This window comes from Pseudoxanthomonas sp. LARHCG66, assembly GCF_052871755.1.
The window spans coordinates 227,943-281,267 of sequence record NZ_JBIXJW010000001.1 but is presented as its reverse complement, the minus strand read 5'-3'; the positions used below and the strand labels follow the sequence as shown (position 1 = coordinate 281,267).

Sequence of the window (53,325 nt, the reverse complement as noted above, 5' to 3'; positions counted from 1 at the left end):
GCAGGCGCCGACGATCCGCTTCGCGCAGGCACGACAGCATGTCGTCCAGCGTCACCAGCGCACGCGCGGCACCCAGGATGCGCTGGGCCTCGTCGGTCAGGTACATCCGGTCGCGGCCTATGTCCCATTCCCAGCCGCCGATATGCGCGAGCGATTGCGCACGGTCGAACAGCGCACTGTCGCGCTTGAGTTCGGTCACGTCGCTGAAAAGCGTGGTCACCTGCGCCGGCACGCTCGCGCCGGGGGCGAACTGCGGCACCGAGGTGGCAGTCAGCCACAGCAGTTGTTTCTTCTGGCGGTGATACAGGCCCAGCAGGACGCTTTCGACCATCTGGCCGCTGTCCAGCGCGCGTTGCGCGGGCAACTCGTGGCGGCCCATCTCGCGGCCGTGCTCGTCGACCACATGCCAGCGGTCCAGGGCGAGCTCCTGGTCGACGCGCTGGTCCTCGCGGATGCCGAAGATGCGCATGGCCGCGCCGTTGCAGTACTGCACTTCCATTTCGCGGTTGTGCACCACGATGCCCTTGTCCAGGGTCTCCATGAGTTCGCGGTAGCGCATCTCGGCCAGCCGCCGGCTGCTGATGTCGCGTGCCACCGCGACGATGCTCTTGCGCCCGTCGAAGTTGATGTTGGCCGAGTGCACTTCCACCGGGAAGCGGGTGCCATCGCCGCGCATGTTGGTGACCTCGATGACATAGGTCACGCCGCGATTCAGGGTTTCCCAGACCGGCACCAGGTGATCGCGCGGCAGGTCGGGGTTCAGCACGTTGATGTTGTTGCCGACGATCTCGTCGCGCGGTCGCTTGTAGGCCAGCATGCCGGCCTTGTTGAGGTCCAGCACGGTGCCGTCCTCGGCGATGATGCTGACCGGGTCGGGCACGGCGTCGAACAGGTTGCGGTAGCGCGAGCGCTCCGTATCGGCCTCGTGCTGCTTGGCCAGCAACGCCGCGCCGGCTTGCCGGAGCAGGTCCGCCGTAGCGCTGTCGGTACCTTCGACGGCAGCCGCGCGCTCCAGTGCCGCGGCCAGCGCCACCACATCGACGTCGCTGGCCGGGCCTGTGTTCATGCGGCCGCCAGGGCCTTGCCGACGCGGCTGCCGGTCTCGCGGCCGAGGCGTGCCGCCAGCCACCGGCCCGTATCGGCCAGTGCATCCAGGTCCACCCCCGTGCGCAGGCCCTGGCCATGCAGCAGGTAGACCACGTCCTCGCTGGCCACGTTGCCGCTCGCGCCCTTGGCGTAAGGGCAGCCGCCTGCGCCGGAGACGGCGGCGTCCACCACGCGGACGCCTTCATCCAGGCAGGCAAGGATGTTCGCCAGCGCCTGCCCGTAGGTGTCATGGAAATGCACGGCCAATGCGGACATGGGCAGTTCCGCTGCGACCGCCTTCAACATGCCGGCGGCCTTGCGCGGTGTGCCCACGCCGATGGTGTCGCCCAGCGATATCTCGTAGCAGCCCAGCGCATGGAGCTGCCTGGCCACCCGCACCACGTCCGTGACCGGTACGTCGCCCTGGTACGGGCAGCCCAGGACGGTGGACACGTAACCGCGCACCTTCACGCCATCGGCGGCCGCGCGTTCGAGCACGGGGCGGAAGCGTTCGATGGATTCATCGATGGACGCATTGATGTTCTTGCGGTTGAAGGCTTCGGACGCGGCGGTGAACACCGCCACTTCCTCCACGCCGACCGCACGTGCGCGGTCATAGCCTTTTTCGTTCGGCACCAGCACGGGGTAGGCGACCCCGGGCCTGCGCCGGATGGCGGTGAAGACGTCCGCCGCATCGGCCAGTTGGGGAACCCACTGCGGGCTGACGAAACTGGTGGCCTCGATACTCAGCAGGCCGGTGGCGGACAGACGGTCGATCAATTCCACCTTGTCGGCGGTCGAGACGAGCGCCTTTTCGTTCTGCAGGCCATCGCGCGGGCCGACTTCCACGATCCTGACGAAGTCGCCATCCGCCATCGGCAGGGGACCGGTGGGGGTCATGGCGTCACCGCGTCTTTTGCGCGCCGCATGCGCAATGCCTTGCCGCCGCCATCCAAGGCATCGAACAGGTCCGGATGGGTGCGCAGCAAGTCGCGCAGCTGCTCGGGACGCCCTTCGAACAGATACGTGCTGGCATCGGTCTCGCGGGCCTTCAACGTGCCCTGCTGCACCCGCTGCATGATGGCCACCGTGTCGAGCATCGCGATCTGCAGGGTATCGTCGCGGATGCGGTATTTCAGCAGCGTGACAGCGCCGGCAGGCATGCCCTTGGGGGTCGGGGGCGCCGTCTTGCCGGTGGCGAACAGTCCCTCCAGCTCCTCGAAGCCGAGCGCCAGGTAACGTTGCCCGTCTATCTCGAAACCCAGGGCATCGAAGTTCGGCGCGTCGGTCCGGCTGTTGTCGCGCAGGCGCACGTGGCAGCGGGCATCCACTTCGGCGTAGTCGTCCTTGCCCAGCGGCACCTTGTCCTGCGGGCTGTCGGCGAGCGGAATCCACCGGCCCACCAGCGCGGGATCGCAGGTCAGCGGGGCGGGTGGCTGCTCGAACATCACGCAGCCTGCCAGTGCGAATGTTGCGAACAGCAGGGCGGTCGTCATGCGCGGGAAAGCCATGGAGGGGCTCACTCCAGCGTCACGAGCAATGTGTCGGCGTCGATGAAGTCGCCGGCACTGGCGCGCACCTCGGCCACCACGCCGTCGCGCGGAGCCTTCACCGCCAGTTCCATCTTCATCGCCTCCATCACGAGCAGCTCCTGTCCGGCTTTGACCGTGTCCCCCTGCTGTGCCTTGACCAGCACGACGCGCCCCGGCATCGGTGCGACGATCCTGCCGCCCGCCTCGATGCCTGCCGCCGCCACGCGACGGTAGACCGGCACCGTTTCCACCGTGGCCCGACGTTCCCCATCATGCAGCGTCAGGCGCGTGCCGTGGCGCTGGACGCGGAATCGCCGCGCCTCTCCCTGGATACGCAAACCAAGGAGGTCGCCGGTCAGCTTTGCGCCTTCCACCTCATACGTGGTGGTGGCCAGACGGATGCGGTAGGTACCGGCATGGCCATGACCGGAGGCTTCCCAGGTCTCCTCCTGATGCTGGAATGCCAGCGGCCGCGCACCGGCATGTCCCAGTCGCCAGCCATCGCCGACGGCCCATGGCGAACCGGGATCGCTGGAATGGCGGGCACCCTGTCGCGCATCCGCTTCCTGCTGGAGCAGCGCCGCGACGGCGATAGCGACCTGCTGCACGGCATCCAGCCCGACGGCGGGCATGAACTCGTCCAGATGGCGGTCCAGGTAGCCGGTGTCGATGCGACCTTCGACGATGGCGGGGTGGCGGACCAGTCGTTCCAGGAAGCCGATGTTCGATTTCGGTCCGACGATCCCGCACTCGGCCAGCGCGGCGCGCAGCCCTGCGAGGGCCTCGGTGCGGTCCGCGCCCCAGACGATCAGCTTGGCGATCATCGGGTCGTAGAAGATGGTCACCGTGTCGCCTTCGATCACGCCCGCGTCGAGGCGGACCTGCGCCGAGGGTGCCGGCAGGACCAGCCTTTCCAGGCGGCCCGAGCCAGGCAGGAAACCGGCCTCGGGATCCTCGGCATACAGGCGCACTTCGATGGCGTGCCCGTGTTGCGTGATGGCGTCCTGCGCGAGCGGCAAGGGTTCGCCGGCGGCGACACGCAATTGCCACTCCACCAGGTCCTGGCCGGTGACGAACTCGGTGACAGGATGTTCCACTTGCAGTCGCGTGTTGATCTCCATGAAGTAGAACTGGCCGTCGGGATCGACGATGAACTCGACGGTGCCGGCGTTGACGTAGTCGATGGCCTGTGCGGCCTGGACCGCCGCCTCGCCCATCGCATTTCGCAGCGACGGCGTCAGGAAAGGCGAGGGCGATTCCTCCAGCACTTTCTGGTACCGGCGTTGCGCCGAGCACTCGCGCTCGTTGAGGTGCAGGGTGCTTCCGTGCGTGTCGGCGAACACCTGGATCTCGATATGGCGCGGCGACTGCACGTAGCGTTCCAGCAGTACGCGGTCGCGGCCGAAGGCGTTGGTCGCTTCGCGCTGGCAGCTTTCGAGCTGGGCGATGAAATCCTCCAGCCGATGGACGATACGCATGCCCTTGCCACCGCCGCCGTGCGCGGCCTTGATCATCAGCGGGAAGCCGATGCGCGCCGCTTCGCGCGACAGGGTGTTCGGCGACTGGTCCTCACCGGTGTAGCCCGGCACCACCGGGACCCCGGCGGCGTCCATCAGGTCCTTCGCACCGGCCTTGCTGCCCATCTTGCGCATGGAGGCGCCGGAGGGACCGATGAACACGATGCCGGCGGCAGCGACGGCATCGGCGAAGTCGGCGTTTTCGGAGAGGAAGCCATAGCCGGGGTGGATGGCCTGCGCGCCGCTGCTCCTGGCCACCTTGATGATCGCATCACCCCGCAAGTAGCTCTCCTGGGGCCGCGGGCCGCCGATCGGGTAGGCCTCGTCGGCCTGGCGCACGTGCTGCGCATCGGCATCGGCTTCCGAGTACACGGCGACAGTGCGGATGCCCAGCCGGCGGCAGGTGCGGATGACGCGGCAGGCGATCTCGCCGCGGTTGGCGATCAGGATCTTGGAGAACATCAGGGTCGGGCATCCGGAGGAAGGTGGCAGACGGCTTCGATGTTGTTCCCGTCCGGGTCGATGACGAAAGCGCCGTAGTAGTTGGGGTGGTAGTGCAGCCGCAGGCCAGGAGCACCGTTGTCCCGTGCACCGGCGGCGAGGGCGGCCGCATGGAAGGCATCCACCTGGGCACGCGACTGGGCGGTGAAGGCGACATGCAGGCGACGCGATGACGTACCGCTGCCGTCGCCGCTGCCTACCCAGAAGTGGGGACGGCTGGGCGGGCCGAAGCCGCACCCCTCGTAGCTGCCAGTCATCTCGCGGGTCACCTCCATCACCACGCCATAGCCCAGTGGCGCCAGTACCTGTGAGTAGAACGCCCGGCTGCGGGCGTAGTCGCTGACATCGAATCCCACGTGGTCGATCACGTCGCTACTCCTTGTTGGCCCATGCGGGTGCGCGCTTGTCGAGGAAGGCCGACAGGCCTTCCTGGCCTTCGCTGGAAACGCGCAACTTCGCGATCAGGTCCGCATTGTCGGCATCCATCCGGCCACGGTCGGAAGAAGCGGCGACCCGTGCGACCAACTCCTTCGCACCTGCCGCAGCGTGTGGCCCCGCCTTCAGCAGCAGGGCGAGCTGTCGCGCCACGGCCTCGTCCAGCTGCGCCGCCGGCACCACCTGATGCAGCAATCCGACCTGCAGCGCGGTGGACGCATCGAAGATCTCCGCCGTCGCAAACCATCGCCGCGCCTGCCGTGCACCGATGGCGGCGATGACATACGGCGAGATCACCGCCGGCAACAACCCCAGCTTGCTCTCGGTCAGGCCGAACTTCGCCTCGGGCACGCCGATGGCGATGTCGCAGCAGGCCACCAGGCCCACGCCACCGCCGAAGGCCGCGCCATGCACGCGGGCAATGGTCGGCTTGGGCAGTTCGTCCAGCGTGCGCATCAGGCGGGCGAGGGCGAGGGCATCCTCGCGATTGGCCTCCTCGCTGGCGCTGGCCATGCCACGCATCCAGTTCAGGTCCGCGCCGGCGGAGAACGAGACGCCGCTGCCTTCCAGCACGACGGCGCGAATGTCGGATTCAGCGCCGACCTGTTCGAGCGTGGTGGTCAGCGCGGCGATCAGCCCGGCGTCGAACGCGTTGTGGAGGGTGGGGCGGTCCAGCCGGATGCGCGCCACGGCGCCTGCGCGTTCCAGTACGAGGGGATGTTCCTGCGGTGATGCCGCCATGCCTGCCGTTCCCTTCAAAGTCGCTGAATGATAGCGGCACAGTGCGTTGCGGCCTTCCTGCACTGCGGCGATGCTACAATGAGAATAGTTCGCATTTGAGAGCCTGGCGTGATCCTGACAGAACTGCCTTCGCGTACCCCCGCCATCGTGGACACCGTGGAAGACCACGGGCCGCAGGACAACATCGCACGCCGCCTGCGCGAGCTGGGCTTCGTCAACGGCGAGGAAGTCGAAGTGGTCGCGAAGGGGCCGCTGGGTGCGGAGCCTCTGCTGGTGCAGGTGGGTTTCACGCGCTTCGCGCTGCGCCGCTCCGAAGCGGCCCGTGTGCGATTGCGCAACGGAGCCGCATCATGAGCGCCGCCGAGGCATCGACGCTGCGGCTGGCGCTGGTCGGCAATCCGAACTGTGGCAAGACAGCGCTGTTCAACCAGTTGACCGGCAGCCGGCAGAAGGTCGCCAACTACGCCGGCGTCACCGTCGAGCGCAAGGAAGGCCGGCTGCATTCGTCGGCGTCGGGGCGCAGCTACGCGGTGCTGGATTTGCCGGGTGCCTACAGCCTGCACGCCGCCAGTCTGGACGAAGCGGTCACGCGCGATGTGTGTCGCGGCTTCTATCCCGGTGAGCCGGCCCCGGATGTGCTGGTCTGCGTGGTGGATGCCACCAACCTGCGCCTGCACCTGCGCTTCGCGCTGGAAGTGCGCGAGCTGGGCAAGCCGATGATCTTGGCGGTCAACATGATGGATGCCGCGCAGCGTCGCGGCATCGCCATCGACCTGGCGGCGCTGGAGCGCGAACTCGGCGTGCCGGTGGTCGAAACCATCGCGGTGAAGCATGGCGGTGCGCGTGCGCTGGTCGAGCGCATCGATGCCGTCGCCGCACAGCCGCACGAGCCACGCACGCACTTGGCGGAAGGCGCCGATCTACATGCGGAAACACGTCGCCTGCTGTCGCTCGCGGTCGCCATGCCCACGCGGACGGCGAAGATCGACGATGCATTGGATCGCTGGTTGCTGCACCCGGTGTTCGGACTGCTGGCATTGATCGTGGTGATGTTCCTGATCTTCCAGGCGGTGTATGCCTGGGCGACGCCGATGATGGACATGATCAAAGCGGGCACGGGCTGGCTGGGCGGACAGGCGGGCGGCCTGCTTCCCGAAGGGCCGCTCAACAGCCTGCTGGTCGACGGCATCATCGGCGGTCTGGGTGGTGTGGTCGTGTTCCTGCCGCAGATCCTGATCCTGTTCGCCTTCATCCTGGCACTGGAAGAAAGCGGCTACCTGCCCCGCGCGGCGTTCCTGCTGGACCGCATGATGGCATCGGCCGGCCTGTCGGGCCGCTCCTTCATTCCGCTGCTGTCGAGCTTCGCCTGCGCCATCCCCGGCATCATGGCCACGCGCAGCATCCAGGACCCGCGCGACCGTTTGGCGACGATCCTGGTCGCACCGCTGATGACGTGCTCGGCGCGCCTGCCGGTGTACGCACTGCTGATCGGTGCATTCGTGCCGAACGAGAAGGTGGGCATCTTCAACCAGCAGGGCCTGGTGCTGTTCGGCCTGTACGCAGCAGGCATCCTCAGTGCGTTGCTGGTGTCATGGGTGATGAAGAAGTGGCGCCGCGACAAGGGCGAGCACGCGCTGTTGCTGGAACTGCCTTCCTACCGCATTCCGCACCCGCGCGACCTGCTCATCGGCCTGTACGAGCGTGCGATGATCTTCCTCAAGCGCGTCGGCGGCATCATCCTGGCGCTGACCATCCTGCTGTGGTTCCTGCTGAACTTCCCGGCACCGCCGGAAGGCGCAATGGGTCCCGCGATCGATTACAGCTTCGCCGGCCGCATCGGTCATGCGATGGCGGTGTTCTTCGCGCCACTGGGCTTCAACTGGCAGATATGCATCGCGTTGATTCCCGGCTTGGCCGCACGTGAAGTGGCAGTTGCCTCGCTGGCGACGATCTATGCCCTGTCGGCGGCCGACGATGACGCAGCCATCCAGGCGTTGACGCCCGTGATCAGCGACGGCTGGTCGCTCGCGACCGCACTGTCGCTGCTGGTGTGGTTCATCTACGCGCCGATGTGCATCTCGACCCTCGCCACGATCAAGCGCGAGACCAACTCGTGGAAGCAAATGGGCTTTGCCACGTTCTACCTGTTCGCGCTGGCCTACCTCGCCTCGCTGGTGACTTACCAGGTCGCCAAGGCACTGGGCGCGGGCTGAGCCATGGACGCGTCGCTCGCCCTGCAATACGCCATCATCGCCGTCGCGGTGGTGGTCAGCCTGTGGGTCGTGCTGAAGAAGCAGTTCCCGGGGCCACTGCGCAGGTTGCGAGGCGCGCTGGCGTTGCCGCTTTTGCGGCAGGGAAGCGTCGGCTGGCGGTATCGGCTGGGGCGCTGGATCGCGCCGCCGCCCTCAGGCGCGGATGCGTCCTGTGGCGGCTGCAACAGTTGCGGGCCCGACAAGAAGGGATGAGCCTGCGCGTCAGTGACGCGTGCGCCGTCCCGCCGCCTTGCCGGTGGCGGAATTGAGCTCCACCGACAGCACGAAGCTGCGCTGCTCGTGCGGCTGCATCGCACCGACACCGACGACCTGACGGGTGACTTCCTCCCCACGATCGTTACGGATCGACAGCACCACGCTGTACTCCCATGCCGCGCCTTCCGCGGGTGGCTGCAGCGTGCCCTCGATCCGCAGCGGTGTCAGCGCGGGTGCCGCCTGGGCACCCGCGCCAGGTTCGAAGCGCAAGTGATGCCGGCAGCCCGGACAGACCGCCGCGCTTTCCAGGATCGTCGCCTTGCAGTGCGGGCAGGTGCGGGTGGCGCCGGCACTGCCTGGGCGGGGTTGGCTCATGCGGCGGCGCCGGGCTCCGTGCCGTTGTCCTTGCCCTTGCCGCCCTTGGCAGGCTCATCCCAGCCGAAGTCGGCCTGGCCGCGCATGCGGGACCCTGCGGCCACTGTGAGTGATCCTGACTTCACGTCGCCGATCAGTACGCCCGATGCCAGCAGTTCGACGCGTGCGGCGGACTCGATGTTGCCTTCCAGCTCGCCCGCGATGGTCACCTTCTTCGCCCGCACGCCACCATTGAGCTTGGCGCCGGTTTCGATGGTGAGGTCGCCCTGCACGTTCACGTCGCCCTTGAAGCGGCCTGCGATGCGAATGTGGCCGGTGCCTTCGATCTTGCCCTCGATGGTCAGGTCGGCGGCGATCAGCGATTCCTTCAGGGCCTCCTGGGGAGCGCTGCGTTCAACCGGACGCGTGCCCGGCGGTGCGGTGACGGCGGGCGAGAACTCCGCCGCCGTGGCGGTGTCGCGCACGGGAAGGGCGGTGGGTTCCGGCGGCAGGTTGCCGGTCTCTTTCTTCGCGGGGCCTTGGTCTTTCCAGATGGACATGCAGGGGATGCTCCGGGTGGCAGGGACTCCGGACTATCGCCGCCCGTCCGCGCGCGCGCTGTGACCTGCACAGCCGATTGGCGGCATGGCGCATGCGGCGCGGGCGTGGTTCACCCTGGAGTCGGGCTTGTGCACGCGGCGCTCACAACAATGAAGAGGGCGCGGGCCGGGCACGTACCTGGCGCTACATCCGGAACACGCCGAACTTCGCCGGTTCGATCGGCGCGTTGAGCGAGGCCGAGATGCCCAGCCCCAGCACCCGGCGCGTATCGGCGGGGTCGATGATGCCGTCATCCCAGAGGCGCGCAGTGGCGTACCACGGGCTGCCCTGCGATTCGTACTGCTCGCGGATCGGCACCTTGAAGGCGTCCTCTTCGTCCGGGCTCCACGACTTGCCCGCAGCCTCGATGCCGTCGCGCTTGACCGTCGCCAGCACGCTCGCCGCCTGTTCGCCGCCCATCACGCTGATCCGCGCATTCGGCCACATCCACAGGAAGCGCGCGCCGTAGGCACGGCCGCACATGGCGTAGTTGCCGGCACCGAAGCTGCCGCCGATGACCACGGTGAACTTCGGCACGGACGAGCAGGCGACAGCCGTGACCATCTTCGCTCCGTCCTTCGCGATGCCGGCGTTCTCGTATTTGCGGCCGACCATGAAGCCCGTGATGTTCTGCAGGAACACCAGCGGGATGCCGCGCTGGTTGCACAGCTCGATGAAGTGCGCGCCCTTCAGGGCACTTTCGCCGAACAGGATGCCGTTGTTGGCGATGATGCCCACCGGGTAACCGTGCAGATGCGCGAAGCCGGTGACCAGGGTCTTGCCGTAGCGGGCCTTGAACTCGTCCAGCTCGCTGCCGTCGGTGATGCGAGCGATGACCTCGCGGATGTCGAACGGGCGGCGGGTGTCCTTGGGCACGATGCCGTACAACTCCTCGGCCGGATACAGTGGTTCGCGCATGTCGCGCACCGCGACGGGCAGGGTCTTGCGGCGATTGAGATGCCCGATGATGCCGCGCGCGATCTCCAGCGCGTGGCGATCGTCCTCGGCGAAATGATCGGCCACGCCGGACACGCTGGTGTGCACGTCGGCGCCGCCAAGGGCTTCGGCATCGACCACCTCGCCGGTGGCTGCCTTCACCAGCGGCGGGCCACCGAGGAAGATCGTGCCCTGTTCCTTGACGATGACCGATTCGTCGCACATCGCCGGCACGTAGGCACCGCCCGCAGTGCAACTGCCCATCACCACCGCGACCTGCGGGATGTTCTCGGCCGACAGGCGGGCCTGGTTGTAGAAGATGCGGCCGAAGTGCTCGCGGTCGGGGAATACTTCGTCCTGCAGGGGCAGGAAGGCGCCGCCGGAGTCCACCAGATACACGCAGGGCAGGCGGTTCTCGCGCGCGATCTCCTGCGCGCGCAGGTGCTTCTTCACCGTCATCGGGAAGTAGGTGCCGCCCTTGACCGTGGCATCGTTGGCGACGATCACCACCTCGTTGCCCATCACGCGGCCGATGCCGCAAACCATGCCGGCGGCGGGTGCCGCGCCGTCGTACATCTCCTCGGCGGCCAGTGGCGCGATTTCGAGGAAGGGCGAGCCGGGGTCGAGCAGGGCGGTGATGCGATCCCGTGCCAGCAGCTTGCCGCGTTCGGTGTGCTTGTTGCGCGCTTTCTCGCCTCCCCCCTCGGCAGCGTGCGCCAGACGGCGGTCGAGTTCCTGCACCAGTACGCGGTGATACGCGTTGTTGGCGAGGAAATCGGGCGAGCGCGGATCGAGTTGCGAAGCGATGGCGGGCATGCGGCACGACGAAGCAGGAAAGGCGGCATCAGACCACAAAGCCCCGCACGCGCCAAACCGCACTGCAAAAAACGGCTGGGAGCGGTTTTCGACATCGCGTGTCGATGGCCCGAAGTGTGGCGGCCATGGATGGCCTGCCACAAAAAACGGCCGGGAGCCGTTTTTGACATCGCGTGTCGATGGCCCGAAGGGTGGCGGCCATGGATGGCCTGCCACAAAACAACAAGGCCCGCTTGCGCGGGCCTTGTCCGATTCGCGATGAGGCGAGTCGATTACTGCTTGGCTTCTTCAGCCTTGGCGTCGGCCTTGTCGGCGACTTCAGCAGCCTTGTCGGCCGTCGCCTGGGCGGCGTCGGACACGGCGCCAGCAGCGGCGGCGGTTGCGTCGGAAGCGGCAGCTTCGGTGGCGGCAGCGGCGTCCGAGGCAGCGGCGGTCGCGGCAGCAGCGGCGTCGGCGGTCGCGGCCGTCGCAGCGTCGCCAGCGGCGGCAGCGGCGTCGCCGGCAGCGGAAGCGGCGTCACCGGCAGCAGCGGCAGCCTGGTCGGCAGCAGCGGCGGCGTCGGCAGCAGCGGCGTCGGTGGTCTCGCTCTTCGTGCAGGCGCTCATGGCCAGGACGGCGGCGACCAGCAGGACGGTGCTCTTGATCTTCATTGTGGATCCCCAAATCGGTAGGTGTGGAAGGTGGCGCCGGGAGGGCGGGTCCGTTCGTCCACCGGTGGGGGGCGAACCGGGAAGCCAGGCCCGGATACAGAAAAAGCCGCCAGCGAACTGGCGGCTCTCTCAGTTTAACGCTAAATCAGTCAACCGCCAGCAGATTACTGCTTGGTGGCTTCCTTGGCAGCGTCGGTCGCGGCTTCGGCCGTGTCGGCAGCCTGGCCAGCGGCGTCGGCAGCAGCGTCAGCGGCTTCCGTCGTGGTGGCGGCAGCAGCGTCGGTCGCGGCGGTGGCAGCGGCGTCGGCGGCGGTGGCAGCGGCGTCGGCCGACTGCTGGGCGGCGTCGGCGGTCACTTCGCCAGCGGCAGCGGCGGCGTCAGCGGCAGCCTGGGCTTCGGTCGCGGTCGCAGCGGCGTCAGCAGCGGCGTCGGCAGCCTGTTCCTGGTTCGAGCACGCAGCCAGGGCGAAACCCAGAGCCAGCGCGATCAGAGCCTTGTTCATGGTCATCGTTGAATTTCCTCGTCGTTAGTTAGGCAACGCGCAATTGCGCGCCTGCAACATGATGACAAGCCCATTACGGCTGTCAAGCGGTTGGCCGGTTATCTTTGTCAATCCGTTGTTAAACCTTATGGGACGGGCGAAAACCGGCCGCTTCGCCCCCCCGACTGCGCAAAATATCAGACGAGTTCGATCGCGATCGCGGTGGCCTCGCCGCCGCCGATGCAGAGCGTGGCGATGCCGCGCTTGCCGCCGCGCTGGCGCAGGGCGTGCACCAGGGTCACCACCAGACGGGCGCCGGAGGCACCGATCGGATGGCCCAGCGCGCAGGCACCGCCGTTGACGTTGACCTTGGCGTGCGGGATGCCGAGCTCCTTGATCGGCGCCATGGCGACGACCGCGAAGGCTTCGTTGACCTCGAACAGGTCCACCTGCTCCACCGTCCAGCCGACCTGCTTGAGCAGCTTGTCGATGGCCGAGACGGGCGCGGTGGTGAACCACTCCGGTGCCTGCGAGTAGGTCGCATGGCCGACGATCTTCGCCAGCGGCTGGATGCCACGCTTCGCGGCTTCCTCGGCGCTGAGCAGCACGGTGGCGGCGGCGCCGTCGGAGATGCTGGACGAACTGGCGGCGGTGACGCTGCCGTCCTTCTTGAAGGCGGGTTTCAGGGTGGGGATCTTGGCGATGTCGGACTTGCCCGGCTGTTCGTCGGTGTTGACCTCGACCTCGCCCTTGCGGGTGGCGACCTTGACCGGAATGATCTCGTCGTTGAACGCACCGGAAGCCTGCGCGGCCTGGGCACGGGTCACCGACTCGATGGAATACGCATCCTGCTCCTCGCGGGTGAAACCGAACTTGGCGACGGTGGCCTCGGCGAACACGCCCATGGCCTGGCCGTCGTAGGGGTTGGTCAGGCCATCCCATGCCATGTGGTCCACCGCCTGGAAATTGCCGTAACGGTTGCCAGTGCGCGAGTTGGGGATCAGGTGCGGGGCGTTGCTCATGGATTCCATGCCGCCGGCGATGACCACCGTGGCCGAACCGGCCTTGATCAGGTCATGCCCCAGCATGATCGCCTTCATGCCCGAACCGCAGACCTTGTTGATGGTGGTGGCGCCGGCCGCATCCGGTATGCCGGCGGCACGCGCGGCCTGGCGGGCAGGTGCCTGGCCCAGGTTGGCGGGCAGCACGCAGCCCATGATCACTTCGGACACGTCGGCACCCGGAACGCCCGACTGCTCCAGCGCGGCGGCGATGGCGGCGGCGCCCAGCGTGGGCGAGGGAACGCCATTGAACTGGCCGAGGAACGAACCGATGGCGGTGCGCTTGGCGGCGGCGATGACGATGTCGGACATGGAAGACTTCCCGCGTGGAGTGAGAGGCTGATTATCCCGCCCCGGCCCGACGGCGGGCAAATCGGCCGTTGGTACAGGGCAGCGGCCTGGTCCAGACCGGCGTATTCTCGAGGCGGGAGGGGGAGAAGACATGTCAGACGGACCCACGACGGAGCCGGCCGCGCGCGCCTTCATCGTGCCGTGCGCGGTGCTCGATCATGGGGCGCCGTGGCGCTGGCTGCGCGCCGGCTGGCGCGACATGCGCCGCGCGCCCGCCCTGTCGTTGTTGTTCGGCGGGGTGATCGTGCTGGTGAGCGCCGGCATTTCTTGGCTGGCGTTCGTGCTGGGCCGGTTCGCGCTCCTGGCGACGCTGCTGTCCGGATTCGTGTTCGTCGCACCATTGCTCTGCGTGGGCCTGTACTGCGTGAGCCGCGCGCTGGAACAGGGCCGCACGCCGCGCCTGCGCGATTCGTTCGTGCTCGCGCGGCGGGTGCTGGGGCAGGCGGGCGTGTTCGCGCTGGGGCAGGGCGTGATCATCCTGCTGTGGTCGCGCGCCGGGATGATGGTCAGTGCCTTCTTTCCGTTCGACGGCAGTGACCCGGCCGCGTTCTGGGAATTCCTGGCGCTGGGGTCTGCTGTCGGTGCGGTGTTCGCCACGCTCACCTTCGCCGTTACCGCCTTCTCGTTGCCGATGATCGCCGACCGCGACGTGGACATGGTGACGGCGGCCGTTTCCAGCGTGCATGCGGTGATGCGCAACAAGCGCGTGATGCTGGTGTGGGGCCTGCTGCTGGTGGCGCTGACGGCGGTTGGCTTCGCCACGGCGCTGCTGGGGCTGGGTCTGCTGATGCCGTGGCTGGCGTATGCCAGCTGGCATGCCTATCGGGAGACGCTGGATGCGTCTTCGTGGCCTGTCCTGGAGGAGGCAGGCCTGGCGTAGGGCGGGCTTGAGCCCGCCTTCGCGATGGACGCACGTACGGGACGGCGGGCCGGGGCCCGCCCTACGACGACCTCCAGATCATCCCCGACCGTCGAACAACTCGCGGCCTATCAACATGCGGCGGATTTCGTTGGTGCCGGCGCCGATGGCGTAGAGCTTGGCGTCGCGCAGCAGGCGGCCCGCAGGGTACTCGTTGATGTAGCCGTTGCCGCCCAGTGACTGGATGGCTTCCAGCGTCACCTGCACGGCGGCTTCCGAGGCGTGCAGCAGGCAGCCTGCCGCTGCGGCACGCGACCCCTGACCTTCGTCGAATCCGCGCGCCACCTGGTAGGCGAAGGCGCGACTGGACTGCAGCGCGGTGTACATGTCGGCCAACTTGCCCTGCATCAGGCCGAACGTGCCGATGGCGGCGTCGAACTGCTTGCGCTCGCGCACGTAGGGCAGGGTGATGTCGAGCGCCGCCTGCATCAGGCCGATCGGACCGCCGCTCAGCACCAGGCGTTCGGTGTTGAGGCCGCTCATCAGCACGCGCACGCCCTGGTTCACCTCGCCCAGCACGTTCCCGGCGGGAATCTCGCAGTCCTCGAACACCAGTTCGCAGGTGTTGCTGCCGCGCATGCCCAGCTTGTCCAGCTTCTGCGCGGTGGAGAAGCCCTTCATGCCGCGCTCGACGATGAAGGCCGTCATGCACTTGCTGCCCGCATCCTTGCCGGCGGTGCGCATGTAGACCAGCAGCACATCGGCTTCCGGTCCGTTGGTGATCCACATCTTGTTGCCGTTGGCCACCCAGACGCCGTCACGGAGTTCGGCACGGCAGCTCATCGAGCCGACCACGTCCGAACCCGCCCCCGGTTCGCTCATCGCCAGCGCGCCCTTCCACTCGCCGCTGCACAGCTTCGGCAGGTACTTCGCGCGCTGGGCGGCGTTGCCGTTGAGGTAGAGGTTGGACACGCACAGGTTGGAGTGCGCGCCATAGCTCAGGCCGACCGAACCGGACGCGCGCGAGATTTCCTCCATCGCGACCAGATGGGCCAGATAGCCCATGCCGCTGCCGCCGAATTCCGGATCCACGGTGATGCCCAGCAGGCCCAGTTCGCCCAGCTTGGGCCACAGGTCCTGCGGGAATGCGTTGTCGTGGTCGATCTGCGCCGCGCGCGGCGCGATCTCGGTCTGTGCGAACCGCTGCACGGCCTCGCGCAGCGCATCCAATTCTTCGCCCAGCGGAAATCCGCTGACGGTATCCGGTCGCATTCGGTCCTCCCTCCTATTGCGGCCCATCCAGGTTGTATCTGCAACTTACCTCAATGCTCGCCGCGCAGGTGCCCCATGAAGCGTGGCGCGGTGCGGCCCAGCGGCAGCTTGAGCTTGCCGATGGCCGTCATGCGGGCCTCGGCGATGCGGTCGGCCGCATACTGCGGCGCGATGCCTTCCTTCTCGGACAGGTCGAAGATCTTGCCGACGGTGTGGTAGATCGTCCGCATCATGCGCATCGCGCGCTCGCGGTTGTAACCGTCGATTTCCAGCGACACGTTCATCACGCCGCCCGCGTTCACCGCGTAATCGGGCGCGTACAGGATGCCGCGCTTGGCCGCTTCCACGCCGGTCACGTGCGACATCTGGTTGTTCGCCGTGCCGCAGATCACCTTCGCCTTCAGGCGGGGCAGGGTCTGTTCGTTGATGGCGTACTCCAGCGCGCACGGGCTGAACACGTCCACCGGCAGGTCGTAGATCTCGTCCGGCTTCACCGCTTCCGCGCCGTACTCTTCGACCGCGTGTTCGACCAGCGCCGGATTGAGGTCGGTGACGAACAGCTTGGCGCCGCGTTCCTTCAGCAGCTTCACGTACTCCATGCCGATGTGGCCCAGGCCCTGCACGGCGAAGCTGTACTTGCCGATCTCCTCGTTGCCGAACTTGCGGTTCAGCGTGGCCATCAGGCCCTGCAGCGCACCGTAGGCGGTGAACGGGGCCGGGTCGCCGGAGCCGCCATGCACCTGGTGCACGCCCACCACGTATTCGGTCTCGCGGTAGACGTTCTCCATGTCGTTGACATCGGTCCCCACGTCCTCAGCGGTGATGTAGCGGCCGCCCAGCGAATCGACGTAACGCCCGAAGCTGCGGAACAGGACTTCGGTCTTGTCCTTGCTGCTGTCGCCGATGAGTACCGCCTTGCCGCCGCCGACATTGAGGCCGGCCAGTGCGTTCTTGTAGGTCATCGTGCGGCTCAGGCGCAGCGCGTCGTTGAGCGCCAGCGCACTGTCGGCGTAGGGCCGCATGCGCACACCGCCCAGCGCCGGACCCAGCACGGTGCTGTGGATGGCGATGATGGCCTTCAGCCCGGCATCCGGGTTGTGGCAGAAGACGACCTGTTCGTGGCCGGAGGTATCAAGGGTTTCGAAGATCATGGGTGGGCTCCGGTGCGCGGGTGGGGACCGGCGCGGGCTTGCCTTCAGCGTGGCTAACGGGTTGTCAGAAAAGAAAAAAGCGACGTTTCCGGAACACGGCCGTGGTCGTCGCTGGCGGCCAGTTTAATCCAATCGGCCGCGGGCGATATGACAAGGGACCGGCGGCGGAGCGTGACGTCGGCCTATTGTGAGAATCGAACGACCGTGCTATTCCTGTTGTCATGACGCCCCAGGCCGCCACCCACAAAGGCAATGCCACCCGCGAGATGATCGTCGCGCGGGCCTACGACATCGCGGCCCGGAACGGGCTGGAAGGCCTGTCCATCGGCGAACTGGCCACCGCCGCCGGCATGTCGAAGAGCGGCGTGTTCGCGCATTTCGGGTCGCGCGAGGACCTGCAGCTGACCGTGCTGGAGTGGACTGCCGAGCGCTACGCGCGTGCCGTGATCGTGCCGGCGGTGGGCCTGCCACGCGGCCTGCCGCGCCTGCGCGCGATCATGGAGAACTGGTTCCGCTGGGTCTGCGACAACCCCGATGGCTGCGTGATCCTGGCCGCCGCCCATGAGTACGACGCCCGCCCGGGCCTGCTGCGCGACCGCATCGTCGACTGGCTGCTGCAGCTGCGCCAGCAACTGGTCAAGGCGATCGGCATGTGCATCGATACCGGCGAATTGTCGCCGAAGACCGATCCGGTCCTACTGGCATTCGAACTGTTCGCTGTCGCGCAGGGCCTGCATGACGCCCGGCTCTACGACGCCGAACAAGCTCCGTTGCTCGCCCGTCGTTCCCTGGACCGCCTGCTGGCGTCCTACGGCGCCCCCGCGCCGTCTCCCCCCACCGCCTGATTCCTGCCGAGGTGCCGTCATGGCTGCTGTCTCTGCCCCACGAAATAGCACGATCGTTCGCAAACCATGGGCACTGTCGCTGCTGAGCGCCCGCTTCGCGGTAGGCAGCTGGCTGGCTCCGCGCAGCACGCTGGCCCGGGCCTTCCAGCTGTTCTGCACGCCGATGCCCGGTGCCCGCACCCGTGCCCGCCAGAGCGAGACCGGCGGTGCACGTATCGGCGAACTGGCCTTCGGCCGCGAACGTCTGGCCACGTACACCTGGGGTGACCCGCAGCGCGAACCCACCGTGTTGCTGGTGCACGGCTGGTCCAGCTTCGGCCTGCGCTTCCTGCCGTGGGTGGAGCCGCTGCGCCGCGCCGGCTACGCGGTGGTCGCGTTCGACCAGCCGGCACATGGCCGCAGCAGTGGCCGGCGCGCGACCCTGCCGATGTTCGCCGAGGCGGCGGCGCGGGTGGCCGGACACACCGGGCCACTGGCGGCGGTCGTGGGGCATTCGCTCGGCGGCGCGGCAGCGGCGATCGCGATGGCGCGCGGAATGCAGGCCGAACGCGTGATCCTGCTGGCGCCCGCCGCCGATCCCTTCGATGCCGCGCGCCGTTTCGGCGGCATGGTGGGGCTGGCGCAGTTCCTCAGCCGGCGCCTGTTCGACGAGTACCAGGAACTGACCGCCCACGACGTGCGCGAACTGCACGCCCATGCCACCGCCCCGCGCATCGCGCGCCCGGGCCTGATCGTGCACGACCTGGAAGACACCGACGTGCCGTGGTGCGAAGGCGAACGCTATGCGCGCTACTGGCCGCAGGCCACGTTGCTCAGCACCACCGGGCTGGGCCACCACCGGGTGACCATCGCGCCGGAGACACTCGACGCCGCATTGCGCTTCCTGCGTGGCGAATCCGTCGGCCAGCGCGTGGTCTCCACGCGCGAGCTGCCGTTCGGGCTGTGCTGACACGCGCCACCGCACGCCACCGTAGGGTGTGCGTGCCGTGTCCACTGGTGTGCAATTGGTGAGGTCGTGACACGCGAACGGCTACAATCCCGCGTCTGTCCGCACCTGTAAGTGAGCACGCGTGAGCACACCCGCCAGCCAGTTTCCCGCAGCCCAGGCCGATGCCACGCCGCTGCGCTTCGTGACCGCCGCCAGCCTGTTCGACGGGCACGACGCCGCCATCAACATCATGCGGCGGCTGATCCAGGGCGAGGGCGCGGAAGTGGTCCACCTGGGCCACAACCGCAGCGTGGAAGACGTGGTGCGCGCCGCCTTGCAGGAAGACGCCGACGGCATCGCGCTGTCCAGCTACCAGGGCGGCCACGTCGAGTACTTCAAGTACATGGTCGACATGCTGAAGGAGCGCGGTGCCGGCCACGTACGCGTGTTCGGGGGCGGCGGCGGCACCATCACGCCGGAGGAGATCGCCGAACTGCAGGCCTACGGCGTGGAGCGCATCTACCACCCCAACGACGGCATGAAGATGGGCCTGGTGGAGATGATCCAGGACGTGGTCAAGCGCGCCGAAGACGCGCGCCACCCGGTCAACGGCCAGCGCGAATGGAACGCCGCGGTCGCGCCCGCGCTCACCGACGAGGCCGGCATCGGCCGCATGCTCAGCACCATCGAGGACGGCGTGCTGTCCCAATCCGAACTGGAGAAGCTGCGCGCGCAATGGGCCAAGGGCCCGCATGCGCCGTTCCCCGCCCGCGCCACGCCCGTCATCGGCATCACCGGCACCGGCGGCGCCGGCAAGTCGTCGGTCACCGACGAGCTGATGAACCGCTTCCTGTCGTGCTTCCCGCAGATGCACATCGCGGTGATCTCGGTCGATCCCACCCGCCGCCGCACCGGTGGCGCACTGCTCGGCGACCGCATCCGCATGAATGCGCTGCGCAGCGAGCGCATCTACATGCGCTCGATGGCCACGCGCCGCCAGCACGTGGCCACCAACGCCGTGCTGAAGGACTGCATCGCCTTCCTGAAATCGCTCGGCTTCGACCTGGTCATCGTGGAAACCGCCGGCATCGGCCAGAGCGATTCGGAGATCGTCGACCTGGTCGACTTCCCCATGTACGTGATGACCAGCGACTACGGCGCGGCCAGCCAGTTGGAGAAGATCGACATGATCGACTTCGCCGAGCTGATCGTGCTGAACAAGTACGACAAGCGCGGCGCCGAAGACGCGCTGCGCGACGTGCGCAAGCAGTGGAAGCGCAACCGCGTGGCGTTCCAGACCCCGGACGCCGACGTGCCGGTGTACCCCACCATCGCCAGCCAGTTCAACGACCCCGGCGTCAGCTGGATGTTCGCCAACCTGTGCCGCCTGCTGCGCGACAAGCTGCAGCTGCCGGCGGAGAAGTGGACCCCGGACATCGACACCACGCTGAAGGAACCGCGCGCCACCGTGCTGATCCCCGGCGCGCGCGTGCGCTACCTGGCCGAGATCGCCGAGCAGGGCCGCGGCATCAACCGCCGCATCGAGACCGAAGCCGAAACCGCCAGCCGCGCGCAGCACTACTGGAATGCGTTGAAGGACCTGGACGATCCGGCGTTGCCGAAGGCGCTGGAGTTGTATGCCACCGACGCTCTTGTAGGAGGGGCTTCAGCCCCGACCTCCGCAGGCCATCCGGTCGGGGCTGAAGCCCCTCCTATAGTGGACCGCTCCCTGCTGACCCTGCGCCAGCGCTACAACGACGCCATCCAGTCGCTGTCGTCCGAAGCCTTGAAGCTGCTGCGCGAATGGCCCGCACGCCACAAGGCGGTGACCGATCCGGTCAACGAATACGAAGTGCGCGGCAAGACCATCCGCATCGACAACTACACCACCTCGCTCAGCCACCAGCAGATCCCGAAGATTGCGCCGCCCAAGTACCGCAGCTGGGGCGAGCAGCTGACCTTCCTGCAGAAGGAAAACCTGCCCGGCAGCTATCCCTACACCGGTGGCGTGTACCCGTACCGCCGCACCGGCGAGGATCCCATCCGCATGTTCGCCGGTGAGGGCACGCCGGAGCGCACCAACCGCCGCTTCCACTATCTGAGCGTCGGCCAGCCGGCCGCGCGCCTGTCCACCGCCTTCGACAGCGTCACGCTGTACGGTGAGGACCCGGCGCCGCGCCCGGACATCTACGGCAAGATCGGCAACTCCGGCGTCAACATCCCCACGCTGGACGACATGAAGAAGCTGTACTCCGGCTTCGACCTGTGCGCGCCCACCACGTCGGTGTCGATGACCATCAACGGCCCGGCGCCCATCATCCTGGCGATGTTCATGAACACCGCCATCGACCAGCAGGTGGAGAAGTACCTGAAGGCCGACGACGCGCGCTGGGCCGAGGCGCAGCAGAAGATCGAGGCGTTCTTCGAAGGCCGCGTGCGTCCGCAGTACCACGGCGAGCTGCCGCCGACCAACAACGGGCTTGGCCTGGGCCTGCTGGGCATCACCGGCAACCAGCTGGTGGACGAAGACACCTACGCCCGCATCAAGGCCCAGACGCTGGCCACCGTGCGCGGCACCGTGCAGGCCGACATCCTCAAGGAAGACCAGGCGCAGAACACCTGCATCTTCAGCACCGAGTTCGCTCTGCGCATGATGGGCGACATCCAGCAGTATTTCGTCGACAACGCGGTGCGCAATTTCTACTCGGTCAGCATCAGCGGGTACCACATCGCCGAGGCCGGGGCGAACCCGATCAGCCAGCTGGCCTTCACGCTGTCCAATGGCTTCACCATCGTGGAGTACTACCTGGCGCGCGGCATGAAGATCGACGACTTCGCGCCCAACCTGTCGTTCTTCTTCAGCAACGGCATGGATCCGGAGTACACCGTCATCGGCCGCGTCGCCCGCCGCATCTGGGCCCGCGCGATGCGCGAGCGCTACGGCGCCAACGAGCGCAGCCAGATGATGAAGTACCACATCCAGACCTCCGGCCGGTCGCTGCACGCGCAGGAGATCCAGTTCAACGACATCCGCACCACGCTGCAGGCGTTGTACGCGCTGTTCGACAACTGCAACAGCCTGCACACGAATGCCTATGACGAGGCGATCACCACGCCGACGGAAGAGAGCGTGCGCCGCGCGGTGGCCATCCAGATGATCATCAACAAGGAGTTGGGGCTGAACTTCAACGAGAACCCCTGGCAGGGCAGCTTCGTCGTCGACGAGCTGACGGACATCGTGGAAGAAGCGGTCTACAAGGAGTTCGAGGCCATCAGCGAGCGCGGCGGCGTGCTCGGCGCCATGGACACCATGTACCAGCGCGGCAAGATCCAGGAAGAGTCGCTGTACTACGAACACAAGAAGCACGACGGCAGCCTGCCGCTGGTGGGCGTGAACACCTTCCTGCCGCGCGAGCACGGCGGCGAGATCGCCACCGAGATCGAGCTGATCCGTTCGACGGAAGAAGAGAAGGCCCAGCAGATCGCCAACGTGCGCGCCTGGCAGACCTCGCGCAACGCGCTGGCGCCGGAAGGCGAGACCGACCACAGCCACGCCGCAGCGATGGAAGAACACGCCGCGCCCGAAGTGCACGACGGCCACGGCCTGGCCTACCTGCAGCGCACCGCGCGCGAGCGCCGCAATGTGTTCGAGGCGCTGGTCGAGGCGGTGAAGACGCACAGCCTGGGACAGATCAGTCACGCGCTGTACGACGTGGGTGGCGAGTACCGGCGGAATATGTAATCCGCTCCACGAAAAACCCCGCATCAGCGGGGTTTTTCTTTGGGCGCGGCGCGGGGCTGACGTGTCACTTCCCGTCGCTTATAGTCCGGCCAACGAGGACACTGACAGGGGCGGGGCCATGGAAATTGCACAGAAGAAGCACTCCAACCGGGTGCGTTACGTCTTTGGCGACGACGAGCTGGACTATCAGCTGCAGGACAGCTCGGGCAGCCGTTCGTTCTCGGTAGGGTATGCGGGCATCAGCCGCGACCGGCAGACGCTGGTCGAGCGCAACCAGTGGCTGCGCAACGTGGGCCTGCTGTGGATCCTGCTCGGCGCGGTGTTCACGGGCATCAGCCTGACCGGCGACCAGGGCCTGAAGATTTCCGTGTGGCTGTGGGTGGGCCTGGCCTGCTACGGCGCCTACCACTTCTTCTCGACGCGCTACACGATCATTCCCACCGAGTCCGGCAACCTGCTGGTCATCGACGATGCAGACGGCCAGCGGATCCTCGACGAGATCGCCTCGCGTCGCGCCGGTTACCTGCGCCGCGAGTTCGATTTCATGCCCGAGAGCGAATCGCCGGAACAGCATCGCGGTCGTTTCAAGTGGCTGCACCGTGAGGGTGCGCTGTCGGAAGACGAGCTCAAGCAGCGGCTTGCCACCATCGATGCGATGGATCCCGGCCGTGCGACGGTGGTGGCGCCGGAGCCGGGTGCGCGGCTCAACTGATCCGTCGCCGAACGATGCAGCTTCGTAGGCCGGGTTGATAAACCCGGCATCGGATCCCTCCCTGCACGGGATGCTTCGAAGAGTCCCTCTCCCTGCGCAGCGGGGAGAGGGTGCCGAAGGCGGGTGAGGGGCGAGCGGAGAGGCGGACGTGTCGGCGCCCGGTTCGCTACCGCGCCCGGCCCCTCATCCGCCCTCCGGGCACCTTCTCCCCGCTACGCAGGGAGAAGGGAGCAGCGGCGGCTTGCGTGCTTACCGGTACGCCCCCGGTCCGCGCCAGATCAGTTCGCCGCGGCGGTAGATGCGCACGACGGCTTGCGTCCTATGACGGCCGGCGTTATGGTGGCCCTGTGATCCGGGACTTCGCCGACAAGGAAGCCGAGAAAGTCTGGAACGGCACGCCCTCGCGGCGTCTGCCGGCCGGCATGCAAGCCGTGGCTCGCCGCAAGCTTCGCATGCTGAACAACGCGGCCACGCTGGACGATCTGCGCATTCCGCCCGCGAACCGGTTGGAGGCGCTGAAGGGCGACCGCAAGGGCCAGCATAGCATTCGGATCAACGATCAATGGCGTGTCTGCTTCCGCTGGAAGGATGGCGACGCGCACGACGTGGAAATCGTCGATTACCACTGAACTGTCATCAGAGGAGTTCTTCCATGAAGACCTTGCCCAATATCCATCCCGGTGAAGTGCTGCTGGAAGAGTTCCTGTTGCCGATGGGCATCAGCCAGAACGCGCTGGCGCGCGCTGCGGACGTGCCGCCGCGCCGTATCAACGAGATCGTGCTCGGAAAGCGGGGCGTCACGGCCGACACGGCGGTCAGGCTGGCGGCAGCGCTGGGTACGAGCGAGCGTTTCTGGCTGGGTCTGCAGGCGGACTACGATCTGGAAGAGGCGCATCGCGTGCTTGGAAAGGCGGTCACACGGATCGAGCGGATCGCGGCGTGATGCATGCGGCGCATGGCGCTGCTCAACCAGCTACGAGAAAACCCGCTTCGGCGGGTTTTTCTTTGGGCCGTCCCACCGAAGTTCCCCCCCCTGTGCAGCGGGGGTAAGGATGACCTGCTTGCGCGGCATGCCGCGCAGGTCATCAGAACGCCGGGCGTGCCGCGCCTGGCCGGGGTGAGTGCCGAAGGCGGGTGAGGGGCGAACGGAGAGGCGGAGGTGTCGGCGCCCGGTTCGTTACCGCGCCCGGCCCCTCATCCGCTCTCCGGGCACCTTCTCCCCGCTACGCAGGGAGAAGGGAGCAGCGACGGCTTGCGTGCTTACCGGTACGCCCCCGGTCCGCGCCAGATCAGTTCGCCGCGGCGGTAGATGCGCATCACGTTGACCACGTCGCGGGCGTCGCCGATGGGGGCCAGGTCGGGGTCGTTGGGTTGCATCAGGCGGCAGCCGCCGGAGCCGCGGGTGGCGACGATTTCCAGGGCGCAGACCATCAGTTCGCGGCGGCCAGGCAGGGGGAAGGAGACTTCCTTCATGCCCTGGGCCTGCCATTCGGCGACTTTCAGTTCGTTGCGCAGGTCGTAGTAGATCTGGTGGCCGTCCACTTCCATGCTGGGGGTGGCGGCGTTGCCCTGCTGGTTGCCCTGGCGTTGGCCGGTGCCGAGGGTGGGGCCGTAGTTCTCGGGGGCGGTTTCCTGGGCGAGCATGCCGGGGGGCTGGCCCCATTGGGCTGAGCGGCGCCAGGCGGGTGGGCTGGACGGGGGGCGGTCCTGGGGTGGGGCGATGGCCTGTTGGCTGGCGGGGGGCTGGGGTTGGGCTTCGTCGGGGGCGACGGGGTTCTCGGCTTCGGTCACGCGGGTGGCGTCCACGGGGGAGGTGACGCGGGTGGTGACGAGGGGCTTGAGGGGCTTGGGGCGTTCGCTGGGGTTCTGGGTGCCGGTCGGGGGGACGGGCGGGTTGGGGGTGGCATCGGTGGGGTCGCCCAGGAAGTCGACTTTGACGCGCGCGCCACCAGAGCTGCTGCTCTCGGGCTGGGACAGGGTGATCTTGGAGGAGTGCAGGAGGGCCAGGACGAACAGGACGTGCACGAGCAAGCTCACCAAGGAGGCGATCCTGCGTTCGTGCCGTTTGATGTAGACGTCTTCCCTGTCTAGCGGGCCTAGCGACGCCGCGCGCGTGCGGCTTGGCGCGTCACTCATGTGGGGGTGAGGGCGTCGGGGGAGGGGGACTTCATGGGGGAGGAGCGGGGAGGGGGAAGCGAGGAATGGACATTAGCTGATGAGCCTGCGGTATGGCCATGATCCAAGCCATCCTGTCGTTGGTAAAGACCTTCCCGCTGCGCCCAGAGCATATGCACGCCAGGTTGCGGAATAGTGCTATCGCTAGCTTCTGGGGGCGACAACTTAGCGATAGGTAAAAGCATGTAGTAGTGCGAGACGCAAATCTCGGTTCTTCTTAATGCTGTGATCTCACGGAAGAATGTGATAATCGCTAGCGATGCTCATGCTGCCGGGGCAGCAACGTTGGTAGTTGATCGGCCAGCCTTTTCGGGGGGAGGGGAGATGAGGTTTGAAGACAGGCCCATCAGCGGAGTGGGCGATCTGATTTCGTTCTTGAGGGCTGACAGTGCTCAGTATGGTGGGCCTCTCTGGTATCGAGGTCAGGCCGAAGCGCATTGGCCACTTGAGCCGAAGTTGATGAGGCGCAGTGATCCGCCGTCGGAGTCTCATTTGCTGAATAGGTTCAAGCAGAGTGCTGCGTACTTGCTGCCAGCACGGCCCCAGCATGAATTTGATTGGCTTTTTCTGATGCAGCATCACGGCGTCCAAACAAGATTGCTTGATTGGAGTGAGAGTCCGTTAGTTGCTCTCTACTTTGCAGTAGCGGAAGAGAATCGTAATGATGCTGCTCTTTGGGTTCTTGCGCCGTGCGAGCTTAATAAGATGGCTGGCTTCAAGCCTGAATGGGAGTATGAAATCCCTTCTTTCGAAGATGAAAGTTTAGGTAGTTATACAACAGGCAAGTTGGCGGCGGAGCGAAGATCAAGTTTGCAGCCCATGGCTGCAATTGCGGTTAGAAACAGCCCGCGAATAAATGCGCAGCAAGGTGTTTTCACAATCTCTCATCGAGAAAACATTCGTTTAGATTCAATTCCCTCTGAGCTTGGCTCAGGTCATGTCTGGAGATTTGTAGTTCCGGGACCTAGTAAGGAAGCTATTCGGCGCGATCTATCGATAGCTGGCATAAGCAAGTTCCAGTTGTTTCCTGAGTTGGCTTCTATATCAGTGGATTAATAATATGGCATCTCTGAAAACTTACGCGTTGTCCAATAGTGCCATTATTAGAATTGCCGCTGATAAAGATCTAATTAATTTGTCTCCAAGCTATCAGCGTCGCGGGGGAATTTGGAATTTGGAGCGAAAGCAGTTATTGATAGATAGTATTATAAACGAATATGACATTCCGAAGCTGTACTTCCATCATATACTTCCTTGGTACCCAAAGGAAAAATTTGATTCAGAGTACAAGTATGCAGTTATTGATGGAAGGCAGAGGCTATCTGCAATTCTTGATTTCTTGGATGACAAATTTCCGCTCGCAGAAGATTTTAAATACTTTGAGGACCTATCAGTAAGCGTGGCTGGCATGCACTACAGTCAGATGAGTAAGGAAAACCCAAGGCTAAAGGTTATATTTGATTCCTTCACATTGCCGATTACATTAATTGAAACGGACGATCTGGATCTTGTGGAGGATATGTTTTCTCGTCTCAATGAGGCGTCGCCCTTGAGTGGTGCGGAGAAAAGAAATGCGCTTGGAGGTCCGATGGCTGCGGCTATCGCTCGTGTCGCCGAGCACCCGCTCATAGCGATAAAGTCAAGAATTTCAAATTCGCGCTACCAGCATCGAGAGGTGGCTGCGAGACTGTTGTTTGTGGAATATTCTCTTAGGTCAAAAAATAGAATAATAGATACAAAGCGCCCGTATCTTGATGAAATGGTCACGGAATTTAGAAAGGATGGTGGGCTTTTAGAGTTGTGTGAGGAGGTGGCTACTTCGGTTATTGAGGTTCTTAATTTTATTAACCCTATTTTCCGCGCTTCCGATCCTCTTCTGGCCAGTCAGTCGTTTATGGTTCCTTTGTTTCTTGTATTTAGAGGCTATCAAGAGTCTCTGGATATAAGTAGGGAAGATTTCGAGAATTTTAAAGAGTCGTTGCGTAAAAACCGAGTTGTTGCTGAGCTTTCAATTTCTGACGCAAGCATTGATTTACTGGGTTACGACAGGATGTCGCAGCAAGGGACTAACGACGCTAGTTCGATTGTCTTCCGCGTCGATACGTTGCGCAGCTACTTGACTGGTGGGATGGATGCCGAGATTGCGACGGTTGAGGCTGCATTTGAGCGCATAAACGTTGTCGCTACTGAAATGGAGAGTCAGATCGAGGGTGACGTGCCACTCAACTAACCCGTAAGGCGGGCTTGAGCCCGCCCTACGCTTGAGGGGTTACCGGGGTGCGCCGAGCGGCGATGGAATGCGTAGGGTGGGCCCTGGCCCACCGGCTTACGGGTTGCGCGGGTCGGACTTCTCCGACATGGGTGTGGGGTCTGCGACGACGGTGATCGCGTGATGCCTCCGGCACGCTGCCGGCATGTCGAATTACCGTCGCGTCTGGGTGCCGGGCGGCACCTATTTCTTCACCGTTAACCTGCTGGAGCGTCGCCGCTGCTTGCTCGTCGAGCACGTCGATCTGCTGCGCGATGCATTCCGGGCGGCGAGGGCGGCGCGACCGTTCCAGGTGATCGCCATCGTGGTGTTGCCCGACCACCTGCATTGCGTGTGGCGGCTGCCCGAGGGCGACGCCGACAACGCCAACCGCTGGGCGCAGATCAAATCCGGCTTCAGCCGGGCATTGCCAGTCAAAGAACGCCGGTCATCGCGGCGTATCGCACGCCGCGAGCGAGGCATCTGGCAACGGCGCTATTGGGAGCACCTGATCCGCGATGAAGACGACCTGCGTCGCCATGTCGATTACGTGCATATCAATCCGGTGAAGCATGGGCATGCGGTGCGTGCGTGCGACTGGCCGTATTCGTCTTTCCGGCAATGGGTTGCGGCGGGGGAGTATCCGGTCGATTGGGCGTTTGAGCCGATGGCATTGGATGGGGTGGGGGAGCGGTGACGGCGAGTGGGCACGATGGCGGGCTTGAGCCCGCCCTACGGATTGCATGACCGATCACCACGACGCATGCGGTGACCAACGCCCCTCAACACGGGACCAACGTCACTCGTGAACCTCCCGGGGAATCGTCACAATTTCCCGTACCTGGACATCGGACGCCCGTGATGAAGCCTCGCCGCCTGACCCCCGCACTGCTCACCCTGCTGGCCGCCACCTTCGGCTTCACCGCTCAGGCAATCGCCGCCGGCACCGACGACGAAGGCCGCCTCATCACCCGCAACACCGACGGCGCCTGGTTCCTGCAGCAGCCCGAAGGATCGCCCGGCAAAGGCTGCGTGGCCCGCTTCACCTCCGCCAAGAAAGACCAGTCCCAACTGGCCCTCATCGGCCCCACCGCCCAATCCCCCACCGCCGCCATCCTGATGCACGGCCCCCGCATCGCCACGCCGCCGGCCGCGCAGGAAGTCACCCTCGAACTGCAGCAGGACGGCCTGCCGCCCGCCACGATGCGCGGCGCGCTGATGGCGGCCGGCGGCTCCAAAGGCGGCGGCTTCCTGATGGTCCCCGCCGGCGACCTCAAGCAGACCATGGGCTCCATGCGCCCCAGGGAAACCGGCATGAATGTCCGGGTCGGCGGCGTGGACGTGTTCGGCCTGTCCTACGACGGCCTGGACCAGGCGCGCAGCGCCATGCTCGACTGCCTGGCCGGCAAGCGCTTCACCGGCGGCAAGAGCCTGGCCGAGGCGACCTCCGAGATCCGCCTGATGGGCACCGGCGCCATCGCCGGCACCGCCTTCTACAAGGGCGCGGTGCTGGCCAAGAAGCAGTACCCGCCAAAGGGCAGCCAGCGGGTGGGCCTGATCCACATGAGCGATGAGTTCAAGCAGTGGTTCGAGACGGTCAAGCAGAGCCAGAAGATGCCGGACCGGATCCCCGAGCGCATCGCCAAGCACTTCATGTTCGCGACGATCCTGGACGACCACGGCGGCTTCCGCTTCACCAAGCTGCCGCCCGGCGAGTACCTGCTGATCGCCGACTTCTCCTACAAGGAGACCGTGACCCGCAGCGAGGTGACCGGTCGCACCGACGTCTACGCCGGCAATCAGTACATCGGCTCCAACGACCAGGTGGCCTACTGGTTCGAGGACGTGAAGAAGAACACGACCTTCTCCAAGACCGTGCACCTCAAGGACGGCGAAACCCTGCAGGTGAGCCTGGACAAGTCGATGCTGGGGTGCTTCTTCATCTGCCGCTAGCGGGCGGAGGGGGGCGGTGGCCGGCAGGGCGGCGGTAGATCCGTAAGGCGGGCTTGAGCCCGCCCTACGTGTCGGCGAGACCCTCGACGGGTCTCTCTTCTCTCACTAACGGTCTCGCGACACCCAAAAAGGGTCTTTCTTCTCACAGTAAGGTCCAACGTTCGGCCGAAAAGAGTCTCTCGTCTCTCACTAAGGTCCAACGTTCCACCAAAAAGGGTGTCGCGACACCGAAAAAGAGTCTCGCGATACTGAAAAAGCGTGGCGCGCCACCCTCAACGGGTCTCTCTTCTCTCATTAAGGTCCTCGCGACACCCTTTTCGGGTATCGCGACACCGGAAAAGATCCACGCGAGAGCGAAAAAGACGCAACGTTCGACCGAAAAGGCCTGAACATCCGCGCCGGGCAGGGTGTCCATTCGCCTGCAGCACACCCGCAAGGCGGGCCCAGGTCCGCCCTACGACGCGACGGAAGTCTCCCGCAACTCCGCCAGCAGACTCCGCGGCGTACACCCCGCCATCGCCTGGAAGTCCGCGATCAGATGCGCCTGGTCGTAGTAGCCCGCATCCGCCGCGATCGCCGACCAGTTGATGTCCTCTCCCGACTGCGCCGCCCGCACCGCCTGCTCGAACCGCTTCAACCGCGCATACGTCTTGGGGCCGACACCCAGCACCTCGTGCAGTACGCGTCGCAGATGGCGTTCACTGATTCCCAGCTCACGCGCCACCGTGCCCACGCTGGCCACCTGCAACTTCTCCAGTGCGATCGGCAGGAACGCCGGCACTGCACCGGCCACCTTGCCACCCGCCATGCGCGCCATGACCGCCGCTTCCAGCACTCCACCCGCCGCACGTGCATCGGGTGCTTCAGCAAGCTGCTCGCGCAAACGCTGCGCGCTCGCGGGCTCCCACAGGGCTTCGAGTGGCACCGTGCGGCCCGACAGTTCCGACGCGGACACGCCCAGCACCGTCTCGCACGTCCCTGGCTGCAACCGCGCCAGTACCGCCCGGTGCCCGCCGCGGATCAGCTTCCGGTGCACCCGGCTCCTTGCGCCCATCGCATGGATATCGACACCGCCCGGAATCGACGGCCCGAAACGCACCACCACCTGCGCCTCCACCTGCGGCACCGCCACGCGTTGCCGGTCGGTCGCGTAGTGACTCACCGCCATCGCGAGGATCGGACGCAATGCGCCACGGGCGGGCGTCACGGTGTGGCGGGCAGGATCGGCGGGCATGCCTGCATTGTGGTGGGCCGTTCCGCCGCGCCGCAACCCGCCGACCCATGGCCGTTTTTTCCAATGCCATCGCGCATGCGCCGGCTACCGTGACCGCATGAACATACTCGTGACCGGCGCGACCGGAAAAGTAGGCAGCAGACTCGCCCAGCGACTGGTGCAGCACGGACACACCGTGCGTGCCCTGGTGCGCGACCCCGCCCGTGCGACCGACCTGTCGGACCACGGCATCCACCTGGTCATCGGCGACCTGATGCAGCCGGACGCGCTGCCGGCGGCGGTGCAGGGCGTGGATACCGTCGTGCATTGCGCGGCGTTCTTCCGCGGCGCCACCCCGGAAGAAGCGCACGCCGTGAACAACCTCGGCACGCAACACCTGGCCCATGCCGCCCGCGAGGCAGCGGTGGGGCGGTTCGTGTTCATGAGTACGGGCCTGGTCTATGGACCCAACGGCGGTGCCCTGGCGCAGGAAGACGACGACTGCGCCCCCATGGATGCCTACCCGCAGAGCAAGCTCGCCGCCGAACGCATGCTGCTGGCCATCGACGGTCTGGACGTCCGCATCCTGCGCCTGCCGTTCGTCTACGGCGATGGCGACCCGCATATCCAGGACGTGGTGCCGTTCATGCGCACCTTCCCGCCCACGCAACGCATGTCCATCGGCCATCACGCGGACGTGGCGCAGGCCGTGATCCGGTTGCTGGAAAAGACATCGCCTGCGTATCGCATCTACAACGTGGTGGACGATGAAGCCCCCGATCTGGCGACGCTGTTCGCTTCGGTGGGACAGCCGCCGCCTGATGGCACCGATCCGGAACGCGCGAAAGCGTTCGCGGCCGTCATGGATGGTCGCCGCCTGCGGGAAGACCTCGGCTTCCAGCCGCTGTACCCGCGATTGGTGGATGCCGTCGACGCCGGGCAGGCGTGAGTATCGACCGCCCGGACGGATGACGCGATGCCGGGTTGATGCCGCCACGTGGTCCGGGTAAGTGCGGCGCACCCGGGGAGCGTGGACGATGAGGCGCGTGCCGGGTGTCGTGCATGTTCGCGCTTTGCGTGCGCGGAGGGTAAAGCGCCCCTCATCCGCCTTCGGCACCTTCTCCCCGTGTCACGGGGAGAAGGGAAGGGCAGACAGCCATGCTTGTCTCCTTCTCCCCGTTGCACGGGGAGAAGGAAGCGACGGGTGCGCCGGCTCAGGCGCCCGACACCCGCGCCTTGTTCCGCAGCGACAGGTAATAGCCCGCTGTCATCGCAATCCCGATCAAGATCGCCAGCGAACCGCCGATCACCGCCATATCCTTCGGCGCCGCGATCCAGAGCCCCGCATAGACCAGGCCGCTGAGCGCCATCGACCAGCCGGCCACGCGCTGTGCCTGCCGCGCCCGTGCACTGGGCACGAACCGCTTCGGCATCTGGTTGCCGAACCACGCCACCATCAAGCCGTCGGTCCATATCACAATGCTGTCGACCTTCTCGCTATCGATCGTGTTGTGGCTGACCGAATCGCGCCGTAGGATGGGATAACGCTCGTCGGGAGGGATTCTGGATGCGTATGTGGGCGATGGTTGCGCTGTTGAGTCTTGTTGGATGTACAGGACTCGGCACCGAGCAGGCAAGTATCGAGGCGGTCTCATCCGCATCGCCGATGCCCCAGGCTCCGTCCGTAACGCCAACAAGTGGCCCTTTCGCCGGTGAATGGGAAGCGTGCCAAGGCACGACGGCGCCCGAGGAATGCGGCCGTTACCTGTTGCTGCAACGTGGCAACCGCATCTGCGGTACATGGTTCTATTTCGCAACCGGAAAAGCGTACACAGGCAGGATCGTTGCGCGCGTGGACTCGCCCACGGAGGCGCGGCGCACGCATGTGTGCGGTCGGCCTGGCTCCGAGACGAATACCGAATGCGACGAAGGATGGCAGCGTATCGATAAGCCGCTGCAGATATGTGATGGCAAGCTTTCCGACCTGACGCGTGCGGACGGCTCCTGCTTCGGCGACTACCGAGCCGTGCGCATGGCTAAAGACCAGCGCGATGCACTGCTAGCGGAACCGTGGATGGAGGACTGCCTGTCCGGCAATCCCGATGACACCCCCTAAGGACCCATAAGGAAATGGATCATGACGAACCCGAATCCCCTGACGGAGAATGAATTGCGGGCTGCCGCCTACTTCGCCGTCGGTGTCACCTCGGAGGGCAGCATCGCAGGGCGTGATGTCGCCTACCGCCTGAGCTTCGCCGGCAATGTGGGGCCGGGTGGACGCATGATGCCGGTGGCCAACAGCGGTTACTCGTTCGGCACACTGCAGATCGACCTGGGACAGCATCCCGACGTGGCCCGTGACCTGCTGGACAACTACCAGACCTGGGCGCGCACGCATCCGGACCGGGCCACGCTCGAACTGGGACAGAACGAGTACGACACCACGCTGCAGTCGCTGCAGCGCACCGGGCGCCAGATGCATAGGAACAACTCGGTCGATATTGACCGCTCGCGCATCAACCGCTTTCTGGATTCCGATGCCGGCCGCGCGTTCGTGCATGGTCTCGATACCGAGCACGTCAATGGCGTGACCGCGACGGACGCGGTGGTGGGCAACCAGGATTCGGCCCTGGAGCGTCTGCAGCGCACGGACCTGTACCGCGACAGTGCAGGCGACGAGCAGGCCGAACTGGCGGGAATGCTGATGAAGCTGCAAAACCAGGGGGGCGAGGACTTCTGGCCAAGGGTGCTTCGCGGGATCGAAGCGGGCAGGTCGACTTCGGTGGACGAGGTGAAGACTGCCATCGACGGCCTCCTGCCCAACCTGCGCAACGGCAATCCGGACTATCTGCAAAGCGGAGCGGACAATACGTTGCGAGGCATCGAGGTGCTCAATGCCTTACGTGATGCCGATCCGGAAAGTCCGTTGCACCGCGCGTGGACCGATGTGTCTGCGAATCCGCTCATCGGTCCGGTCGCTGCGCATCAGCCCAACGCGGAGAATCCCAATCTCGGCTTCGAATACGACACGGTGAGATCGCTGTTCCTGACGCCGGAGGCCTCGCGTCGGTTCATCGAAGCGCTCGACGGAGGCGGATCACTCGCCGAAGGCAATCCCCAGCCACAAGCCAACGGTCGCCGACAGGCGGGCTTTTATGTGTCGGGCGATGATTTCGTGCATTGGAACCAGAATGGACGGGGTCAGGCTTTCATCGACGGTCAATGGCGCAGCATCGATCCGGACAGCGTGACGCGCGTACGCAATGCCGACGGCACGACGACGTTGACGATTGATCAAGGCGGGCGGCAAGAGACCTTGTTGCGTGTCGATCCCAGGACGCCGGTGCTGCGAGCCGACGGGGGCGCGGTGCAGGAAGAGATCGGCCGCGGGAGACAGGCGTCGGAGCGGCACGCGGAACGCATGCCTGCACCCACCTTCGAGAGTCCGTACCTCAACCGATTGCTCGCTGCAGTCACCGCGGGGGATGAGATGGGTGCCGATCGTATCCTGCGGGAGTACGCGCGATCACCTGATGGGGTCGCTTTCCTCGAACGGGGCGCACAAGCGACGGCGCAGCAACAGGTGGAGGAGCGAGAGATTCAACAGGTACCCGTAAGGCAGATGTGAGCCCGCTTCCAGAGAATCGCGTTTCGCGTGCGCGGAGGGTAAAGCGCCCCTCATCCGCCTTCGGCACCTTCTCCCCGTTGCACGGGGAGAAGGAAGCGACAGGTGCGCCCCTCAGGCCCCCGACAGCCGTGCCTTGTTCCGCAGCGACAGGCAGTAGCCTGCGGTCACTGCGATGCCCAGCAGTACCGCCAGCGAACCGCCGATAACCGCCACATCCTTCGGCGCCGCGACCCAGAACCCCGCATAGATCAACCCGCTGAGCGCCATCGACCAGCCGGCCACGCGCTGCGCCTGCCGCGCCCGCGCACTGGGCACGAACCGCTTGGGCATCTGGTTGCCGAACCACGCCACCATCAAGCCGATGGCGCCCATCACGATGCGATCAACCATTTCGCTGTCGACATAACCCTGCGAGCGGGCAAACGTTGCGCACAACGCCAGCACCACGATGCCGACACCCCACGCCAGACTGGTAAGCACTTCTCTGTTCATCGCGCAGACTCCTTCTTGGATTTCGGCGCCGCCTTGCCAGCGCCGAACGAGTGGACGAAGCCGAGCAGTGCGTCTTCCAGCACCGACAGCTTCAGGTGATAGATCACGGACTTGCCGACCTTTTCCGCATGCACCAGGTCGGCCTCTTTCAGCACCGCGAAATGCGCCGACATCGTCGGCTTGGAGACATCGAACTGATCGCTCAGCTCGCCCGCGCTCAGCGGGCCCTTGCGCAGCAACTGCAGCACCTGGCGGCGGGTGGGATCGGAGAGGGCGCGGAAGACCTGGCTCATGATGCGATAGTTAGCTAATCATCGAAATGTGTCAAGCGCCATTGGTCGACGTGGGGCACGGGGCCTCGTGGTGGGCGCTACAGCACCGGCCACCACATGAAGACCATCGCGGCCACGCTGCCGGCCAGGGTGAGCAAGGCCAGCAGCGCCAGCAGGCCGCCCATCGCCACCTTCACCCCCGCATGGCGCGAACGCTCCGCGGCGAAGTACAGCGACAGCACCGCCAACGGCACCATCCAACTGCCGAAGCTGACCAGGATGAAGGGCGCGCCCGTGTAATCGATCTTGATGCCCAGCGGCGTCAGCACCAGCCCGGCCAGCATGATGCCGATGCGCAGGAACCACACCCCGTTCACCAGCAGATACGCGCGCAGCGCATGCCGTCGGTGCGCCGCGAAATCCTTGCCCCGCGCACTGCGCCAGGCCAGCAGCGCGAAGACCACGATCAGCAGTCCGTTCAACGAGATCGACAGATTGCTGGCCGGCCCCAACTGCGACCCGCGCACCCAGACCAGCCAGAAGCCGGTCAGCGTGACCACCAGTGCCACCGACAGGAACACCCGCCCGTTCCACCGGTGCAGATGCGGCCAACGCCGCCGCAGCGCCGGCACCAGTTGCCAGGCCCCGGCGAAGGTCACCAGCCCGGCCAGCAGCGCGTGGCCGACGAACTGCAGGTTCCCGACGACATCGCCCGGCACATAGCCGGTGACGTGCGGCTTGGCATTGAGCGGCGACAGATCGCCGCCCAGCACCGGCCCGCCGAAGAACAGCACGATGAACGCCACGAACGCCCATTGACCGACGGTGGCGGCGATGAACCAGGCGGTGGCGCCGAGCGACAGCAGACGGGATGGCATAGGGAGGGGAACAGACGCCGTCATGGCAAGACTCCGGGGAAGGGAGCGTCACCGTGCGCGGCGCCTGCGGGGGCCGTCTCGCCGATTCGGAAATCGGCCAGCCGGATCGTGCACGGTGATTCGGCGTGCCCTCCGGCGGCAGCCGTGACCGATGGCGGTTGGCGCGGGGCGCCCCGGACCGCACGCTGTGGCGGACTCCACGAGGACGCGACCATGCCGAGCTGGCCGACCATCACCACGGGCGTCGCCGTCACGGTGGCGGTGGCCTCATTGCTGGTGCTGCTGTGGCAACGCCCCAAGCGCGATGCCGAGGTGATCTTTGCCGTGGTGAGCGGCTCGATGGCGCTCTCGCTGATGGCGCCGTGGATGGAAGGTGCGCCGACCTGGATGGTGTGGGCGGTTGCCATCGGCGGCAGCGCGACGTGCAACGGGTTCTGGCTGGTGTCGCGGGCACTGTTCCGCGGTGAGGGCGGTGTGGGCCGGGTGCATGTGCTGGCCGCGGCCGGCGTGGCGCTGCTGATTGCCGCGTACCGCGGCGCCACGCTGGGCGGGCAGGGCACGGCGTCACCCTGGGCGTTTGGACTGGGCAGCCTGCTGACGCTGGCCAGTTCCACCCTGCTGGTGCTGACCTTTCTGGAAGCACTGCGCGGCAGTTGGGCGTCGTTGCCGCGCGCCGAACGCCGGTTGCGACTGGCTTTCATGCTGCTGTTCGCCGCGTGCGTGCTGACCACCACGCTGACGGGCGCGCTGGCCGCGACCTGGCCGTTGCTGACGGAGGTGCGGGGTGGGGTGATTCCGCTGTGTGCGATGGCGATGATCCTGTTCACCCACGGCGCGCTGTGGCGCCGCCGCCACGTGCCGTGGCCGGTGACCGACGCGCCGCCGGCCGAGCGTGCGCCGGCCAGTCCGCCGGGCGCGGAAGAAATCCGCCTGCTGCGCGCATTGCAGCACCAGTTGGACGTGGTGCAGGTCTACCGCGAGCCGGAGTTGAAGGTGATCGATCTGGCGCACCGGCTGGGCACGGCCGAACACAAGCTGAGCCGGTTGATCACCCAGACGCTGGGCGAGAAGAATTTCAACCAGATGATCAACCGCCACCGCATCGCCTACGCCTGCGGCCGGCTGGTGGATGCAGGCGACGACGCCACCATTCTCGACATCAGCGGCGATGCCGGCTTCGCCTCGCTGGGTCCGTTCAATCGCGCGTTCAAGATCGCGACGGGCTACACGCCGACGGCCTACCGCACGGCGCACCGCGCGCACGCTCGTGCCGGATTGGAGTTTTCGTAGACGGGACGGGCTGCATCGGATGCCGACGCAACGTTCTGAAGAGGGCGTCGTCCGCGTGTCCGTGGCACCCTACGCGCATCCCTTTGTTGTGAGACAACGCATGCTGCGCACGCTGGCCCTGTCCCTCTGCCTGTTCACCACCACCGCCACCACCACCGCCACCGCCGCCGAACCCGTGTTCGACGTGCACGTCCATCTGCGCGACGGCGAAACCTCGCTGCGTGACTACCGCGAAACCGTCCGCGCCGCCGGCCTGGAACTCTCCGGCATCGGCGTGATGTGGTTCGGCGGCCCGCACCAGGCCCGACAGGGCGATCTGGCGAAGATCCGCGCCGGCAACGACCGCGTGATCGCGCTGGCGGCCGCGCATGCCGACGTGCTGCCCATCGCCACCGTCCACCCGTACGATGGCGACGCGGCCCTGGCCGAACTGGCCCGCGTCGCCGCCGCCGGCGTGAAGGTGCTGAAGATCCACGCCCACACCCAGGGCTTCGACGTCGCCGACCCGCGCGTGGAAACCCTCGTGCGCAAGGCCGGCGAACTCGGCATCGCGGTGCTGATGGACAACGCCAACATCCTGCCCGGTGACAGCGAAAAACTGTTCAACCTGGTGGTGCGCGTGCCGAAGACGAAGTTCATCCTCGCCCACATCGGCGGCTTGAACTTCCGCTTCTGGAACATCCTCGCCCTCGCGCGCACCGCCGACGGCTTCGGCTTCGAGAACCTCTACTTCGACATCTCCGCCACCGTGCTGGTGGTGGCTGATTCGCCGGTGGAAGAGGAATTCCTCTGGACCCTGCGCAACGTGGGCATGGACCACGTGCTGCTGGGCTCGGACTACCCGCAGATCAGCCTCGACGCCACAGTGAAGGCACTGGACCGCCTGGACCTGAGCGACGAAGAGAAAGCGAAGATCCGCAGCGGCAACGCGATGAAGCTGTTCGGCCGCTGACGCCGTGTGGATGCCTCCGCCGCAGGGTTGCTCGGCGGAACATCGCATCGGTGTTCGTCGATGTGGCAACGCGATCTCGCACGGTCCGCAATGGCGGGCTAGAGCCCGTCCTAGGATGGGCTGCCGTCGTCGCGCACCCTCTGCACCCGCTGGCGATACGCCCGCACGTTGTCGCCATCGATGCGGGTGCGCTGGGTGCCCTTGACCTCGTCGACCTTGCGGTCCGCGCCGGTCACCGGCTTGGCCACGATCTCCGTCTCGCGCTCGAAGGCGTGCGACTTGTCGGTATTGCGGTAATACCGGTACAGCGCCCAGTACAGGGCGCTGGCGCCCGCCGGACCCAGTGCAAGCAGCCATAGACCGCTGTCGTCACTCATGCGCCCGCCCAGATGATCGCGAGGGCGATGCCCTCCAGGAATGTGCCCACGGTCAGCGCCGCCAGCAGCAGCTTCCAGTGCTGCACCGGCACGCTGCCCATGGTTTCGCCCGTGCGGCCGTTGACCGCGATGTAGTGCAGCATCCCGCCGTTGCTGCCCGGCTGGTGGTACGAGTACAGCCACACCGGCAGGTACATGGACACCCAGCGCGTCCCATGGACTTCAAGGCGTTCCTGTTCCCAGCGTACGCCCCGGTCGTAACGGTGCACCGAGCCTTCCACCTGCGCGCGCGCGATGGACAGCAACTGGTCTTCCAGGCGCGGGCGCAGCTGTTCCACATCGGTATCGCGCTTCTCGGACGTGAAGCCCGACAGGTACGACGCGTTCCACTTCACCGCGTTCTTGGTATCGAACGGCAGGATGGTGTTGATGATGTTCTGCGTGTTGACGCGCGTATCCAGGTTGCCGCGCTCGGTGGAGGATTCCAGCGGCAGGTCGTCCACGGTGAAATCCACCGCCCGCTCCACCTGGTACACGTCGGCGTCGTAGTAGGTCTTCTTGTTCTTGTCGGTGCCGCGCGTGTAGGTGCGGGTGAGGATCTCGCCCTTGCCGGCGACCTCCGCGCTCGCGTTGCCGTCCACGATCATGTAGGGCAGGTACACGCCGACGACGTTCTCCGGCGTGAACTGCTCCTTGAACGCCTTCAGCGCGAACATCCGCCGCTTGTCCACGAACTGGCGGATGCGCGCGACGGCATCGTCCTTCTTGATGTGGAACGGCAGCACCGCATCCGGCACCGCGCCGTTGGCGATCTGTTCGTTCACGCCGAACACGTGGCGGCACCAGTGGCAGCGCGCGGTCATCGCGCTCCCGGTGTTGACGGTGACCTCGGCGCCGCAGCCGGTGCACTTGAAGGTCATCAGGACGGCGGCATCGGCGGCGATGTCGCGCGCGCCGGAGGCGATGATCGTGCCGCGCAGGTCCGCATGGCCCTGGCCGAAACCGAATGCCTCCTCGACGCGCGCGCCGACCCATTCGTGGCGGCAGTACAGGCACACCAGCACATCGCTGCCCAGCTTGTGGCGGATGTCGGTGGCGCCGCACTTCGGGCAGTGGTTCTGCCCGTCCTTCAGCTCGGCCGAGGCGGTGTCGATGGCGACCGGATCGGGCGCTTCCAGTTCCTCACGGATGGCGTCGGGCAGGGTGGCGGGGTCGACCGGGAAACTCCCGGGCAACGGTGGAACCTCCTGAGGCGAACCCGGGCCTGCAGGAGGAGCCGGCGGCAACGGCGGGGGCGCCGGGCGATGCGGGGTGGACATGGGCGGTGTGCGGTTCCGGTTACAGGCCCAGTGCCTTTGCTTTCAGTGCGTCGTAGTCGGCCTGGGTGATCAGGCCGAGGTCGAGCATCTGCTTGGCTTTCTGCAGCTTGGCCACCGGATCTTCGGCGGCCGGTGCCGCCGGGGCCACCGGCTGCTGCAGCGCGCCCACACCGCCCACCATGCCCGAGGCCATGCCCACGCCGACCAGGCCTGCCGCGCCGCCGGTCTCGCCGGCGGACTGGATGCCCTGGGCCACGCTGGCCTGCAGGTTGGAATTGCCGCGCGCGCCGGACAGTGCATCGGCGCGTTGCACGGTCTTCAGCAGTTCACGCGTGTTGGCGTCGTACTCGATGGAGACGATGGCGGTCTTGACGATGGCCAGGCCGCGGTCGGAACTCCACTGGTAACCCCGCTCGACGGCCGCGGACAGGCTCTGCGCAAAGCCCAGCGAATCCTGCTGGATCTTCGTGATGCGGTTGCCCTTGGACGGATCGTTCGTGTACAGGCTGAAGGCCGGGGCGAGCGAGCCGACCACTTCGTTGAACAACTGGCCGGCGGCCGCATTGTCCAGGTCGGTGAAGTCGAACACCTTGCCCGGCTGCAGGTACGACGCCGGCACGAAGTTCTTCACGAACAGGATGGGGTCGACGATCTTCAGCGTGTACGAGCCGCGCGTGATCGCGCCGACTTGGGTGTTGAGGAAGCCGTCGTCCCAGTAGATCTCGGACTGGGTGCCGAAGCGGTTCTCGGGCAGTTCCTTCAGCGAGACGAAGAACGCCGCCTGCTGCGAGCCCGGCTGGCCGCCGAACTTGAAGCGCTCCCAGCTCTGGGTGATGAAAGTCGACACGATGCCGTCGCCGGCGAAGATCGACTTCGAGTTGATGTCGTCCGAGCGCCACTCGTAACCGCCCGGCTCGGCGACGAACGCGGTGATCGCGCCGTCCTGCATCAGCAGCAGGCCGTAGCCTTCGGGCACGATGATCTTCGAGCCGTTGGTGATGATGTTGGTCGAGCCGCTGGTGTTGGAACCGCGCCCGGCATTGGTGCCCTGCGGCACTGCAGCGAACAGCGCCGCTGTCGCCGGCAGGCCGGCCGGCACCGTGTAGAAGTCCTTCCACTGGTCGCCCAGCACGCCACCCACTGCACCCACCACCGCCTGTACAAGACCCATGACATCGCTCCGTGATTCGTGGGCGGGTAGGGCACCCGCCAAGCCGGTCCGAGTATACCGATCCCCCCGCAGATGCCATGGCGCAGAGGTCATGCCGGTCCGGGCGGCACGCAGGTGTCATGCCGCTGTCATGCGAACGCGGGGATTCTGGCTACCATGTCGCCATGTCCGCCGACGACACCGCTGCCACCCTCGATTCCGACCTGCCGCTGGTGCAGCGCGAGTTTCCGTGGCCGATCCGCGTGGGATGCGTCCTCGCCGGCGCGTTCGCCATCGTCATGCCGCTCTGGGAGCTGGGCAGGGGGCTGTGGCCGCTGAACGTCGCCACCCCGTTCTTCGCGGTCATCGTGGGCGGTGCGGGCTACGTGGGCCTGCAGTTCATCCGCGCGGGGCTGTCGGGCTGGGGCGATCACTGGCAGTACTCGCCGCACACCATCGTGGTACAGCGGCGGGCGTGGGGTCGACTGACCACCACCCGCCTGACGACCACCAACGTGGCCGCCGTGGAGGTGCGCCGGAGCGAAGACGCCGACCACGACCAGGCGCCGTGGCAGGTCGTCATCGTGCCGCGGCCCACGTTCTCCGGCCTGTCCGCGGTCGCTGGCCCGGGCGGCGTGTTCGATGCCGGCTGCTACGGGTCGCAGGACTACGCCGAGCGCGTGCGGCGCGCGTTGATTGACCACCTGGGGCTGTGAGCGTCAGCCGCGGATCGCGGCCTCGATTCTGGCGATGTCGATCTTGCGCATCTCCATCATCGCTTCGAACGCGCGCTTGGCGACACCCTTGTCCGGGCTGGTGAAGGCTTCGGTCAGCACGCGCGGGGTGATCTGCCAGTTCAGGCCCCACTTGTCCTTGCACCAGCCGCAGGCGCTTTCCTGGCCGCCGTTGCCGACGATGGCATTCCACAGCCGGTCGGTTTCTTCCTGGTCGTCGGTGGCGATCTGGAACGAAAAGGCTTCGGTCTGCTTGAACGCCTTGCCGCCGTTGAGGCCGACGCAGGGGATGCCCAGGACGCTGAACTCCACCGTCAGCACGTCGCCTTCCTTGCCGGACGGGAAGTCCGCCGGGGCATGGTGGACGGCCTTCACTTCGCTGTCCGGGAAGATGCTGGCGTAGAAGGTCGCGGCGTCCAGCGCGTCGGTGTCGTACCAGAGGCACAGGGTGTTCTTGGGGATCATCTTGGTTCTCCTGTGGCGGTGCAGTACGGCAGGGCGATCATCGCGGCGCCGTTTGAAAGGCACGGTGAAGCGGGCGGAGTGGGTGTTCAGTGGCCAGCGAACGCGCCGGTACGCACCCCGCCATCGCGCAGGTAGTGCGTGACCAGCACCCCGGCCGACGTGGTCGCGGACGAGGCCAGCCGCAATGCCGATGCCCGCGTGCCGGCGTCGAACAGGCGCTTGCCGTCGCCCAGCAGCACCGGGTAGACCAGCAGGCGGAGTTCGTCCACCACATCGGCGGACAGCAGTTGATGCAGCAGGTCGCTGCTGCCCTGCGTCACCAGGTCCGGGCCCTCGCCGCGCTTGAGTTTGCGCAGGGCGGCGACGGGATCCGTGCCCAGGGCACGACTGTTCTGCCACGCGAGCGTGTCCGGATGATGGGTGGCGACATGCTTGGTGGCGTTGTTGAACGCATCGGCGATGTGGCCGTGCGGGGCATCGCTGGGCACCTGCGGCCAGTAGTTGGCGAAGATGTCGTAGGTGCGGCGCCCGAGCACCAGGTCGAACGGGCGCGAGAACACGCCCCCCATCACCTCGCCGTCGCCGGCATGGGGCCATACCCAGCCGCCATGCGCGAAGCCGCCGCTGCGGTCTTCGTCCGGGCCGCCGGGTGCCTGGATCACGCCGTCGAGGCTGGCCATGACGGCCACGATGAGCTTGCGCATGTCGGGTTTCCTTGCGGACGCCGGTGTCCGCCTTTCTTCCACGACGAGCGGGCGCGGAGGAAATCGACAGCCCGCATCACGCGCGTGGTTGATCCCGATCAATGCGCTGATCCGCCGTGTCCGCGATGCTGTCCGCACCCTCAGCGAGGTCATGCACATGAAAGCGAACGTAGGCGGTTTCGACAAAGGGGCCCGCATCGTGGTGGGCGCGCTGCTCATCGGCTGGGCCGCGACCGGCGGACCGGCGTGGGCCTGGATCGGGGTGGTGCCGCTGGCGACCGGCCTGTTCAATTTCTGCCCGCTGTACCGCCTGATCGGCGTGAACACCTGCCGGCGCTGAGCCACGCATTCCGCGCGGGGCGGACGTGAGTCCGCCCGTGACGGCGCTTCGCCGGTACCACGGCACTGCGCGTGCGTTGTTGGCTGCGGCATGGGTTGCTACCCTGCCTGCGGATCCGGATCGACAGGCGGTTGAATGCACAGGCGAAACTTTCTCGGAACGGCAGCGCTTGCCGCCACGGCGTTGATGCTGCCCATCGCAGGCAGTCATCGCGCCTTCGCCGCCACGCCGCGCAAGCGCCTGCTTCCGCCCGCGCTGAATCCCGGCGACACCGTTGCCCTGGTCAGCCCCTCCGGCGCCACCGACGATCCCCTCGACCTGCAACTGGCGCAGGAAGCGATGGAAGCGCTCGGGTTGAAGGTGAAGGTGGCGCCGCACTTCGCCGCACGGCATGGGCACCTGGCCGGCAGCGACCGCGAACGTGCAGGCGATCTCAACGCCATGTTCGGCGACAAGGACGTCAAGGCGATCGTCTGCGTGCGCGGTGGTTCCGGTGCCGCGCGCCTGCTGCCGCTGCTGGACTACGGTTTGATCCGCCGCAATCCCAAGGTGCTGCTGGGGTATTCGGACATTACCGCGCTGCACAATGCATTGCTGTCGCAGGCCGGGCTGGTGAGCTTCCATGGTCCGATCGGCGCGGGCAGCTGGAATGCCTTCAACGCCGACCAGTTCCGCCGCGTCTTCTTCGAGCGCGAGCAGATGCAGTACCGGAATACGGCCGAAAAAGGCGACGAGCTCGTGCAGCGCAGGAACCGCACCGTCACCATCACCGGCGGCAAGGCGCAGGGCGAACTGGTTGGCGGCAACCTGTCGGTGCTGGTGGCGCTGGCCGGCTCATCGTACCTGCCGGATTTCAGCGGCAAGATCCTGTTCCTGGAAGACGTGTCCGAAGCGCCGTACCGCATCGACCGCATGCTCAGCACGCTGCGGCTGATGGGCGCCCTGGACAAGGTGGCGGGGGTGATCTTCGGCGAATGCACCGACTGCGATCCCGGCAACGGCTACGGATCGCTCACGCTGCCGCAGATCTTCGACGATTACTTCAAGCCGCTGAAGGTCCCGGCCTACCGCGGCGCGATGATCGGCCACATCCGCCAGCAGTTCATCGTGCCCGTCGGCGGCAGGGTGGAGATGGATGCGGACGCAGGGACGTTCCGGATGCTGGAGCCCGTGTTCCAGGGGTGAGCAACACCGTCGGTGATCGGGCTTGGCATCGCGTACGCCTGGCGAAGGCGCGCTGCGCCGCGACTTGAGCGTGCCCGGCGTGCATGGGAGCATCGCGTCCCGGTGACAGGAGACGCGCGCATGACGAAGGCCACACCGCAGCCCGCCGGCGACGCCGCGCGCCGTATCGACGCCCGCATCGATGAACTGCGCGATTGGCGCGGCGACATGCTCTCGCGCGTGCGTGCGCTGATCCACCAGGCCGATCCCGATGTCGTGGAGGACGTGAAGTGGGTCAAGCCCACCAATCCCCACGGCGTGCCGACCTGGTCGCACGACGGCCTGGTGTGCACCGGCGAGGTCTACAAGGCGTACGTGAAGCTGACTTTCGCCCACGGGGCGTCATTGGCGGATCCGGACGGCCTGTTCAATGCCAGCCTCGACGGCGGCACGCGTCGCGCCATCGACATCCGCGAGCGCGACACGCTCGATGGTCCTGCGTTCAAGGCGCTGTTCCGTGCCGGGATCGCCTTCAACACGGGCAGGAAATCCCGCAAGTAGGGTGCCCCGCATGGCAGACAAGAGCACCAAGCCACGGCTGCTGTCCGGCGGCAATCCGCAGATCCCGAAAGGCGATGGCGATGCGCCGGTGCAGGCCTATCTCGCCGCGATTCCCGGCTGGAAGCGCGCCATCGCCGAACGCCTGGATGCGCTGGTCGGGCAACACGTGCCGGGCGTGCGCAAGGCGGTGAAATGGAATTCGCCCTTTTATGGCGCACCGGATGCCGAGGGATGGTTCCTGTCGTTCCATTGCTTCGAGCGCTACCTCAAGGTCACCTTCTTCCGCGGCCAATCCCTGCAACCGGTGCCACCGGAAGCCTCGAAGTCGCAGGACACACGCTACGTGCACCTGCGCGAGGACGAGGATTTCAACGAAGCGCAGCTCGCCGACTGGGTGAAGCAGGCGAGCCGCCTGCCGGGCGAGACGCTGTAGGACACGCAGGCGCCGCGCGTTTCACATCATCAGGCAGTCGATGCCGTCCAGCACGATGTGGATCACCAGGCCAACGCCGAACCAGCGCGTCTTCCGGGGAATGACCAGCGCGCCATACGCCAGCATCGCCGGCCACGTATGCAGCGGATGGAAGCCGATGCTGCATCGGCCCGGCGCGTAGACAGGGTCGGCGAGCAGATGGTCGAGATCGATCACCCAGGCGGCCAGCATCCACAGGGCCGCGCGTTTCCACGCCTTCGGCCAGAACACGCGCGCAGTGGCCACAGGCACGATGACGTGCAGCAGCAGGTGGAGCAGGGCGCGGAGTTCGACATCGGGCATGGCGGGTTCAGCGCCGTGCGGCCAGCCAGCGGTCGAGCTGGCTGGCGAAGGCCTGGCGGTCGCGCGCATTGAAGGTCGCCGGGCCGCCGGTCTGCACGCCCGCGCCGCGCAGCTCTTCCATGAAGTTCCGCATCGACAGGCGTTCGGCGATGTTGTCCGGCGTGAAGCGCTCGCCGCGCGGGTCGATGGCCTGCGCGCCGTTGGCCAGCACGCGCGCCGCCAGCGGGATGTCCTGGGTGATGACCAGGTCGCCGGCCCGGGCGCGTTCGACGATGGCGTCGTCGGCCACGTCGAAGCCCCCCTGGACCTGCAGCGAGCGGATGAAGCGGGAAGGCGGCGTGCGCAGCCACTGGTTGGCGACCAGGGTGACCTCCACCTGGGCGCGTTCCGCGGCGCGGAACAGGATGTCCTTGACAGGCCCCGGGCAGGCATCGGCATCCACCCATACCTGGGTGGCAGGAGCCGCGCCGTCGGTCATTCCGGTGCGGTGTCGGGCGCGCCCGGCTCGGGGGCGGCACCGGGCTGGGCCGCATCGCGTTCGGCGCGTTTCTTCGCGTCCTTTTCGTCTTTCTTCTTCTTCTTGGCCAGCTCACGCTGGCGTTTTTCGAACGAATAGTTGGGTTTTGCCATGGACAAGGTCACCTGGGGGCGGGAATGGGGCGTGGCGTGCCGATAGGCGTTCCACAGGCGTACACGATAGCCCGCATCCGTTGCCTGCGGGAAACCGGCATGAAAACAGCCATTTGCGAGGGCCGTGCGACGGTGCGGATGCCGCCTGTGCGCGGGCCCGGCAATGCCGGCGTGCTCGGCTCGCGGCCGGCGGCGCGGCTGCTATACCATCGTCGCGTCGGGCGACCCCGGGGGAAGGGGTGCCCATGACGTCCTTCCATGGGGTGATCGATGCGGCGGATTCTCTGCCTGATGCTGGCAGCGCTGGTGCTGGCCGGCTGTGCGAAACGTGTCAGGGAGTCGTTGCCGCCCCCGCCGGAGCAGGCATCGGTGCCTGCACCGCCACCGCCACCGCCACCGCCACCGCCACCGCCACCGCCACCGCCACCGCCACCGCCACCGCAGGGCAGTGCCGCGGAAGCCGCACGCATCGAGGCCGCCCGCCGTGCCGCAGCTGAAGCCGCCGCCCGCGCCCAGCAGGAACGCGCCGCCGACAGTGCCCGCCAGGCGGCCGAGCGTGCCGCCCGTGTCCGCGAGGCCGCGCAGTCCGCGAAGCCGCCGAGGTCGGATTTCGTCAACGTCGACGTGTTCTACGCCACCAACCGGATGCCGGCGACCGCGTTCGCCACGCTGCCGCCGGGCGATCGCTTCACCGCGGGTGTCGCGCGGCAGCTGACCTACGGCACCGCACGCATCAGCATCCCGAAGGCGCATGTCCCCGGTGAACTGGAATCACCGCGCTGGTACCTGATGGAGTTCAAGGAAGACCCCAAGCAGCACATCATCCTGCAGGAGGTCGACCGGCTGGCACAGGCCCCGTTCTTTGCCAGGCTGTACGGGCGCGTCGGTGAATCACGCGGCAGCAATGCGTTCGTGTTCGTGCACGGCTACAACGTCAGCTTCCGCGACGCTGCGCGCCGCACCGCGCAGTTGGCCTACGACCTGCGCTTCGACGGTGCGCCGGTGTTCTACAGCTGGCCGTCGCAGGCGGCGCTGGCGGGCTATTTCACCGACGAACAATCCATCGCGCGCTCGGTGCCGCTGATCGAGGGCTTCCTGGCCGACATGGCCGACCGCTCGGGGGCGCAGAACCTCTACGTCATCGGCCACAGCATGGGCACGCGTGGCGTCACCCAGGCCATCCGCAACCTGGTGGCGAAGCGGCCGGAACTGCGCGGGCGCTTCCGCGGCATCATCCTGGCCGCGCCCGACATCGATGCGAAGGTGTTCCGCGAGGAGCTCGCGCCCGCCCTGCGGCAGGCCAGCGGCCATGTGACCCTGTACGCCTCGTCCGAAGACATGGCGCTGAAAGCGTCCAGGCAGGTCAATCGCGGCCCCCGTGCCGGCGATACCAGCGAGGGCGTGGTACTGGTGAGCGGCGTGGACACCATCGATGTCTCCGGCGTGGACCAGAGCATGCTGGCGCATTCCTACTTCATGGAATCGGACAAGGTGATGGGTGACATCCGCGAGATGTTCCGCGCCCACCAGCCCGCCGCACGGCGCAAGCCGCTGCAACCGGTAAAGCTGGGCACGGGCATGTTCTGGAAGATCCTGCCGCCGCCATGACGCGGCAGCAGGATGGCGTCGTTATGGCAGCGTGTAGGTGACCGACAGTTTCGCGGTGGCGCCCTTGTCGATCCACAGGTAGTGCGTTGCGGTCGGGTTGGCGTTGAAGCGCAGCCGCAGCTGGGTGCGGCCGGTGCGGTTGATCGCCGCACGCCCGGAGGTATCGAACACGGTGCTGGTCTGGTTGCCGCCGCTGAAGGCCGGCACCTGCGCGCTGTTGGTCGTGTTCGTGGCGGCTGCCCAATCCGCCGCTTCGATGGTGCACGCGCCGAGGCAGCCGCTGCGCACGTCGACGACCAGCGTGTTGCCGGCGGGATTGCTCCACGGATCGCCGCTGGCGCTGCGGTAGGCCACCGTCAGCGCGGCCGACGTGACCACGGCGTTGTCCGGCAGCGATGAGGTATCGAACGACAGCACCGCACGGTTGTGGTTGCCATCGGTGCCGCGTCCTATCGCGAGGCCGTAGTACGCCTCCAGCGTGCCCACGGCCGCGCCGCTGCCGGTGGCGCTGGCTTTCACGTAGCCATCGTTGGCGTCTTCGTTGTTGAACACCACGGTGACCGGCGATCCGCCGCCGGTCCCGCCGCTGACGGTGACATTGACCGCTGCGGAGGTGCCTGTATTGCCCGCGAGATCCAATGCCCGCGCCTGCAACACGTGCGCGCCGTCGCTGGCGCCGCTGCTGTTCCACGCCAGGCTGTAGGGCGCGCTGGCATCGCTGCCGAGCAACGCACCGTCCAGCAAGAAGTCCACGCGCGCCACGCCGATGTCGTCGTTGGCGGTGGCTGCCAGCGTCACCGTGCCGCTGATGGTGGCGCCGTTGGCGGGCGAGGTCAGGGCGACGGTCGGCGCCACGCCGTCCAGGTTGTCCAGGCCGAAGAAGCGGGCGATGTGGTAACTGGAGCAGATGTTCACGTCGAGGATGTAGGCGCCCGCCGTGCCGCACTGCGTTTCGCCGGTGCCCGGGTCCACCGGCGTGCCGTGGCCCATGCCGGTGATGACATAGGTCTCCACCTTTGCGGTGCCGGCCGCGTCCTTGTAGACCTTGTGCGGATAACCGCTGACGGTATCGCTGGCGTCGGCCACGGTGTCGATGCCATGCACGTCGGCCCACTGCTCCAGGCTTTCGGTCAGGTTGGCAGGTCGCACGGTGTAGTCGGCGTCGCCATGCCAGATGGACACGATCGGCCAGGGCCCGGTCCAGGTGCTGGCGGCACGCACCTTCGCGCCCCATTGCGCGGGAGTCAGATCGCTGCCGGGACTCATGCAGCTGAAGGTGGCGGTCTGCGTGGTCGCGCAGCGGTAGGGAATGCCGGCCACGATGGCACCGCCAGCGAACACGTCCGGATACGTCGCCAACATCACCGAGGCCATCGCGCCGCCGGCGGACAGGCCGGTGACATAGACGCGCGCGGGATCGATGCCGTGGTCGGCGATCATCCGATCGACCATCTGCTTGATCGACAGCGGTTCGCCCTGGCCGCGCGCGGTGTCGGCGGTTTCGAACCAGTTGAAGCAGCGGCTGCTGTTGTTGCCTGTCTGCTGCTCGGGCAGCAGCAGGGCGAAGCCGAAGCGGCTGGCCAGCATTTCCCAGCCGGTTTCGGCGTCGTAGTTCGACGCGGACTGCGCACAGCCATGCAGCGCGACCACCAGCGGTGCATCCGCCGGCAGGGCGGCGGGAACGACCTTGTGCATGCGGAGATTGCCGGGATTGCTGCCGAAGCCGGTGACTTCGCTCAGCGCCAGCGCAGGGCCGCTGGCCAGCATCAGGAGCAGGGAGAAAAGCACCAGGCCCGTGCCGTGGGCATGGGAACGCGGAGCGGAACGACACGGCAGCGCAGCGATCGACATCGACGGCACCTCGGGTGTGAAGTGCCGGCAGTGGGCCACATGCCCGCACGAGGGGGCATTGGTCAAAGGGGAAAGCTGCAGCGCACCATCGCGCAAGCGTGACGCAGGGCCCGGGATCGCCCGCGCGTGGTGGCCGTCAACCCGCGTGCCGGCGCGCGGTGGCCACCACGAACTCACCCGGCATGCGATAGCCGTCGCCGACGCGCCACGGCCGGATCGCGCGCAGGTAGCGCGTGCGGACGCGTCGGCGGGTCGCGTCGTCGAATCGCGACCAGGCCATCGCCACCGGACCACCGACGAAGGCCGCGTCGCAGGCATCGTCGTCGCTGGCGTACTGCAGCACCGCCTCCACGCGGTGTTCCTCCGCATCGACGAAGCCGGCGCGCGCGCACAGGTCGGCGAGCATGCCTTCATGGCCGAGTTGGAAGAACAGCGGACAGACATCACTGGCGACCTCCTCGTCGACGATAGGAAACACCGGCGACCAGCCACAGCGTGCGCGCTGGCCCCAGACCGCCACGGCCACGCGGCCGCCCGGGCGCAGCGCACCGTGCATGCCGCGCATGGCCTGATCGGGATCGGGCATGTACATCAGGCCGAGTGCGCAGTACGCCAGGTCGAAGCCGACGCCCGAGGAGTCCAGCGATTCGCCGTCCATGCGCAGGAAGCGCGCGTGCTGCAGGCCGCGCGCCCGCGCCCGTGCAGTGGCTTCGTCCACCATGCGCTCGGCGATGTCCACGCCGACCACGCGGCCATCGTGACCAACGGCCTCGGCGGCGGCCAACGCCATCGCGCCGGTGCCGCAGGCCACATCGAGCACCGACTCGCCGGGCGCGGCCGGCGCGAGTGCCAGCAGCCGACGGTGCGCGTCCGACAACTGCGCCTGCCAGAGCGCGTCGTAACGGGAAGCGGCGAGGTCCCAGCCGTAGCGCTGCACGCGCCGCTGCAGTCGCGCGTGGTCCTTCACCGGCGCACGACCACGATTTCGAGGTATTCGCTGGGGATGACCAGGCCGTTGCCGTTGCCGCGATCCATGCGCTCCATCAGCGCGTGCAGGTCCTGTTCGAGTTCGGCGGCCTTGTCGGCCGGCAGAGCCTGGAAGGCCTTCTGCACCGGGCCGTACCAGGTGCGGAATACGTCGATCATGTGCGCAGCCGAGCGGTAGCGGAAATTGAACATCCGCGCGGTGACGCCGATGGCGCCGGCCGTGTCGCCGAACAGCGACTGCACGTGCGCGGCGGTGCCCCACAGCGACGGCGGCTGCACACCGGCAGGCGGCGCAATGTGGCGTCCCAGCACCTTGAACATCTGGCCGATGAAACCTTCCGGCGTCCAGTTGGCCAGGCCGATGCGGCCGCCGGGCCGGCAGACGCGGGCCAGTTCGTACGCTGCACGTGCGTGGTCGGGCGTGAACATCACGCCGAACGTGGACAGCACCACATCGAAACTGGCGTCGGCGAAGGGCAGGGCCTCGGCATCAGCTTCGGCGAAGGCGACCTGCAACTGCTCGGCCTCGGCACGCGCCTGGCCCAGGTCCAGCAGTGCGGGCACGTAGTCGGTGGACACCACCTGGCCACCCCGGCGCGCCGCGGCCAGCGTCGCATTGCCGTTGCCGGCGGCGACATCGAGCACGCGTTCGTCCCAGCGCAGGTCGACCGCTTCGGCCAGGCGTTCGCCGACGATCTGCAGCGTAGTGCCGACGACGGCGTAGTTGCCGCTGGACCAGGCGGCCTGCTGGCGCTGCTTGAGGGCGTCCAGGTCGGGCAGGGTGGGGAAGGAAACGGCAACGGCATTCATTCGGGGAAAACTCCTGGGGTTGGGGAGGGCGCAGCGTGGCGGTCGCACCGGGCTTCCGTCCTGACGGGGCGTCTGCCGGAACTGGCCATGCGTCCGGATCCGCGTGCGGGTTTCCCGGGGCTCCGCGATTCCTTGCCGATCGTCCGGCGACTGGCCGCGCGCCGTCCCGGGACGCGTTGTTGCGCTCAGAATCCGGCCGCCCCTGCCGTCCGATGGAATCCCCCTGGCCATGAGCAATCCACGAGACATCGCCGATGCGATGCAGCGCGCCGTCAGCGTGTTCACCCGCCGTCCCGACAAGGGGCTGCATGACGACGTGAGCGCGCGTGCGCGCTGGCAGGACGACACGCGGGTGGTGACCACGCACGCCACCGGGGCAACGGTCGAATCCGACATGCCGGTGGAACTCGGTGGCACCGGCGACCGGCCGTCGCCGGGCTGGTTCTTCCGTGCCGGTATCGCCGCGTGCGCCACCACGGCGATCGCGATGGTCGCAGCCGAGCAGGGCGTGGCGCTGGAGCGGCTGGAAGTGGAAGTCGGCAGTCGCTCCGATGCGCGCGGGTTGCTGGGCATGCGCGATGTGGAGGGCATGCCGGTCGACGCGGGTCCGGCGTCGATGCAGGTGGAGGTCGTGCTGCACGCACCGGGTGTCGACGCGGTGCGCTTGAACGCGCTCGTGGCCGAGGGCCTGCGCCGCTCGCCGATGCAGGGCGCGCTGTCCGGCCCGCCACCGATCCGGGTGGCGGTGTCGGTCGCAGGCCGGCCGGCGGACTGAACATGGATGCGCTGTCCGAAATCCTGCGCGTGGTGCAGATGTCCGGTGCGTTCTTCGTCAACGCCCGCTTCAGTGCGCCCTGGTGCTACCAGTCGCCGAAAGCTTCGCTGGCGGCGCCCTGGCTGGACCCGACCGCGGAGCAGGTGGTGATCTTCCACCTGATCACCGAAGGCGGATGCCGGGTGGAAATGGACGGGGCGCCACCGATGGAGGTGCACGAAGGCGACGTGGTGATGTTCCCGGGCGGCAGCGCTCACCGCATGACGTCGGCGCCGGGCCTGCCGCCGCCGCGCGGCGCGGCCGACCTGAAGAAGCTGTTCGCCAGTCGCCCGCGCCGGCTCGCCTACGGTGGCGGCGGCGCGCCCACACGCATCGTCTGCGGCTACCTGGCCTGCGATACGCGACTGGCGCGATTGCTGCTGGACGGCCTGCCGCCGCTCGTGCGCATCAGCTTGCGTGATTCCGAAGCCGGCGCATGGCTCGAATCGTCCGTGCGTTACGCGCTGGCCGAGGCGCGCACGCCGCGATCTGGCGGTGCGAGCCTGCTGTCCCGGCTCGCGGAATTGCTGTTCATCGAAGTGCTGCGCCGTTACGTGCACCAGCACGAAGGTCATGCTGGCTGGCGGGCCTTGGCGACCGCGTCGTCGGCAAGGCCCTCAACGCGTTGCACCAGCAGCCCTGTCGCGAATGGACCCTCGCCGACCTGGCGCGCGTTGCAGGCACCTCGCGTTCGGTACTGGCCGAGCGGTTCCAGCAACTGGTCGGCACGTCGCCGATGCAGTACCTGACGCAGTGGCGGATGCTGATGGCGGCCAACCTGCTACGCCGCAGCAATGCGCCGCTGTCGCGGGTGGCCGAAGAGGTGGGCTACCAGAACGACACGTCCTTCATTCGCGCGTTCCGGCGCGAATACGGGCAGCCCCCAGCGGCGTGGC

The 53,325-nt window shown here is 66.8% G+C and carries 59 protein-coding genes (2 of these 59 running past the window's edge); 28 read left to right on the top strand and 31 right to left on the bottom strand.

What is annotated here, in order from left to right; all coding sequences use genetic code 11:
* The 6 genes in view from ACIPRS_RS01300 to ACIPRS_RS01275 are tightly spaced (at most 23 nt apart) and all read right to left on the bottom strand, a layout consistent with a single transcriptional unit that may run on beyond the window.
* Nucleotides 1-1,066, bottom strand: the start of a protein-coding gene (locus ACIPRS_RS01300) for a sensor domain-containing protein (RefSeq protein ID WP_192200952.1). The gene continues 1,493 nt to the left of window position 1, outside the view; the window shows 1,066 of its 2,559 coding nt (coding positions 1-1,066); its start codon is at nt 1,064-1,066; the stop codon falls past the left edge of the window.
* Entirely contained in the window at nt 1,063-1,962 is a 900-nt protein-coding gene (locus ACIPRS_RS01295; RefSeq protein WP_446537982.1) for a hydroxymethylglutaryl-CoA lyase, read from the bottom strand. The genes ACIPRS_RS01300 and ACIPRS_RS01295 overlap by 4 nt, the downstream gene beginning before the upstream one ends.
* A gap of 20 nt (nt 1,963-1,982) precedes the next feature.
* Nucleotides 1,983-2,582 (bottom strand): hypothetical protein, encoded by a 600-nt coding sequence (locus ACIPRS_RS01290; protein ID WP_446537254.1) that lies wholly within the window; start codon nt 2,580-2,582, stop codon nt 1,983-1,985.
* A 23-nt stretch (nt 2,583-2,605) separates the two neighbouring features.
* The gene (locus ACIPRS_RS01285) at nt 2,606-4,597 is read right to left on the bottom strand and encodes an ATP-binding protein (protein WP_446537253.1); all 1,992 of its coding nucleotides are present in this window, start codon (nt 4,595-4,597) and stop codon (nt 2,606-2,608) included.
* Entirely contained in the window at nt 4,597-5,004 is a 408-nt protein-coding gene (locus ACIPRS_RS01280) for a VOC family protein (RefSeq protein WP_446537252.1), read from the bottom strand. Before ACIPRS_RS01280 ends, ACIPRS_RS01285 begins: the two co-directional genes overlap by 1 nt.
* A 4-nt stretch (nt 5,005-5,008) precedes the next feature.
* Entirely contained in the window at nt 5,009-5,812 is an 804-nt protein-coding gene (locus ACIPRS_RS01275) for an enoyl-CoA hydratase-related protein (RefSeq protein ID WP_446537251.1), read from the bottom strand.
* A gap of 108 nt (nt 5,813-5,920) precedes the next feature.
* Here ACIPRS_RS01275 and ACIPRS_RS01270 point away from each other — a divergent pair, with 108 nt between their 5' ends.
* Genes ACIPRS_RS01270 through ACIPRS_RS01260 form a run of 3 tightly spaced genes read left to right on the top strand, consistent with a single transcriptional unit; the run spans nt 5,921 to nt 8,277 of the window.
* Nucleotides 5,921-6,166, top strand: coding sequence for a FeoA family protein (locus tag ACIPRS_RS01270; protein ID WP_337729982.1), 246 nt, complete (start codon nt 5,921-5,923; stop codon nt 6,164-6,166).
* Nucleotides 6,163-8,025, top strand: coding sequence for a ferrous iron transporter B (gene feoB / locus ACIPRS_RS01265; RefSeq protein ID WP_446537250.1), 1,863 nt, complete (start codon nt 6,163-6,165; stop codon nt 8,023-8,025). Before ACIPRS_RS01270 ends, feoB begins: the two co-directional genes overlap by 4 nt.
* A 3-nt stretch (nt 8,026-8,028) precedes the next feature.
* Nucleotides 8,029-8,277 carry a DUF6587 family protein gene (locus ACIPRS_RS01260; protein WP_446537249.1) on the top strand — a complete coding sequence of 83 codons (249 nt, stop codon included), beginning with the start codon at nt 8,029-8,031 and terminating at the stop codon, nt 8,275-8,277.
* Nucleotides 8,278-8,286: 9 nt separating this feature from the next.
* Here ACIPRS_RS01260 and ACIPRS_RS01255 read toward each other — a convergent pair whose 3' ends face one another.
* The 6 genes from ACIPRS_RS01255 to ACIPRS_RS01230 form a co-directional block, all read right to left on the bottom strand.
* Complete coding sequence (locus ACIPRS_RS01255) at nt 8,287-8,655, bottom strand: hypothetical protein (RefSeq protein ID WP_446537248.1); 369 nt, start codon at nt 8,653-8,655, stop codon at nt 8,287-8,289.
* Complete coding sequence (locus tag ACIPRS_RS01250) at nt 8,652-9,194, bottom strand: bactofilin family protein (RefSeq protein WP_446537247.1); 543 nt, start codon at nt 9,192-9,194, stop codon at nt 8,652-8,654. Before ACIPRS_RS01250 ends, ACIPRS_RS01255 begins: the two co-directional genes overlap by 4 nt.
* Before the next feature lie 184 nt (nt 9,195-9,378).
* The gene (locus ACIPRS_RS01245; RefSeq protein WP_446537246.1) at nt 9,379-10,986 is read right to left on the bottom strand and encodes a carboxyl transferase domain-containing protein; all 1,608 of its coding nucleotides are present in this window, start codon (nt 10,984-10,986) and stop codon (nt 9,379-9,381) included.
* A gap of 272 nt (nt 10,987-11,258) precedes the next feature.
* Complete coding sequence (locus ACIPRS_RS01240) at nt 11,259-11,636, bottom strand: hypothetical protein (protein ID WP_142125236.1); 378 nt, start codon at nt 11,634-11,636, stop codon at nt 11,259-11,261.
* A gap of 164 nt (nt 11,637-11,800) precedes the next feature.
* The gene (locus tag ACIPRS_RS01235; RefSeq protein ID WP_142125237.1) at nt 11,801-12,145 is read right to left on the bottom strand and encodes a hypothetical protein; all 345 of its coding nucleotides are present in this window, start codon (nt 12,143-12,145) and stop codon (nt 11,801-11,803) included.
* 170 nt (nt 12,146-12,315) lie between these two features.
* The gene (locus ACIPRS_RS01230; protein WP_337729975.1) at nt 12,316-13,491 is read right to left on the bottom strand and encodes a thiolase family protein; all 1,176 of its coding nucleotides are present in this window, start codon (nt 13,489-13,491) and stop codon (nt 12,316-12,318) included.
* A gap of 130 nt (nt 13,492-13,621) precedes the next feature.
* Between ACIPRS_RS01230 and ACIPRS_RS01225 the strand changes: the two genes are divergently transcribed.
* Nucleotides 13,622-14,410 carry a DUF2189 domain-containing protein gene (locus ACIPRS_RS01225; protein ID WP_446537245.1) on the top strand — a complete coding sequence of 263 codons (789 nt, stop codon included), beginning with the start codon at nt 13,622-13,624 and terminating at the stop codon, nt 14,408-14,410.
* 78 nt (nt 14,411-14,488) lie between these two features.
* Here ACIPRS_RS01225 and ACIPRS_RS01220 read toward each other — a convergent pair whose 3' ends face one another.
* Together ACIPRS_RS01220 and ACIPRS_RS01215 are read right to left on the bottom strand one after the other, a co-directional pair.
* Nucleotides 14,489-15,661: an isovaleryl-CoA dehydrogenase gene (locus tag ACIPRS_RS01220; RefSeq protein WP_446537244.1), complete on the bottom strand. Its 1,173-nt coding sequence runs from the start codon at nt 15,659-15,661 to the stop codon at nt 14,489-14,491.
* 50 nt (nt 15,662-15,711) lie between these two features.
* Nucleotides 15,712-16,812, bottom strand: a complete 1,101-nt coding sequence (locus ACIPRS_RS01215; protein ID WP_192200966.1) for a Glu/Leu/Phe/Val dehydrogenase — start codon at nt 16,810-16,812, stop codon at nt 15,712-15,714.
* Between the two features lie 221 nt (nt 16,813-17,033).
* On the opposite strand from ACIPRS_RS01215, the gene ACIPRS_RS01210 reads away from it, so the two are divergent.
* From ACIPRS_RS01210 to ACIPRS_RS01185, 6 genes are all read left to right on the top strand, one after another.
* Complete coding sequence (locus ACIPRS_RS01210) at nt 17,034-17,657, top strand: TetR/AcrR family transcriptional regulator (protein WP_337729972.1); 624 nt, start codon at nt 17,034-17,036, stop codon at nt 17,655-17,657.
* 19 nt (nt 17,658-17,676) lie between these two features.
* Entirely contained in the window at nt 17,677-18,606 is a 930-nt protein-coding gene (locus ACIPRS_RS01205) for an alpha/beta hydrolase (protein WP_337729971.1), read from the top strand.
* A gap of 121 nt (nt 18,607-18,727) precedes the next feature.
* Nucleotides 18,728-22,327, top strand: coding sequence for a methylmalonyl-CoA mutase family protein (locus tag ACIPRS_RS01200; RefSeq protein ID WP_446537243.1), 3,600 nt, complete (start codon nt 18,728-18,730; stop codon nt 22,325-22,327).
* 118 nt (nt 22,328-22,445) lie between these two features.
* Nucleotides 22,446-23,039, top strand: a complete 594-nt coding sequence (locus ACIPRS_RS01195) for a hypothetical protein (RefSeq protein ID WP_192200970.1) — start codon at nt 22,446-22,448, stop codon at nt 23,037-23,039.
* Nucleotides 23,040-23,386: 347 nt separating this feature from the next.
* Nucleotides 23,387-23,668 (top strand): type II toxin-antitoxin system RelE/ParE family toxin, encoded by a 282-nt coding sequence (locus tag ACIPRS_RS01190; protein ID WP_446537981.1) that lies wholly within the window; start codon nt 23,387-23,389, stop codon nt 23,666-23,668.
* 23 nt (nt 23,669-23,691) lie between these two features.
* Nucleotides 23,692-23,982, top strand: coding sequence for a HigA family addiction module antitoxin (locus tag ACIPRS_RS01185; protein ID WP_337729968.1), 291 nt, complete (start codon nt 23,692-23,694; stop codon nt 23,980-23,982).
* A gap of 317 nt (nt 23,983-24,299) precedes the next feature.
* Here ACIPRS_RS01185 and ACIPRS_RS01180 read toward each other — a convergent pair whose 3' ends face one another.
* Nucleotides 24,300-25,076 carry a type II toxin-antitoxin system RelE/ParE family toxin gene (locus tag ACIPRS_RS01180; protein WP_446537242.1) on the bottom strand — a complete coding sequence of 259 codons (777 nt, stop codon included), beginning with the start codon at nt 25,074-25,076 and terminating at the stop codon, nt 24,300-24,302.
* Nucleotides 25,077-25,538: 462 nt separating this feature from the next.
* Here ACIPRS_RS01180 and ACIPRS_RS01175 point away from each other — a divergent pair, with 462 nt between their 5' ends.
* The 4 genes from ACIPRS_RS01175 to ACIPRS_RS01160 all read left to right on the top strand — a co-directional run bounded on the left by ACIPRS_RS01175 (nt 25,539) and on the right by ACIPRS_RS01160 (nt 29,415).
* Nucleotides 25,539-26,270 (top strand): FRG domain-containing protein, encoded by a 732-nt coding sequence (locus ACIPRS_RS01175; protein ID WP_446537241.1) that lies wholly within the window; start codon nt 25,539-25,541, stop codon nt 26,268-26,270.
* A gap of 4 nt (nt 26,271-26,274) precedes the next feature.
* Nucleotides 26,275-27,444, top strand: a complete 1,170-nt coding sequence (locus ACIPRS_RS01170; RefSeq protein ID WP_446537240.1) for a DUF262 domain-containing protein — start codon at nt 26,275-26,277, stop codon at nt 27,442-27,444.
* 184 nt (nt 27,445-27,628) lie between these two features.
* A complete protein-coding gene (locus tag ACIPRS_RS01165) occupies nt 27,629-28,159 on the top strand; it encodes an REP-associated tyrosine transposase (protein ID WP_446537239.1) in 531 nt (176 codons plus the stop codon).
* Between the two features lie 164 nt (nt 28,160-28,323).
* Nucleotides 28,324-29,415 (top strand): carboxypeptidase-like regulatory domain-containing protein, encoded by a 1,092-nt coding sequence (locus tag ACIPRS_RS01160; protein WP_446537238.1) that lies wholly within the window; start codon nt 28,324-28,326, stop codon nt 29,413-29,415.
* A 454-nt stretch (nt 29,416-29,869) separates the two neighbouring features.
* Here the strand turns inward: ACIPRS_RS01160 and ACIPRS_RS01155 are convergent, their stop codons facing one another.
* Entirely contained in the window at nt 29,870-30,649 is a 780-nt protein-coding gene (locus tag ACIPRS_RS01155) for a helix-turn-helix domain-containing protein (protein ID WP_446537237.1), read from the bottom strand.
* A 97-nt stretch (nt 30,650-30,746) separates the two neighbouring features.
* On the opposite strand from ACIPRS_RS01155, the gene ACIPRS_RS01150 reads away from it, so the two are divergent.
* On the top strand, nt 30,747-31,577 hold the full coding sequence (locus ACIPRS_RS01150; RefSeq protein WP_446537236.1) for an NAD-dependent epimerase/dehydratase family protein: 831 nt from the start codon (nt 30,747-30,749) through the stop codon (nt 31,575-31,577).
* Between the two features lie 265 nt (nt 31,578-31,842).
* Here the strand turns inward: ACIPRS_RS01150 and ACIPRS_RS01145 are convergent, their stop codons facing one another.
* Nucleotides 31,843-32,085: a hypothetical protein gene (locus tag ACIPRS_RS01145; RefSeq protein ID WP_337729961.1), complete on the bottom strand. Its 243-nt coding sequence runs from the start codon at nt 32,083-32,085 to the stop codon at nt 31,843-31,845.
* Between the two features lie 110 nt (nt 32,086-32,195).
* Here ACIPRS_RS01145 and ACIPRS_RS01140 point away from each other — a divergent pair, with 110 nt between their 5' ends.
* Nucleotides 32,196-32,744 carry a hypothetical protein gene (locus ACIPRS_RS01140; protein WP_446537235.1) on the top strand — a complete coding sequence of 183 codons (549 nt, stop codon included), beginning with the start codon at nt 32,196-32,198 and terminating at the stop codon, nt 32,742-32,744.
* A 21-nt stretch (nt 32,745-32,765) separates the two neighbouring features.
* Nucleotides 32,766-34,256 carry a hypothetical protein gene (locus tag ACIPRS_RS01135; RefSeq protein WP_446537234.1) on the top strand — a complete coding sequence of 497 codons (1,491 nt, stop codon included), beginning with the start codon at nt 32,766-32,768 and terminating at the stop codon, nt 34,254-34,256.
* A 111-nt stretch (nt 34,257-34,367) separates the two neighbouring features.
* On the opposite strand, the gene ACIPRS_RS01130 is transcribed toward ACIPRS_RS01135, so the two are convergent.
* The 3 genes from ACIPRS_RS01130 to ACIPRS_RS01120 form a co-directional block, all read right to left on the bottom strand.
* Nucleotides 34,368-34,748: a hypothetical protein gene (locus tag ACIPRS_RS01130; protein WP_446537233.1), complete on the bottom strand. Its 381-nt coding sequence runs from the start codon at nt 34,746-34,748 to the stop codon at nt 34,368-34,370.
* Complete coding sequence (locus tag ACIPRS_RS01125) at nt 34,745-35,041, bottom strand: autorepressor SdpR family transcription factor (protein WP_337729957.1); 297 nt, start codon at nt 35,039-35,041, stop codon at nt 34,745-34,747. Before ACIPRS_RS01125 ends, ACIPRS_RS01130 begins: the two co-directional genes overlap by 4 nt.
* Nucleotides 35,042-35,118: 77 nt before the next feature.
* A complete protein-coding gene (locus ACIPRS_RS01120; protein WP_446537232.1) occupies nt 35,119-35,898 on the bottom strand; it encodes a DUF2306 domain-containing protein in 780 nt (259 codons plus the stop codon).
* A 213-nt stretch (nt 35,899-36,111) separates the two neighbouring features.
* Between ACIPRS_RS01120 and ACIPRS_RS01115 the strand changes: the two genes are divergently transcribed.
* Nucleotides 36,112-37,188: a helix-turn-helix domain-containing protein gene (locus ACIPRS_RS01115; RefSeq protein ID WP_446537231.1), complete on the top strand. Its 1,077-nt coding sequence runs from the start codon at nt 36,112-36,114 to the stop codon at nt 37,186-37,188.
* Nucleotides 37,189-37,288: 100 nt separating this feature from the next.
* A complete protein-coding gene (locus tag ACIPRS_RS01110; protein WP_446537230.1) occupies nt 37,289-38,140 on the top strand; it encodes an amidohydrolase family protein in 852 nt (283 codons plus the stop codon).
* A gap of 110 nt (nt 38,141-38,250) precedes the next feature.
* Here ACIPRS_RS01110 and ACIPRS_RS01105 read toward each other — a convergent pair whose 3' ends face one another.
* Genes ACIPRS_RS01105 through ACIPRS_RS01095 form a run of 3 tightly spaced genes read right to left on the bottom strand, consistent with a single transcriptional unit; the run spans nt 38,251 to nt 41,007 of the window.
* Nucleotides 38,251-38,517 (bottom strand): hypothetical protein, encoded by a 267-nt coding sequence (locus tag ACIPRS_RS01105; protein ID WP_446537229.1) that lies wholly within the window; start codon nt 38,515-38,517, stop codon nt 38,251-38,253.
* Entirely contained in the window at nt 38,514-39,836 is a 1,323-nt protein-coding gene (locus ACIPRS_RS01100; protein WP_337729950.1) for a TFIIB-type zinc ribbon-containing protein, read from the bottom strand. Before ACIPRS_RS01100 ends, ACIPRS_RS01105 begins: the two co-directional genes overlap by 4 nt.
* Before the next feature lie 19 nt (nt 39,837-39,855).
* The gene (locus ACIPRS_RS01095) at nt 39,856-41,007 is read right to left on the bottom strand and encodes an SPFH domain-containing protein (protein WP_446537228.1); all 1,152 of its coding nucleotides are present in this window, start codon (nt 41,005-41,007) and stop codon (nt 39,856-39,858) included.
* Between the two features lie 164 nt (nt 41,008-41,171).
* On the opposite strand from ACIPRS_RS01095, the gene ACIPRS_RS01090 reads away from it, so the two are divergent.
* Complete coding sequence (locus tag ACIPRS_RS01090) at nt 41,172-41,702, top strand: hypothetical protein (protein ID WP_446537227.1); 531 nt, start codon at nt 41,172-41,174, stop codon at nt 41,700-41,702.
* 3 nt (nt 41,703-41,705) lie between these two features.
* Here ACIPRS_RS01090 and ACIPRS_RS01085 read toward each other — a convergent pair whose 3' ends face one another.
* Nucleotides 41,706-42,185, bottom strand: a complete 480-nt coding sequence (locus ACIPRS_RS01085) for a VOC family protein (protein ID WP_337729946.1) — start codon at nt 42,183-42,185, stop codon at nt 41,706-41,708.
* Nucleotides 42,186-42,271: 86 nt separating this feature from the next.
* Nucleotides 42,272-42,889, bottom strand: a complete 618-nt coding sequence (locus tag ACIPRS_RS01080) for a dihydrofolate reductase family protein (RefSeq protein WP_446537226.1) — start codon at nt 42,887-42,889, stop codon at nt 42,272-42,274.
* Between the two features lie 157 nt (nt 42,890-43,046).
* On the opposite strand from ACIPRS_RS01080, the gene ACIPRS_RS01075 reads away from it, so the two are divergent.
* From ACIPRS_RS01075 to ACIPRS_RS01060, 4 genes are all read left to right on the top strand, one after another.
* Nucleotides 43,047-43,229, top strand: a complete 183-nt coding sequence (locus tag ACIPRS_RS01075) for a YgaP family membrane protein (RefSeq protein ID WP_192200993.1) — start codon at nt 43,047-43,049, stop codon at nt 43,227-43,229.
* Nucleotides 43,230-43,364: 135 nt separating this feature from the next.
* Complete coding sequence (locus ACIPRS_RS01070) at nt 43,365-44,414, top strand: S66 peptidase family protein (protein ID WP_446537225.1); 1,050 nt, start codon at nt 43,365-43,367, stop codon at nt 44,412-44,414.
* Nucleotides 44,415-44,534: 120 nt separating this feature from the next.
* The gene (locus tag ACIPRS_RS01065) at nt 44,535-44,954 is read left to right on the top strand and encodes a DUF1801 domain-containing protein (RefSeq protein WP_192200995.1); all 420 of its coding nucleotides are present in this window, start codon (nt 44,535-44,537) and stop codon (nt 44,952-44,954) included.
* A gap of 10 nt (nt 44,955-44,964) precedes the next feature.
* A complete protein-coding gene (locus tag ACIPRS_RS01060) occupies nt 44,965-45,387 on the top strand; it encodes a DUF1801 domain-containing protein (protein WP_192200996.1) in 423 nt (140 codons plus the stop codon).
* A 21-nt stretch (nt 45,388-45,408) separates the two neighbouring features.
* Here ACIPRS_RS01060 and ACIPRS_RS01055 read toward each other — a convergent pair whose 3' ends face one another.
* The 3 genes from ACIPRS_RS01055 to ACIPRS_RS01045 are packed head-to-tail and all read right to left on the bottom strand — an operon-like array spanning nt 45,409 to nt 46,359.
* Nucleotides 45,409-45,729, bottom strand: a complete 321-nt coding sequence (locus ACIPRS_RS01055) for a DUF6122 family protein (RefSeq protein WP_446537224.1) — start codon at nt 45,727-45,729, stop codon at nt 45,409-45,411.
* 7 nt (nt 45,730-45,736) lie between these two features.
* The gene (locus ACIPRS_RS01050; protein ID WP_446537223.1) at nt 45,737-46,207 is read right to left on the bottom strand and encodes a YaiI/YqxD family protein; all 471 of its coding nucleotides are present in this window, start codon (nt 46,205-46,207) and stop codon (nt 45,737-45,739) included.
* Nucleotides 46,204-46,359: a hypothetical protein gene (locus ACIPRS_RS01045; protein WP_337729940.1), complete on the bottom strand. Its 156-nt coding sequence runs from the start codon at nt 46,357-46,359 to the stop codon at nt 46,204-46,206. Before ACIPRS_RS01045 ends, ACIPRS_RS01050 begins: the two co-directional genes overlap by 4 nt.
* A 270-nt stretch (nt 46,360-46,629) precedes the next feature.
* On the opposite strand from ACIPRS_RS01045, the gene ACIPRS_RS01040 reads away from it, so the two are divergent.
* Complete coding sequence (locus ACIPRS_RS01040) at nt 46,630-47,967, top strand: alpha/beta hydrolase (protein WP_446537222.1); 1,338 nt, start codon at nt 46,630-46,632, stop codon at nt 47,965-47,967.
* A gap of 21 nt (nt 47,968-47,988) precedes the next feature.
* Here ACIPRS_RS01040 and ACIPRS_RS01035 read toward each other — a convergent pair whose 3' ends face one another.
* The 3 genes from ACIPRS_RS01035 to ACIPRS_RS01025 all read right to left on the bottom strand — a co-directional run bounded on the left by ACIPRS_RS01035 (nt 47,989) and on the right by ACIPRS_RS01025 (nt 51,615).
* Nucleotides 47,989-49,818, bottom strand: a complete 1,830-nt coding sequence (locus ACIPRS_RS01035; RefSeq protein WP_446537221.1) for an extracellular catalytic domain type 1 short-chain-length polyhydroxyalkanoate depolymerase — start codon at nt 49,816-49,818, stop codon at nt 47,989-47,991.
* A 136-nt stretch (nt 49,819-49,954) separates the two neighbouring features.
* The gene (locus ACIPRS_RS01030; protein WP_446537220.1) at nt 49,955-50,785 is read right to left on the bottom strand and encodes a class I SAM-dependent methyltransferase; all 831 of its coding nucleotides are present in this window, start codon (nt 50,783-50,785) and stop codon (nt 49,955-49,957) included.
* On the bottom strand, nt 50,782-51,615 hold the full coding sequence (locus tag ACIPRS_RS01025) for a class I SAM-dependent methyltransferase (protein WP_446537219.1): 834 nt from the start codon (nt 51,613-51,615) through the stop codon (nt 50,782-50,784). Before ACIPRS_RS01025 ends, ACIPRS_RS01030 begins: the two co-directional genes overlap by 4 nt.
* A 229-nt stretch (nt 51,616-51,844) precedes the next feature.
* Between ACIPRS_RS01025 and ACIPRS_RS01020 the strand changes: the two genes are divergently transcribed.
* The 3 genes in view from ACIPRS_RS01020 to ACIPRS_RS01010 are tightly spaced (at most 2 nt apart) and all read left to right on the top strand, a layout consistent with a single transcriptional unit that may run on beyond the window.
* Nucleotides 51,845-52,390, top strand: coding sequence for an OsmC family protein (locus tag ACIPRS_RS01020; RefSeq protein ID WP_337729935.1), 546 nt, complete (start codon nt 51,845-51,847; stop codon nt 52,388-52,390).
* A gap of 2 nt (nt 52,391-52,392) precedes the next feature.
* Nucleotides 52,393-53,178, top strand: coding sequence for a cupin domain-containing protein (locus ACIPRS_RS01015; protein ID WP_446537218.1), 786 nt, complete (start codon nt 52,393-52,395; stop codon nt 53,176-53,178).
* Nucleotides 53,094-53,325 carry the 5' portion of a helix-turn-helix transcriptional regulator gene (locus ACIPRS_RS01010; protein ID WP_446537980.1) on the top strand. The gene runs 44 nt beyond the window's last position, so 232 of the gene's 276 nt are visible here — the first part of the coding sequence; the start codon lies at nt 53,094-53,096; its stop codon lies beyond the right edge, outside the window. The genes ACIPRS_RS01015 and ACIPRS_RS01010 overlap by 85 nt, the downstream gene beginning before the upstream one ends.

Bases quoted from the DNA above. Each gene is read 5' to 3' on its own strand.
- ACIPRS_RS01295 (WP_446537982.1), bottom strand. From the start codon at position 1,962: ATGGCGGATGGCGACTTCGTCAGGATCGTGGAAGTCGGCCCGCGCGAT.
- ACIPRS_RS01290 (WP_446537254.1), bottom strand. From the start codon at position 2,582: ATGACGACCGCCCTGCTGTTCGCAACATTCGCACTGGCAGGCTGCGTG.
- ACIPRS_RS01285 (WP_446537253.1), bottom strand. From the start codon at position 4,597: ATGTTCTCCAAGATCCTGATCGCCAACCGCGGCGAGATCGCCTGCCGC.
- ACIPRS_RS01275 (WP_446537251.1), bottom strand. From the start codon at position 5,812: ATGGCGGCATCACCGCAGGAACATCCCCTCGTACTGGAACGCGCAGGC.
- feoB (WP_446537250.1), top strand. From the start codon at position 6,163: ATGAGCGCCGCCGAGGCATCGACGCTGCGGCTGGCGCTGGTCGGCAAT.
- ACIPRS_RS01260 (WP_446537249.1), top strand. From the start codon at position 8,029: ATGGACGCGTCGCTCGCCCTGCAATACGCCATCATCGCCGTCGCGGTG.
- ACIPRS_RS01255 (WP_446537248.1), bottom strand. From the start codon at position 8,655: ATGAGCCAACCCCGCCCAGGCAGTGCCGGCGCCACCCGCACCTGCCCG.
- ACIPRS_RS01250 (WP_446537247.1), bottom strand. From the start codon at position 9,194: ATGTCCATCTGGAAAGACCAAGGCCCCGCGAAGAAAGAGACCGGCAAC.
- ACIPRS_RS01245 (WP_446537246.1), bottom strand. From the start codon at position 10,986: ATGCCCGCCATCGCTTCGCAACTCGATCCGCGCTCGCCCGATTTCCTC.
- ACIPRS_RS01240 (WP_142125236.1), bottom strand. From the start codon at position 11,636: ATGAAGATCAAGAGCACCGTCCTGCTGGTCGCCGCCGTCCTGGCCATG.
- ACIPRS_RS01235 (WP_142125237.1), bottom strand. From the start codon at position 12,145: ATGACCATGAACAAGGCTCTGATCGCGCTGGCTCTGGGTTTCGCCCTG.
- ACIPRS_RS01230 (WP_337729975.1), bottom strand. From the start codon at position 13,491: ATGTCCGACATCGTCATCGCCGCCGCCAAGCGCACCGCCATCGGTTCG.
- ACIPRS_RS01225 (WP_446537245.1), top strand. From the start codon at position 13,622: ATGTCAGACGGACCCACGACGGAGCCGGCCGCGCGCGCCTTCATCGTG.
- ACIPRS_RS01220 (WP_446537244.1), bottom strand. From the start codon at position 15,661: ATGCGACCGGATACCGTCAGCGGATTTCCGCTGGGCGAAGAATTGGAT.
- ACIPRS_RS01215 (WP_192200966.1), bottom strand. From the start codon at position 16,812: ATGATCTTCGAAACCCTTGATACCTCCGGCCACGAACAGGTCGTCTTC.
- ACIPRS_RS01210 (WP_337729972.1), top strand. From the start codon at position 17,034: ATGACGCCCCAGGCCGCCACCCACAAAGGCAATGCCACCCGCGAGATG.
- ACIPRS_RS01205 (WP_337729971.1), top strand. From the start codon at position 17,677: ATGGCTGCTGTCTCTGCCCCACGAAATAGCACGATCGTTCGCAAACCA.
- ACIPRS_RS01195 (WP_192200970.1), top strand. From the start codon at position 22,446: ATGGAAATTGCACAGAAGAAGCACTCCAACCGGGTGCGTTACGTCTTT.
- ACIPRS_RS01185 (WP_337729968.1), top strand. From the start codon at position 23,692: ATGAAGACCTTGCCCAATATCCATCCCGGTGAAGTGCTGCTGGAAGAG.
- ACIPRS_RS01175 (WP_446537241.1), top strand. From the start codon at position 25,539: ATGAGGTTTGAAGACAGGCCCATCAGCGGAGTGGGCGATCTGATTTCG.
- ACIPRS_RS01170 (WP_446537240.1), top strand. From the start codon at position 26,275: ATGGCATCTCTGAAAACTTACGCGTTGTCCAATAGTGCCATTATTAGA.
- ACIPRS_RS01165 (WP_446537239.1), top strand. From the start codon at position 27,629: ATGTCGAATTACCGTCGCGTCTGGGTGCCGGGCGGCACCTATTTCTTC.
- ACIPRS_RS01160 (WP_446537238.1), top strand. From the start codon at position 28,324: ATGAAGCCTCGCCGCCTGACCCCCGCACTGCTCACCCTGCTGGCCGCC.
- ACIPRS_RS01155 (WP_446537237.1), bottom strand. From the start codon at position 30,649: ATGCCCGCCGATCCTGCCCGCCACACCGTGACGCCCGCCCGTGGCGCA.
- ACIPRS_RS01150 (WP_446537236.1), top strand. From the start codon at position 30,747: ATGAACATACTCGTGACCGGCGCGACCGGAAAAGTAGGCAGCAGACTC.
- ACIPRS_RS01145 (WP_337729961.1), bottom strand. From the start codon at position 32,085: ATGGTGGCGTGGTTCGGCAACCAGATGCCGAAGCGGTTCGTGCCCAGT.
- ACIPRS_RS01140 (WP_446537235.1), top strand. From the start codon at position 32,196: ATGCGTATGTGGGCGATGGTTGCGCTGTTGAGTCTTGTTGGATGTACA.
- ACIPRS_RS01135 (WP_446537234.1), top strand. From the start codon at position 32,766: ATGACGAACCCGAATCCCCTGACGGAGAATGAATTGCGGGCTGCCGCC.
- ACIPRS_RS01130 (WP_446537233.1), bottom strand. From the start codon at position 34,748: ATGAACAGAGAAGTGCTTACCAGTCTGGCGTGGGGTGTCGGCATCGTG.
- ACIPRS_RS01125 (WP_337729957.1), bottom strand. From the start codon at position 35,041: ATGAGCCAGGTCTTCCGCGCCCTCTCCGATCCCACCCGCCGCCAGGTG.
- ACIPRS_RS01120 (WP_446537232.1), bottom strand. From the start codon at position 35,898: ATGCCATCCCGTCTGCTGTCGCTCGGCGCCACCGCCTGGTTCATCGCC.
- ACIPRS_RS01115 (WP_446537231.1), top strand. From the start codon at position 36,112: ATGCCGAGCTGGCCGACCATCACCACGGGCGTCGCCGTCACGGTGGCG.
- ACIPRS_RS01110 (WP_446537230.1), top strand. From the start codon at position 37,289: ATGCTGCGCACGCTGGCCCTGTCCCTCTGCCTGTTCACCACCACCGCC.
- ACIPRS_RS01105 (WP_446537229.1), bottom strand. From the start codon at position 38,517: ATGAGTGACGACAGCGGTCTATGGCTGCTTGCACTGGGTCCGGCGGGC.
- ACIPRS_RS01100 (WP_337729950.1), bottom strand. From the start codon at position 39,836: ATGTCCACCCCGCATCGCCCGGCGCCCCCGCCGTTGCCGCCGGCTCCT.
- ACIPRS_RS01095 (WP_446537228.1), bottom strand. From the start codon at position 41,007: ATGGGTCTTGTACAGGCGGTGGTGGGTGCAGTGGGTGGCGTGCTGGGC.
- ACIPRS_RS01090 (WP_446537227.1), top strand. From the start codon at position 41,172: ATGTCCGCCGACGACACCGCTGCCACCCTCGATTCCGACCTGCCGCTG.
- ACIPRS_RS01085 (WP_337729946.1), bottom strand. From the start codon at position 42,185: ATGATCCCCAAGAACACCCTGTGCCTCTGGTACGACACCGACGCGCTG.
- ACIPRS_RS01080 (WP_446537226.1), bottom strand. From the start codon at position 42,889: ATGCGCAAGCTCATCGTGGCCGTCATGGCCAGCCTCGACGGCGTGATC.
- ACIPRS_RS01075 (WP_192200993.1), top strand. From the start codon at position 43,047: ATGAAAGCGAACGTAGGCGGTTTCGACAAAGGGGCCCGCATCGTGGTG.
- ACIPRS_RS01070 (WP_446537225.1), top strand. From the start codon at position 43,365: ATGCACAGGCGAAACTTTCTCGGAACGGCAGCGCTTGCCGCCACGGCG.
- ACIPRS_RS01065 (WP_192200995.1), top strand. From the start codon at position 44,535: ATGACGAAGGCCACACCGCAGCCCGCCGGCGACGCCGCGCGCCGTATC.
- ACIPRS_RS01060 (WP_192200996.1), top strand. From the start codon at position 44,965: ATGGCAGACAAGAGCACCAAGCCACGGCTGCTGTCCGGCGGCAATCCG.
- ACIPRS_RS01055 (WP_446537224.1), bottom strand. From the start codon at position 45,729: ATGCCCGATGTCGAACTCCGCGCCCTGCTCCACCTGCTGCTGCACGTC.
- ACIPRS_RS01050 (WP_446537223.1), bottom strand. From the start codon at position 46,207: ATGACCGACGGCGCGGCTCCTGCCACCCAGGTATGGGTGGATGCCGAT.
- ACIPRS_RS01045 (WP_337729940.1), bottom strand. From the start codon at position 46,359: ATGGCAAAACCCAACTATTCGTTCGAAAAACGCCAGCGTGAGCTGGCC.
- ACIPRS_RS01040 (WP_446537222.1), top strand. From the start codon at position 46,630: ATGCGGCGGATTCTCTGCCTGATGCTGGCAGCGCTGGTGCTGGCCGGC.
- ACIPRS_RS01035 (WP_446537221.1), bottom strand. From the start codon at position 49,818: ATGTCGATCGCTGCGCTGCCGTGTCGTTCCGCTCCGCGTTCCCATGCC.
- ACIPRS_RS01025 (WP_446537219.1), bottom strand. From the start codon at position 51,615: ATGAATGCCGTTGCCGTTTCCTTCCCCACCCTGCCCGACCTGGACGCC.
- ACIPRS_RS01020 (WP_337729935.1), top strand. From the start codon at position 51,845: ATGAGCAATCCACGAGACATCGCCGATGCGATGCAGCGCGCCGTCAGC.
- ACIPRS_RS01015 (WP_446537218.1), top strand. From the start codon at position 52,393: ATGGATGCGCTGTCCGAAATCCTGCGCGTGGTGCAGATGTCCGGTGCG.